This window comes from Streptomyces sp. NPDC054047, from assembly GCF_055585065.1.
In genome coordinates this window covers 33,543-89,682 of sequence record NZ_JBVJKV010000002.1, presented here as the reverse complement: position 1 = coordinate 89,682, position 56,140 = coordinate 33,543, and the positions used below count along the sequence as shown (strand labels likewise).

At 71.2% G+C, this 56,140-nt stretch carries 50 protein-coding genes (1 of these 50 running past the window's edge); 28 read left to right on the top strand and 22 right to left on the bottom strand.

Annotated elements, in window-relative coordinates:
- Positions 1-843, top strand: the 3' portion of a protein-coding gene (locus ACZ6ZP_RS07155) for an AMP-binding protein (RefSeq protein ID WP_383823746.1). The gene continues 798 nt to the left of window position 1, outside the view; only the last 843 of its 1,641 coding nucleotides appear in the window; the start codon falls outside the window, past its left edge; the stop codon is at positions 841-843.
- 4 nt (positions 844-847) lie between these two features.
- Positions 848-1,672, top strand: a complete 825-nt coding sequence (locus ACZ6ZP_RS07150) for a PaaX family transcriptional regulator (protein WP_469405883.1) — start codon at positions 848-850, stop codon at positions 1,670-1,672.
- Between the two features lie 9 nt (positions 1,673-1,681).
- Here the strand turns inward: ACZ6ZP_RS07150 and ACZ6ZP_RS07145 are convergent, their stop codons facing one another.
- Together ACZ6ZP_RS07145 and ACZ6ZP_RS07140 are read right to left on the bottom strand one after the other, a co-directional pair.
- Positions 1,682-4,033: a bifunctional salicylyl-CoA 5-hydroxylase/oxidoreductase gene (locus ACZ6ZP_RS07145; protein WP_469405881.1), complete on the bottom strand. Its 2,352-nt coding sequence runs from the start codon at positions 4,031-4,033 to the stop codon at positions 1,682-1,684.
- 2 nt (positions 4,034-4,035) lie between these two features.
- Positions 4,036-4,863: an enoyl-CoA hydratase family protein gene (locus ACZ6ZP_RS07140; RefSeq protein ID WP_351158182.1), complete on the bottom strand. Its 828-nt coding sequence runs from the start codon at positions 4,861-4,863 to the stop codon at positions 4,036-4,038.
- Positions 4,864-5,182: 319 nt separating this feature from the next.
- On the opposite strand from ACZ6ZP_RS07140, the gene ACZ6ZP_RS07135 reads away from it, so the two are divergent.
- A complete protein-coding gene (locus ACZ6ZP_RS07135; protein ID WP_351158179.1) occupies positions 5,183-5,599 on the top strand; it encodes an ATP-binding protein in 417 nt (138 codons plus the stop codon).
- Here the strand turns inward: ACZ6ZP_RS07135 and ACZ6ZP_RS07130 are convergent.
- The 6 genes from ACZ6ZP_RS07130 to ACZ6ZP_RS07105 form a co-directional block, all read right to left on the bottom strand.
- Entirely contained in the window at positions 5,580-7,031 is a 1,452-nt protein-coding gene (locus ACZ6ZP_RS07130; protein ID WP_351158176.1) for an amino acid permease, read from the bottom strand. The genes ACZ6ZP_RS07135 and ACZ6ZP_RS07130 overlap by 20 nt on opposite strands.
- Positions 7,032-7,142: 111 nt before the next feature.
- Positions 7,143-8,141 (bottom strand): ornithine carbamoyltransferase, encoded by a 999-nt coding sequence (gene argF, locus ACZ6ZP_RS07125; protein WP_469405878.1) that lies wholly within the window; start codon positions 8,139-8,141, stop codon positions 7,143-7,145.
- 87 nt (positions 8,142-8,228) lie between these two features.
- Positions 8,229-9,458: an arginine deiminase gene (locus ACZ6ZP_RS07120; RefSeq protein ID WP_351158171.1), complete on the bottom strand. Its 1,230-nt coding sequence runs from the start codon at positions 9,456-9,458 to the stop codon at positions 8,229-8,231.
- 84 nt (positions 9,459-9,542) lie between these two features.
- Entirely contained in the window at positions 9,543-12,107 is a 2,565-nt protein-coding gene (locus ACZ6ZP_RS07115) for a polynucleotide kinase-phosphatase (RefSeq protein WP_469405876.1), read from the bottom strand.
- Positions 12,104-13,633 (bottom strand): 3' terminal RNA ribose 2'-O-methyltransferase Hen1, encoded by a 1,530-nt coding sequence (locus ACZ6ZP_RS07110; RefSeq protein WP_469405874.1) that lies wholly within the window; start codon positions 13,631-13,633, stop codon positions 12,104-12,106. The genes ACZ6ZP_RS07115 and ACZ6ZP_RS07110 overlap by 4 nt, the downstream gene beginning before the upstream one ends.
- 155 nt (positions 13,634-13,788) lie before the next feature.
- Entirely contained in the window at positions 13,789-14,241 is a 453-nt protein-coding gene (locus ACZ6ZP_RS07105; RefSeq protein ID WP_351158162.1) for a cold-shock protein, read from the bottom strand.
- 171 nt (positions 14,242-14,412) lie between these two features.
- Between ACZ6ZP_RS07105 and ACZ6ZP_RS07100 the strand changes: the two genes are divergently transcribed.
- Both ACZ6ZP_RS07100 and ACZ6ZP_RS07095 read left to right on the top strand, forming a co-directional pair.
- Positions 14,413-15,336 carry an LLM class F420-dependent oxidoreductase gene (locus ACZ6ZP_RS07100; protein WP_351158160.1) on the top strand — a complete coding sequence of 308 codons (924 nt, stop codon included), beginning with the start codon at positions 14,413-14,415 and terminating at the stop codon, positions 15,334-15,336.
- A gap of 267 nt (positions 15,337-15,603) precedes the next feature.
- A complete protein-coding gene (locus tag ACZ6ZP_RS07095; protein WP_351158157.1) occupies positions 15,604-15,849 on the top strand; it encodes a hypothetical protein in 246 nt (81 codons plus the stop codon).
- Positions 15,850-15,914: 65 nt separating this feature from the next.
- On the opposite strand, the gene ACZ6ZP_RS07090 is transcribed toward ACZ6ZP_RS07095, so the two are convergent.
- From ACZ6ZP_RS07090 to ACZ6ZP_RS07065, 6 genes are all read right to left on the bottom strand, one after another.
- Positions 15,915-16,397, bottom strand: coding sequence for a DUF6099 family protein (locus ACZ6ZP_RS07090; protein WP_469406546.1), 483 nt, complete (start codon positions 16,395-16,397; stop codon positions 15,915-15,917).
- A 209-nt stretch (positions 16,398-16,606) separates the two neighbouring features.
- The gene (locus ACZ6ZP_RS07085) at positions 16,607-16,930 is read right to left on the bottom strand and encodes a nucleotide pyrophosphohydrolase (RefSeq protein ID WP_351158155.1); all 324 of its coding nucleotides are present in this window, start codon (positions 16,928-16,930) and stop codon (positions 16,607-16,609) included.
- Positions 16,927-18,093, bottom strand: coding sequence for an AAA family ATPase (locus ACZ6ZP_RS07080; protein ID WP_351158152.1), 1,167 nt, complete (start codon positions 18,091-18,093; stop codon positions 16,927-16,929). Before ACZ6ZP_RS07080 ends, ACZ6ZP_RS07085 begins: the two co-directional genes overlap by 4 nt.
- Positions 18,094-18,263: 170 nt before the next feature.
- The gene (locus ACZ6ZP_RS07075) at positions 18,264-18,644 is read right to left on the bottom strand and encodes a cell division protein SepF (RefSeq protein ID WP_249587197.1); all 381 of its coding nucleotides are present in this window, start codon (positions 18,642-18,644) and stop codon (positions 18,264-18,266) included.
- A gap of 118 nt (positions 18,645-18,762) precedes the next feature.
- Positions 18,763-20,085, bottom strand: coding sequence for an enterochelin esterase (gene fes, locus ACZ6ZP_RS07070; protein WP_469405871.1), 1,323 nt, complete (start codon positions 20,083-20,085; stop codon positions 18,763-18,765).
- Positions 20,086-20,228: 143 nt separating this feature from the next.
- Positions 20,229-21,383 (bottom strand): epoxide hydrolase family protein, encoded by a 1,155-nt coding sequence (locus tag ACZ6ZP_RS07065; RefSeq protein ID WP_351158147.1) that lies wholly within the window; start codon positions 21,381-21,383, stop codon positions 20,229-20,231.
- 136 nt (positions 21,384-21,519) lie between these two features.
- Between ACZ6ZP_RS07065 and ACZ6ZP_RS07060 the strand changes: the two genes are divergently transcribed.
- From ACZ6ZP_RS07060 to ACZ6ZP_RS07045, 4 genes are all read left to right on the top strand, one after another.
- Entirely contained in the window at positions 21,520-22,389 is an 870-nt protein-coding gene (locus ACZ6ZP_RS07060) for an arylamine N-acetyltransferase family protein (RefSeq protein WP_351158145.1), read from the top strand.
- Between the two features lie 87 nt (positions 22,390-22,476).
- Positions 22,477-22,908 (top strand): TOBE domain-containing protein, encoded by a 432-nt coding sequence (locus ACZ6ZP_RS07055; protein WP_351158142.1) that lies wholly within the window; start codon positions 22,477-22,479, stop codon positions 22,906-22,908.
- Between the two features lie 79 nt (positions 22,909-22,987).
- Positions 22,988-23,794, top strand: a complete 807-nt coding sequence (gene modA / locus ACZ6ZP_RS07050) for a molybdate ABC transporter substrate-binding protein (protein ID WP_351158140.1) — start codon at positions 22,988-22,990, stop codon at positions 23,792-23,794.
- Between the two features lie 127 nt (positions 23,795-23,921).
- A complete protein-coding gene (locus ACZ6ZP_RS07045; RefSeq protein WP_469405868.1) occupies positions 23,922-25,883 on the top strand; it encodes an ABC transporter permease in 1,962 nt (653 codons plus the stop codon).
- Positions 25,884-25,907: 24 nt separating this feature from the next.
- On the opposite strand, the gene ACZ6ZP_RS07040 is transcribed toward ACZ6ZP_RS07045, so the two are convergent.
- Entirely contained in the window at positions 25,908-26,816 is a 909-nt protein-coding gene (locus tag ACZ6ZP_RS07040; protein ID WP_469405865.1) for an aminoglycoside phosphotransferase family protein, read from the bottom strand.
- Between the two features lie 128 nt (positions 26,817-26,944).
- Between ACZ6ZP_RS07040 and ACZ6ZP_RS07035 the strand changes: the two genes are divergently transcribed.
- Together ACZ6ZP_RS07035 and ACZ6ZP_RS07030 are read left to right on the top strand one after the other, a co-directional pair.
- Positions 26,945-27,808 (top strand): MEDS domain-containing protein, encoded by an 864-nt coding sequence (locus ACZ6ZP_RS07035; protein ID WP_351158135.1) that lies wholly within the window; start codon positions 26,945-26,947, stop codon positions 27,806-27,808.
- A gap of 8 nt (positions 27,809-27,816) precedes the next feature.
- Positions 27,817-28,305 carry an ATP-binding protein gene (locus ACZ6ZP_RS07030; protein WP_351158133.1) on the top strand — a complete coding sequence of 163 codons (489 nt, stop codon included), beginning with the start codon at positions 27,817-27,819 and terminating at the stop codon, positions 28,303-28,305.
- A 331-nt stretch (positions 28,306-28,636) separates the two neighbouring features.
- Here the strand turns inward: ACZ6ZP_RS07030 and ACZ6ZP_RS07025 are convergent, their stop codons facing one another.
- Positions 28,637-29,689 carry a LacI family DNA-binding transcriptional regulator gene (locus ACZ6ZP_RS07025; protein WP_469405864.1) on the bottom strand — a complete coding sequence of 351 codons (1,053 nt, stop codon included), beginning with the start codon at positions 29,687-29,689 and terminating at the stop codon, positions 28,637-28,639.
- A 437-nt stretch (positions 29,690-30,126) separates the two neighbouring features.
- Here ACZ6ZP_RS07025 and ACZ6ZP_RS07020 point away from each other — a divergent pair, with 437 nt between their 5' ends.
- From ACZ6ZP_RS07020 to ACZ6ZP_RS06995, 6 genes are all read left to right on the top strand, one after another.
- On the top strand, positions 30,127-31,941 hold the full coding sequence (locus tag ACZ6ZP_RS07020) for a coagulation factor 5/8 type domain-containing protein (protein ID WP_366464371.1): 1,815 nt from the start codon (positions 30,127-30,129) through the stop codon (positions 31,939-31,941).
- An 85-nt stretch (positions 31,942-32,026) separates the two neighbouring features.
- Positions 32,027-33,943, top strand: coding sequence for a discoidin domain-containing protein (locus ACZ6ZP_RS07015; RefSeq protein ID WP_366464372.1), 1,917 nt, complete (start codon positions 32,027-32,029; stop codon positions 33,941-33,943).
- Between the two features lie 99 nt (positions 33,944-34,042).
- The gene (locus ACZ6ZP_RS07010) at positions 34,043-34,957 is read left to right on the top strand and encodes a DUF1996 domain-containing protein (protein ID WP_399972890.1); all 915 of its coding nucleotides are present in this window, start codon (positions 34,043-34,045) and stop codon (positions 34,955-34,957) included.
- A 104-nt stretch (positions 34,958-35,061) separates the two neighbouring features.
- Positions 35,062-35,652 (top strand): DUF305 domain-containing protein, encoded by a 591-nt coding sequence (locus ACZ6ZP_RS07005; protein ID WP_469405862.1) that lies wholly within the window; start codon positions 35,062-35,064, stop codon positions 35,650-35,652.
- A gap of 656 nt (positions 35,653-36,308) precedes the next feature.
- Positions 36,309-37,544: a threonine--tRNA ligase gene (gene thrS / locus ACZ6ZP_RS07000; protein WP_469405861.1), complete on the top strand. Its 1,236-nt coding sequence runs from the start codon at positions 36,309-36,311 to the stop codon at positions 37,542-37,544.
- Positions 37,545-37,650: 106 nt separating this feature from the next.
- Positions 37,651-38,544 carry an SDR family NAD(P)-dependent oxidoreductase gene (locus ACZ6ZP_RS06995; RefSeq protein WP_469406545.1) on the top strand — a complete coding sequence of 298 codons (894 nt, stop codon included), beginning with the start codon at positions 37,651-37,653 and terminating at the stop codon, positions 38,542-38,544.
- A gap of 39 nt (positions 38,545-38,583) precedes the next feature.
- On the opposite strand, the gene ACZ6ZP_RS06990 is transcribed toward ACZ6ZP_RS06995, so the two are convergent.
- The gene (locus tag ACZ6ZP_RS06990) at positions 38,584-39,495 is read right to left on the bottom strand and encodes a LysR family transcriptional regulator (RefSeq protein ID WP_469405860.1); all 912 of its coding nucleotides are present in this window, start codon (positions 39,493-39,495) and stop codon (positions 38,584-38,586) included.
- Positions 39,496-39,712: 217 nt separating this feature from the next.
- On the opposite strand from ACZ6ZP_RS06990, the gene ACZ6ZP_RS06985 reads away from it, so the two are divergent.
- The 6 genes from ACZ6ZP_RS06985 to ACZ6ZP_RS06960 all read left to right on the top strand — a co-directional run bounded on the left by ACZ6ZP_RS06985 (position 39,713) and on the right by ACZ6ZP_RS06960 (position 45,897).
- The gene (locus tag ACZ6ZP_RS06985; RefSeq protein ID WP_469406544.1) at positions 39,713-40,708 is read left to right on the top strand and encodes a fumarylacetoacetate hydrolase family protein; all 996 of its coding nucleotides are present in this window, start codon (positions 39,713-39,715) and stop codon (positions 40,706-40,708) included.
- A complete protein-coding gene (locus ACZ6ZP_RS06980) occupies positions 40,705-41,679 on the top strand; it encodes a cyclase family protein (protein WP_469405858.1) in 975 nt (324 codons plus the stop codon). The genes ACZ6ZP_RS06985 and ACZ6ZP_RS06980 overlap by 4 nt, the downstream gene beginning before the upstream one ends.
- A gap of 25 nt (positions 41,680-41,704) precedes the next feature.
- The gene (locus ACZ6ZP_RS06975; protein ID WP_399972882.1) at positions 41,705-42,847 is read left to right on the top strand and encodes an FAD-dependent oxidoreductase; all 1,143 of its coding nucleotides are present in this window, start codon (positions 41,705-41,707) and stop codon (positions 42,845-42,847) included.
- A 14-nt stretch (positions 42,848-42,861) separates the two neighbouring features.
- Positions 42,862-43,869 carry an amidohydrolase family protein gene (locus tag ACZ6ZP_RS06970; protein WP_469406542.1) on the top strand — a complete coding sequence of 336 codons (1,008 nt, stop codon included), beginning with the start codon at positions 42,862-42,864 and terminating at the stop codon, positions 43,867-43,869.
- 67 nt (positions 43,870-43,936) lie between these two features.
- On the top strand, positions 43,937-44,869 hold the full coding sequence (locus ACZ6ZP_RS06965; protein ID WP_469405856.1) for a VOC family protein: 933 nt from the start codon (positions 43,937-43,939) through the stop codon (positions 44,867-44,869).
- 50 nt (positions 44,870-44,919) lie between these two features.
- Positions 44,920-45,897 (top strand): fumarylacetoacetate hydrolase family protein, encoded by a 978-nt coding sequence (locus tag ACZ6ZP_RS06960; RefSeq protein WP_469405854.1) that lies wholly within the window; start codon positions 44,920-44,922, stop codon positions 45,895-45,897.
- Between the two features lie 9 nt (positions 45,898-45,906).
- Here the strand turns inward: ACZ6ZP_RS06960 and ACZ6ZP_RS06955 are convergent, their stop codons facing one another.
- A complete protein-coding gene (locus tag ACZ6ZP_RS06955) occupies positions 45,907-47,085 on the bottom strand; it encodes a spore photoproduct lyase family protein (protein WP_469405853.1) in 1,179 nt (392 codons plus the stop codon).
- A gap of 146 nt (positions 47,086-47,231) precedes the next feature.
- Positions 47,232-47,402 carry a hydrophobic protein gene (locus tag ACZ6ZP_RS06950; RefSeq protein WP_351158101.1) on the bottom strand — a complete coding sequence of 57 codons (171 nt, stop codon included), beginning with the start codon at positions 47,400-47,402 and terminating at the stop codon, positions 47,232-47,234.
- A 235-nt stretch (positions 47,403-47,637) separates the two neighbouring features.
- Here ACZ6ZP_RS06950 and ACZ6ZP_RS06945 point away from each other — a divergent pair, with 235 nt between their 5' ends.
- Positions 47,638-47,811, top strand: coding sequence for a CsbD family protein (locus tag ACZ6ZP_RS06945; RefSeq protein ID WP_351158098.1), 174 nt, complete (start codon positions 47,638-47,640; stop codon positions 47,809-47,811).
- Positions 47,812-47,885: 74 nt separating this feature from the next.
- Here ACZ6ZP_RS06945 and ACZ6ZP_RS06940 read toward each other — a convergent pair whose 3' ends face one another.
- The 3 genes from ACZ6ZP_RS06940 to ACZ6ZP_RS06930 all read right to left on the bottom strand — a co-directional run bounded on the left by ACZ6ZP_RS06940 (position 47,886) and on the right by ACZ6ZP_RS06930 (position 53,786).
- A complete protein-coding gene (locus tag ACZ6ZP_RS06940) occupies positions 47,886-49,271 on the bottom strand; it encodes a class I SAM-dependent RNA methyltransferase (protein WP_351158095.1) in 1,386 nt (461 codons plus the stop codon).
- A 113-nt stretch (positions 49,272-49,384) separates the two neighbouring features.
- Positions 49,385-51,439, bottom strand: a complete 2,055-nt coding sequence (locus ACZ6ZP_RS06935) for an APC family permease (protein WP_351158092.1) — start codon at positions 51,437-51,439, stop codon at positions 49,385-49,387.
- A gap of 61 nt (positions 51,440-51,500) precedes the next feature.
- A complete protein-coding gene (locus ACZ6ZP_RS06930) occupies positions 51,501-53,786 on the bottom strand; it encodes an MMPL family transporter (protein WP_469405851.1) in 2,286 nt (761 codons plus the stop codon).
- Positions 53,787-53,991: 205 nt separating this feature from the next.
- On the opposite strand from ACZ6ZP_RS06930, the gene ACZ6ZP_RS06925 reads away from it, so the two are divergent.
- The 4 genes from ACZ6ZP_RS06925 to ACZ6ZP_RS06910 all read left to right on the top strand — a co-directional run bounded on the left by ACZ6ZP_RS06925 (position 53,992) and on the right by ACZ6ZP_RS06910 (position 56,045).
- Positions 53,992-54,321, top strand: a complete 330-nt coding sequence (locus ACZ6ZP_RS06925) for an ArsR/SmtB family transcription factor (protein WP_351158086.1) — start codon at positions 53,992-53,994, stop codon at positions 54,319-54,321.
- Complete coding sequence (locus ACZ6ZP_RS06920; protein WP_351158084.1) at positions 54,321-54,560, top strand: hypothetical protein; 240 nt, start codon at positions 54,321-54,323, stop codon at positions 54,558-54,560. The genes ACZ6ZP_RS06925 and ACZ6ZP_RS06920 overlap by 1 nt, the downstream gene beginning before the upstream one ends.
- Before the next feature lie 139 nt (positions 54,561-54,699).
- A complete protein-coding gene (locus ACZ6ZP_RS06915) occupies positions 54,700-55,368 on the top strand; it encodes a potassium channel family protein (RefSeq protein WP_351158081.1) in 669 nt (222 codons plus the stop codon).
- Complete coding sequence (locus ACZ6ZP_RS06910; protein ID WP_160507675.1) at positions 55,368-56,045, top strand: potassium channel family protein; 678 nt, start codon at positions 55,368-55,370, stop codon at positions 56,043-56,045. The genes ACZ6ZP_RS06915 and ACZ6ZP_RS06910 overlap by 1 nt, the downstream gene beginning before the upstream one ends.
- Positions 56,046-56,140 lie beyond the last annotated feature (95 nt).

Below are 56,140 nucleotides of genomic sequence, written 5' to 3'. Positions count from 1 at the left end.
TTCGGCGCCTCCTCGCTCCTGCTCGAACAGGCGGGTCCCAAGCAGCTGTTGCCCGCGATCGCCGAGCACGGCGTGACGGTGATCTTCACCGCGCCGACCGCCTACCGCGCGATGCTCGACGAGCTCAGCAGGCCCGACGCGCACGACGTCTCCACGCTGCGGCGGTGCGTCTCCGCCGGCGAGAACCTGCCCGCCGCCACCTGGCAGGCCTGGCACGAGCGCACCGGGCACCGCATCATCAACGGCATCGGCGCGACGGAGCTCCTGCACATCTTCATCTCCGCCGCGGACGAGGCCATCAGGCCCGGCACCACGGGCCGCCCCGTTCCCGGGTGGCACGCGCGCGTGGTCGACGATTCGGGGGCCCAGGTGCCGGACGGTCAACCAGGCCTGCTCGCCGTCCGCGGCCCGGTCGGCTGCCGCTATCTGGGTGACGAGCGGCAGCTTCAGTACGTACGCCACGGCTGGAACGTCACCGGCGACACCTATGTCCGCGACGCCGACGGCTACTTCACCTACGTGGCCCGCGCGGACGACATGATCATCTCGGCCGGGTACAACATCGCGGGCCCGGAGGTCGAGGAGGCGCTCATGCGCCACCCCGACGTCCTGGAGACCGCCGTCGTGGGGCGCCCGGACGAGCTGCGCGGGCAGATAGTCGTCGCGTACGTCGTCGCGCGTCCGGGCACGGAACGGGACCCGGACCGGCTCCGCGAGTTCGTGAAGGGCGAGCTGGTGCCGTACAAGTGCCCGCGCGAGATCGTCTACCTGGACGCGCTGCCGCGCACCGCCACGGGCAAGCTCCAGCGGTTCCGGCTGCGGGAGCCCGGCCCCGTAGAGTGATCACGTGTCCGAGCAGCACACTCCACGGTCCCTGATCGTCACCTTCTACGGCGCCTACGGGCGCGCGGCCCCCGGCCCGGTGCCCGTCGCCGAGCTGGTCAGACTCCTCGCCCCGGTCGGCGTGGACGCCCCCTCCGTGCGCTCGTCCGTGTCCCGGCTCAAGCGGCGCGGCCTCCTCGTCCCGGCGCGGACGGCCGCGGGCGCCGCGGGGTACGCCCTGTCGCCGGACGCGCGCCAGCTCCTGGAGGACGGCGACCGGCGCATCTACGCCTCTCCCCCGGCCGCGCGGCGGGACGGCGGCTGGGTGCTCGCCGTCTTCTCCGTGCCGGAGTCGGAGCGCCAGAAGCGACACGTACTGCGCTCCCGCCTTGCCGGGCTCGGCTTCGGGACGGCCGCTCCGGGGGTGTGGATCGCCCCGGCGCACCTCTACGAAGAGACCCGGCACACCCTGGAGCGCCTCCAACTCGCCTCGTACGTCGATCTGTTCCGGGGCGAGCACCTGGGCTTCGCGGCGACGGCGGACGCGGTGGCCCGCTGGTGGGACCTGTCCTCGATCGCCAAGGAGCACGAGGCGTTCCTCGACCGGCACGAGCCGGTGCTCCGGGCCTGGCAGAGGCGGACGGACACCCCGCCGGAGGAGGCGTACCGCGACTACCTGCTGGCCCTGGACTCCTGGCGCCGGCTGCCGTACGCGGATCCGGGGCTGCCGGGGGAACTCCTCCCGGAGGGGTGGCCCGGCGACCGGTCCGCCGAGGTGTTCACGGCACTGGACGGGCGGCTGCGGGACGCGGGGGCGCGCTTCGTGACGCCCGCGCCGGACGGCACCTGAGCCCGCTCGTCACCTCCCCAGCGTGAGGCGGGGCTTGGGGGCGTCCGTGCGGCCGGTCTGCGGCGGCCTGCTGCCCGCGCGGTACTGCGAGGGCCAGCTGACTCCCGGCCCCGCGTAGCCCTGTTCGGCCGCCGCGTGCAGGGTCCAGTGCGGGTCGTACAGATGCGGGCGCGCGAGTGCGCACAGGTCCGTGCGGCCCGCCAGGATCAGCGAGTTGACGTCGTCCCAGGAGGAGATGGCGCCGACCGTGAGGACGGGGGTACCGGTTTCATTGCGGATGCGGTCGGCGAACGGGGTCTGGTAGGAGCGGCCGTACGCGGGGCGCTCGTCGGAGACGACCTGGCCCGTGGAGACGTCGATCGCGTCGGCTCCGTGGGCGGCGAAGGCGCGGGCGATCTCGACGGCCTCGTCCGCCGTGGTGCCGCCGTCGGCCCAGTCGGTGGCCGAGATGCGGACGGTCATGGGTTTACCCTCCGGCCACAACTCCCGCAGCGCGTCGAAGACTTCGAGGGGGAAGCGCAGCCGGTTGTGCAGCGATCCGCCGTACTCGTCCGTCCTGCGGTTGGTCAGCGGCGAGAGGAACCCGGACAGCAGATAGCCGTGCGCGCAGTGCAGTTCGAGGAGGTCGAAACCGCTGTCATCGGCGCGCCGGGCCGCCGAGACGAACTCCTCGCGGACCGCGGTCAGTCCGGCCCGGTCCAGCTCGTGCGGGCGCTGACTGTTCTCCTTGTACGGGAGGGGCGAGGGCGCCACCAGCGGCCAGTTGCCCTCGTCGAGGGGTTCGTCGATGCCCTCCCACATCAGCTTCGTCGAGCCCTTGCGGCCCGAGTGACCGAGCTGGACGCCGATCGCGGTGCCGGGCGCCTGCGCGTGCGCGAAGTCGGTGATCCTGCGCCAGGCGTCGGCCTGGCCGTCGGTGTAGAGCCCGGCGCAGCCCGGCGTGATGCGGCCACGCTCGCTGACGCAGACCATCTCGGTCATGACCAGGCCCGCGCCGCCGAGCGCACGGGCGCCCAGGTGGACGAGGTGGAAGTCGCCGGGGACGCCGTCCACCGCGGAGTACATGTCCATGGGCGAGACGACCACGCGGTTGCGCAGGGTGAGGTCGCGCAGCCGGAAGGGCGTGAACATCGGCGGCGTACCGGCCGGGCAGCCGAAGTCGCGCTCGACGGACTCGGTGAAGCGGGCGTCGCGCAGCCGCAGGTTGTCGTGGGTGACGCGGCGGCTGCGGGTGAGCAGGTTGAACGCGAACTGGCGCGGCGGCTGGCCGAGATAGTCCGGGAGCCGCTCGAACCACTCCAGGCTCGCGCGGGCGGCGCGCTGCGTGGACTCGACGACGGGCCGGCGCTCGCTCTCGTACGCGGCGAGGGCCTCGGCGATGCCGGGCCGCTCCTGGAGGCAGGCGGCGAGCGCGAGGGCGTCCTCGACGGCGAGCTTGGTGCCGGAGCCGATGGAAAAGTGGGCGGTGTGGGCCGCGTCGCCGATGAGGACCGTGTTGCCGTGCGACCAGCGTTTGTTGACGACCGTGCGGAAGTTGATCCAGGCGGACTTGTTGCCGCGCAGGGTGCGGCCGTCGAGGGCGTCGGCGAAGATCTTGGCGCAGCGCTCGGTCGACTCGCGCTCGTCGAGCTCCGCGAACCCGGCCGCCTCCCACACCTCTTCGCGCATCTCGACGATGACGGTGGACTCGCCGGTCCCGCCCCCGCTCCCCGCCGTGGAGAACGGATAGCCGTGCAGCTGCATCACGCCGTGCTCGGTCTCGGCGATCTCGAAGCGGAAGGCGTCGAAGGCGAAGTCGGCGGCGAGCCAGATGTAGCGGCAGCGGTGCGTCTCGATGCTCGGCCCGAAGGCTTCGGCGTGCGCCTCGCGGGTGAGGCTGTGCACGCCGTCGGCCGCGATCACCAGGTCGTACGCGGTGGAGAGCTCGGCCGCAGGGGGTGCCTCGGCGCAAAAGCGCAGGTCGACGCCGAGCTCCCGGCACCGCTCGTGCAGGATGCCGAGCAGTCGGCGGCGCCCCAGCGCAGCGAAGCCGTGGCCGCCCGAGGTGTGCCGGCTGCCCCGGTGCACGATGTCGATGTCGTCCCAGCGCACGAACTCCGCCTGGAGCGCGGCGTACACGACGGGGTCGGCGTGCTCGATGCCGCCGAGCGTCTCGTCCGAGAGGACGACGCCGAAGCCGAACGTGTCGTCCGGGGCGTTGCGCTCCCAGACGGTGATCTCGCGCTCCGGGTCGAGCCGCTTGAGCAGGGCCGCCGCGTAGAGCCCGCCGGGGCCGCCGCCGATGACGGCGATGCGGTGCGCGGAGCCGCGCGCGGGGGTGGCCGTGGTCGCGGGGGTGGTCATGGTCGCGGGGGTGGCCATGGTCAGCGCCCCTGCCACTTGGGCGGGCGCTTCTCCGTGAACGCCGCGTGGAATTCCTTGTAGTCCTCGCCGGTCATGAGCAGGGCCTGCGTCGCCGCGTCCAGCTCCACGGCGGCGGCGAGCGGCATGTCCAGTTCGGAGGTCAGCAGGGCCTTGGTCTGCGCGTACGCGAGGGCGGGCCCGTCGGCGAGGCGGCGGGCCAGGGCCTGTGCGGCCTCGGCCGCCCTGCCCTCGTCCGTCAACTCGCTGATCAGACCGATCCGTTCGGCCTCGGGGGCGCGCACCGCGTCGCCCAGCATCAGGATGCGCGTGGCGTGGCCGAGGCCGACGACGCGGGGCAGGAGGTACGCGGCGCCCATGTCGCCGCCGGACAGGCCGACCCGGGTGAAGAGGAAGGAGAACCGCGCCGAGGGGTCCGCCACCCGGAAGTCGGCGGCGAGGGCGAGCACGGCGCCCGCGCCCGCGGCGACCCCGTGCACGGCGGCGATCACCGGGAAGGGGCATTCGCGGATGGCCCGGACGACCTGGCCCGTCATGCGGTTGAAGTCGAGCAGCTGGGCGGTGTCCATGCCGAGGGTCGCGCCGATGATCTCGTCGACGTCACCGCCCGAGCAGAAGCCGCGCCCCTCCCCGCCGAGCACCAGGGCGCGCACGGACTTGTCGCGGGAGAGCTCGGCCAGGAGATCGCGCAGGTCGGCGTAGGCGCCGAAGGTGAGCGCGTTCAGTTTGTCGGGGCGGGCCAGGGTGACCGTGGCGACCCCGTCGTCCACCTCGAAGCGGAGGTGCTGCCAGTCGGGGGTGCGGGGGGCGGAGCCGGTGAAGGGACTCATGACGACGTGCGGCCTCCTCGGTCGGGGCGGCGGCGGTCTGCCTCTCGAAGTTATCACCGATCCGTGACCGTCGTCACGAGTGCGCGATATGCGGTCCGGGCAGCCTCCCCGTGGACCCCACGGCCGCGGCAGCCCCCAGAGCTCCCATCCGCACCACAGAGCCCTTGTGGGAACTGAAATCCCGATATGCGCGTCTTTTCACCTGGAGCACCCAAGGGCCGGACGTCCCGGAAATGCCCGACCGTCGACCCTGTCGACATAGCGCTTAAGATTCGTACGGTTGAAAGCAGGACCGCCTGCTGCCCTGATCGGACCCGCCTTGCAAGAACCTCCCGCTCCTGCCTCGTGGCGCATCGCGCTGCCGCACACCACGGCCGCCGTACCGATCGCCCGCGCGCTGGTGCGCACCGCGCTCACGGAGATCGAGTCGCCCGCCGACAGCGACACCGCCGAGCTGCTCACGGCCGAGCTGGTGGCCAACGCGGTGGAGCACACGTCGGGGAACGACCCGATAGAGCTCGTCATCGAGCTCCTGGCGAGCGGCTGCCAGGTCGAGGTCCACGACTCGAACCCGCAGCCGCCCGGTGATCTCACCAACCCGTCACCGCCCGGCGAGCCGGACCCCTGGCAGGAGCACGGGCGCGGCCTGCTCCTGATCCGCACCCTCAGCTCCTCGTGCGGTCACCGCACCACCGGCTCCGGCAAGGCGGTCTGGTTCACACTCCCCGCGGCGTAGGCGAACCGGCCTCGGCCTCTGCGGCCTTGCCCAGCCGGGAGTTGCGGCGCCCGTACAGCGCGTACACCAGCGTGCCCACCACGAGGAACACCGCGAACTGCACCCACGTCGTCCAGCCCGTGCCCCAGATCAGGTAGAGGCAGAAGCCCACGCCCAGGATCGGGCTGACGGGGTACAGCGGCACCCGGAAGGTGCGCCTCAGCTCCGGCGCCGAGCGGCGCAGCGCGAGCACCGCGACATTCACCACGACCATGATCCCCAGCGTGCCGATCGTCGTCAGGTTGACCACCACGTCCAGCGACGAGAAGGCGGCGGGGACGGCGAAGACCGCCGCGACGATCCAGGTGTTGGCGACCGGCGTCGAGGTCTTCGGCGACACGCGCTCGAAGACGCGCGGGATGAGCCCGTCGCGGGACATCGACATCAGGATGCGGGTCTGGCCGTACATCACGGCGAGCACGACGGACGCGATGGCCACGACCGCGCCGAAGGCGATGATGCCGCCGCCGATCGTCGAGTCGGTGACCTGGTTGACGACCAGGGAGAGCGCGGCGGGCTTGTCGGCGACCGCGTCCGCGCCCAGCGCGCCGATCGCCCCGAGGGCGACGGCGACGTACAGCAGCGTGGCGACGCCGATGCAGATCAGGATGGCGATCGGGATGTTGCGCCGGGGGTTCTTGACCTCTTCGCCCGCCGTGGTGATCGCGTCGAAGCCGATGAAGGAGAAGAAGGCGAGCGAGGCGCCCGCGGTGATGCCGGAGGCACCGGCGCCCGCGAAGGGGGTGAGGTTGCCGGCCTTGAACGCGGTGAACGCGATCGCCAGGAACAGCAGCAGAATCCCGATCTTGAGGATGGCCATGGCGGCCGTCGCCCGCGCGCTCTCCCGGATGCCGCGCACGAGCAGCACCGCGGCCAGCAGGATCACGACGACGGCGGGCAGGTTCACCACGCCGCCCTCGCCGGGGCCCGCGGAGAGCGCGTCGGGCAGGTGCCGGCCGGTGAGGCTTTCGAGCAGCTCGTTCAGGTACTGGCTCCAGCCGACCGCCACGGCGGAGACCGAGACGCCGTACTCCAGGAGCAGGCACCACCCGACGAGGAAGGCGGTGCGCTCGCCGAGCGAGGCGTACGCGAAGGAGTACGAGCTGCCGGAGACCGGGATCGCACCGCCCAGCTCGGCGAACGAGAAGGCGGTGAAGATGCAGGTCACGGCGGCCAGGAAGTACGAGACGGCGACCGCGGGGCCCGCCTCGGCGACGCTGTCGGAGAGGCCGACGAAGATGCCGGTGCCGACGATCGCGCCGACGCCGAAGCAGACCAGCTGGAACAGGCCCATGGTGCGCTTGAGGCCGTGGCCTTCGAGGTCGGCGCCCGATTCGGCGACGAGGAGTTCGGGGGACTTGATGCGGAGTCCTGCCGGACCGGTCGTGCGCATGCGGTGGTTCTCATTTCGGTGGTGCGGGGAGCGGCTGGGGTGTGCCGCAAAAAAGCGGGGCCGGGGGAAGGTGTTCCCCGGCCCCGCCCGTGTGAGCGTGCGGTAACGCGTTCAGGCGAGCGTGGCGACGAGGATCGCCTTGATCGTGTGCAGGCGGTTCTCGGCCTCGTCGAAGACGACGGAGTGCGCCGACTCGAAGACCTCGTCGGTGACCTCCAGAGAGCTTAGACCGTGCCGCGCGTGGATCTCGCGCCCGACCTTCGTGCCCAGGTCGTGGAAGGCCGGCAGGCAGTGCAGGAACTTCACGTCGGCGTTGCCCGTCGCGCGCAGGACGTCCATCGTCACGGCGTACGGCGCGAGCGCCGCGATGCGCTCGTCCCAGACCTCCTTGGGCTCGCCCATGGAGACCCAGACGTCGGTCACGACGAAGTCGGCGCCCGCGACACCCTCGGCGACGTCCTCGCTGAGCGTGATCCGCGCACCGCTGGTCCCGGCGAGCTCGCGGGCCCGCGCCACGATCGCGTCGGCGGGCCAGTAGGCCTTCGGCGCGACGATGCGTACGTCCATGCCGAGCAGCGCCGCGGTGATCAGGTACGAGTTGCCCATGTTGAAGCGCGCGTCACCGAGATACGCGAAGGCGATCTCCGTGAGGGGCTTCGTGCTGTGCTCGGTCATCGTGAGCACGTCGGCGAGCATCTGGGTGGGGTGCCAGTCGTCGGTCAGGCCGTTGTAGACGGGCACGCCCGCGTAGGCGGCGAGCTCCTCGATCCCGGGCTGACTGTCCCCGCGGTACTCGATGCCGTCGAACATCCGGCCGAGCACGCGCGCGGTGTCCTTGACCGACTCCTTGTGCCCTATCTGCGAGCCCGAGGGGTCGAGATACGTGGTGGAGGCGCCCTGGTCGGCGGCGGCGACCTCGAAGGCACAGCGCGTACGGGTCGAGGTCTTCTCGAAGATCAGCGCGATGTTCTTGCCGCGCAGCCGCTGCGTCTCGGTCCCCGCCTTCTTGGCCGCCTTCAGCTCGGCGGCGAGATCGATCAGGCCGCGGAACTCCTCGGCGGTGAAGTCCAGCTCCTTGAGGAAGTGGCGGCCGGTGAGGTCGATGGCCATGATGGCGCTCCAGAGGCGAGTACGGGGACACGGGATTCTGGAAGTCTATACGATGCTCCACATTTCTATTCAGTGATCTCAACGCGTCTATTCAGTGATCGGATCGCGCTCCACCGGACAGCTCATGCAGCGCGGACCGCCCCGGCCGCGCCCCAGCTCGCTCCCCAGGATCTCGATCACCTCGATGCCCTCCTTGCGCAGATGCGTGTTCGTCGTCGAGTTCCGCTCGTACGCCACGACGACGCCCGGCTCCACCGCCAGGACGTTGCAGCCGTCGTCCCACTGCTCCCGCTCGGCCGCGTGCACGTCCTGGGTGGCCGTGAGGACCCGGATGCCGCTCAGGCCGAGGGCCGCCGCGATGGCCCGGTGCATGTGCTCGGGCGGATGGTCGGTGACCTTCAGCTCCCGCCCGTCGACGCCCGGCTCGATGGTGTACGACGGCAGCATGCCCAGGCCCGCGTACTGCGTGAAGGTGTCGGCGTCGACCATCGTCATCACGGTGTCCAGATGCATGAACGCGCGTCTCTTCGGCATGTCCAGGGCCACGATCGTCTGCGCGGAGCCCGCGGCGAACAGCTTGTGCGCGAGCATCTCGACGGCCTGCGGCGTGGTGCGCTCGCTCATGCCGATGAGGACCGCCCCCTTGCCGATCACCAGGACGTCGCCGCCCTCGATGGTGGAGGGGTAGTCCGACTGCCCCTGGGACCACATGTGGAATTCCTCGGCCCGGAAGAGCGGGTGGTGCTGGTAGATCGCCTCGAAGTGCACGGTCTCGCGCTGCCGCGCGGGCCAGCGCATCGCGTTGATCGAGACGCCGTCGTATATCCAGGCGGAGGTGTCGCGCGTGAAGAGGTGGTTGGGCAGCGGGCCGAGCAGGAAGTCGTCCAGGTCCATGCAGTGGAAGCGCACCGACGTCGGCTCGGGGTGGCGCTCCAGGAACTCCCGCTTCGTCATCCCGCCGATCAGCGCGTCGGCGAGCTCGGCCGACGGCAACGTCTCGAACGCGGCCCGCAGATGGTCCGTCGCCAGCGGCCCGTACTCCTTCTCGTCGAAGACCCGGTCCAGGACCAGGAGGCGCGCGCCGGGCACGTCCATCGCCTCGGTCAGCAGGTCGCCGAAGAGGTGGACGGCCACCCCCCGATCGCGCAGCACGTCGGCGAATCCGTCGTGTTCCTGGCGGGCCCTGCGGACCCACAGGACATCGTCGAAGAGCAACGCGTCCTTGTTGGTCGGCGTGAGCCGCTTGAGCTCCAGATCAGGGCGGTGCAGGATCACGCGGCGCAGCCGCCCGGCCTCGGAGTCGACATGGAATCCCATGGAGTCCATCTTTCCCCTGCCGGACGGCCGACGCCCGCTGTTGGCCAAAGCCGCGGGTTCGCGGCTGGAGCGGTGGGTTCGCGGCTAGAGCCGCGGGTCCACCGGCTCCGACTCCAGGGCCAGGACCGCGAACACCGCTTCGTGGACCCGCCACAGCGGCTCGCCCGCCGCGAGGCGGTCGAGGGCTTCGAGCCCCAGCGCGTACTCACGGATCGCGAGCGAGCGCTTGTGGCCGAGGAAGCGGCCGCGCAGCTTGTCGAGGTGGTCGGGGCGGGTGTACTCCGGGCCGTAGATGATCCGGAGATATTCGCGGCCACGGCACTTGATGCCGGGCTGCACGATCCGGCCCTTTCCGTCCCTGACCAGCGCCTCGACCGGCTTGACGACCATGCCCTCGCCGCCGCGGCCGGTCATCTCCGTCCACCAGTCGATGCCCGACTGGACCGACGCCTCGTCGCCCGTGTCCACGTACAGCCGTCGGGTGGTCTGGAGCAGGCCGGTGCCGTCGTGCTCCACCATGCGGTCGATCAGGGCGAGCTGTTCGTCGTGCGGGAGCGCGGCGAGGCTGCGGCCCTGGACGGCCAGGATCTGGAACGGCGCCAGACGCACGCCCTCCAGGCCCTCGGTCGGCCAGCAGTAGCGGCGGTAGGCGTCCGTGAAGGCGGCGGCGTCCACGGCCCGTTCGCGCTGCTTGGCCAGCAGCGCCCCGGTGTCCACGCCGCGTGCCGTCGCCGCTTCCAGGGCGGCGATCGCGGCGGGGAAGACGGCTCCGGATGCGGCGCCCACGGCCGCGTACTGCGTGCGGAGCAGGCCGGAGGCCTTGAGCGACCAGGGCATCAACTCCGCGTCGAGCAGCAGCCAGTCCGTGTCGAGCTCCTGCCACAGGCCCGCCTCGGTGACGGCGGTGCGCACGCGGCCGAGTATCTCCTCGGTGACCTCAAAATCGTCGAAGAAGGGGCGCCCGGTGCGGGTGCAGAGCGAGCCGGTGGGCCCGTCCACGCCGAAGCGCTCCCGGGCCACGTCCGCGTCACGGCACACCAGGGCCACGGCGCGCGAGCCCATGTGCTTCTCCTCGCACACGACCCGGGCGACCCCGTCCTGGGCGTACGACGCGAAGGCCTCGGCCGGGTGCTCCAAGTAGCCCTCGCGCTGCGATGTCGCGGTGGGCGCCATCGTCGGCGGGAGGTAGGGAAGGAGCCGGGGGTCGACGGCGAAGCGGCTCATGACCTCGAGGGCCGCCGCCGCGTTCTCCTCGCGCACGGCGACGCGGCCGGCGTGCCCGGTCTCCACGGCGCGGCGGCCGTGCACGTCGTTCAGGTCGAGCGGCCGTCCGTCGTGACCGCCGGGCGCCTCCGTGCGCAACGGCTTGGCCGGTTCGTACCAGACCCGCTCCGCCGGTACGTCGACCAGCTCGCGCTCCGGCCAGCGCAGCGCGGTGAGCCTGCCGCCGAAGACGGCGCCGGTGTCCAGGCAGATGGTGTTGTTCAGCCAGCTCGCGGTGGGCACGGGAGTGTGGCCGTAGACCACGGCGGCGCTGCCGCGGTAGTCCTCCGCCCACGGATAGCGCACGGGCAGGCCGAACTCGTCGGTCTCGCCGGTCGTGTCGCCGTAGAGCGCGTGCGAGCGCACCCGGCCCGACGTACGACCGTGGTACTTCTCGGGCAGACCCGCGTGACAGACGACGAGCCTGCCGCCGTCGAGGACATAGTGCGAGACGAGCCCGTCCACGAACTCCCGGACGCTGGCGCGGAATTCCTCGCTCTCCGCCGCCAACTGCTCGACGGTCTCGGCGAGTCCGTGGGTGTGCTGGACCTTTCGGCCCTTGAGGTGGCGACCGAGCTTGTTCTCGTGATTGCCCGGTACGCACAGGGCGGTGCCGTCGGCGACCATCGACATCACACGGCGCAGCACGCCCGGGGAGTCCGGGCCGCGGTCGACGAGGTCGCCCACGAACACGGCCGTACGCCCTTCGGGGTGCGTGCCGTCGACGTAACCGAGCTTGCCGAGCAGGGTGTCCAGCTCGGCGGCGCAGCCGTGGATGTCGCCGATGATGTCGAAGGGGCCCGTGAGGTGCGAGAGGTCGTTGTAGCGCTTCTCGGTGACGATGGTGGCGCCGTCGATCTCCGCCACGCCCTTGAGGACGTGGACCTTCCTGAACCCCTCGCGCTCCAAGTGCTTGAGGGAACGGCGCAGTTCGCGCTGGTGGCGCTGGATGACGCGGCGGGGCATGCCCGCGCGGTCGGCGCGCTGGGCGTTGCGAGCGGCGCAGACCTCCTCGGGCACGTCCAGGACGATGGCGATGGGCAGCACGTCGTGCTGTCTGGCCAGGTCGATCAGCTGCTTGCGGCTCTCGCTCTGCACGTTGGTCGCGTCGACGACGGTGCGGCGGCCCGCGGCGAGCCGCTTGCCCGCGATGTAGTGCAGGACGTCGAAGGCGTCACCGCTCGCGCCCTGGTCGTTCTCGTCGTCGGCGACGAGGCCGCGGCAGAAGTCGCTGGAGAGCACCTCGGTGGGCTTGAAGTGCCTGCGGCCGAAGGTGGACTTGCCGGAGCCGGTGGCGCCGACGAGGACGACGAGGGAGAGGTCGGTGACGGGCAGCACGCGCCCCGGCTGGGTGGCTTCGGCGCTGGAGCTGGATTCCTTCGTCATGCCGCCTGCACCTCCTTGGCGTTCTCGTCGTTCTTGCTGGTCTGGTCAGTCTCGCCGGCCTTGCCGGTCTGGTCGGTCTGGTCGGACCGCGTGAACACGGCCATCTGCGTCGGCGGCCCCACCTCGGGGTCGTCGACCCCGATCGGCACGAACTCCACGTCGTACCCGTGCCGTTCACCCACCTGGCCGGCCCAGCCGCGGAACTCCTCGCGCGTCCACTCGAACCGGTGGTCGCCGTGCCGGACATGCCCGGCGGGGAGCGTCTCCCAGCGGACGTTGTACTCGACGTTCGGTGTCGTCACGAGCACGGTGCGCGGCCGTGCGGAGCCGAACACCGCGTACTCCAGGGCGGGCAGCCGCTCCACGTCGAGGTGCTCGATGACCTCGCTGAGCACGGCGGCGTCGTACCCCTTGAGCCGCTTGTCCGTGTACGCGAGCGAGCCCTGGAAGAGCTTGACGCGCTCGGCCTGCCGCGCGCCCATGCGGTCCAGTTTCAGCCGCCGCGACGCGACGGTCAGCGCCCGCATCGACACGTCGACACCGGCGATCTCGGTGAACCGCGTGTCCTTGAGCAGCGCCTGCACCAACTGGCCCTGACCGCACCCGAGGTCGAGCACGCGCCCGGCACCGGCACCGGTCAGCGCCGCGAGGATCGCCTCGCGGCGCAGCACGGCGAGCGGGGTCGGCGTGTCCTCCGTGTCGCTCTCCTCGTCGACCGCGTTGTCGATGTCGTCGACGTCCGTGTCGTCCGCGTCCGCGAGCCGCACCAGTTCGAGCCGCTGCATGGCCTCCTGGGTGAGCGACCAGCGCCGCGCCAGATAGCGGCTGGTGATGAGCTTGTGCTCCGGGTGTCCCGCGAGCCAGCCCTCACCGGCGCGCAGCAGCTTGTCGACCTCGTCCGGCGAGACCCAGTAGTGCTTGGCGTCGTCGAGCACGGGGAGCAGGACATAGAGGTGCCGAAGCGCCTCGCCCAGGGTCAACTTCCCGTCCGGCACGTCGAGTACGAGATGGACGTACCGAGATTCGCCCCACTCCGCGAACTGCTCGTCCAGCGGAATCCGCGTCACCGTGGCCGTCCAGCCCAGCGGCTCGAACAGCTTGTGCACCAGGTCGGCCCCGCCGCGCGCGGGCAGCGCGGGTATCTCGATGCGCAGCGGCAGCGGCTGCCCCGCCCGCTCGGGCCGTGCGGTGCACACCCCGCGCATCGCGCTGGAGAACACCGCGCTCAGCGCCACGGCGAGCAGCGACGAAGCGGCGTAGGGCCGGTCGTTCACATACTGCGCGAGCGCCGCGTCGGGCGCACCGCCCCGCCCCTTGCCCTTGCCCCGCTTCACCAGTGCCACGGGATCCACCTCGAGCAGCAGCGCGGCCGTGCAACGCTCCACGGACGCCTCGGGGTAGAGGACGTGCGCGGTGCCGTACGAGGTGGAGAACGCCTGCGCCTTCTCGGGATGCTTGTGCAGCAGGAACCCGAGGTCGGTCGCGGGGCTCTCAGGGGTACCGGAGGTACTGATCGTCAGGAACACGGATTTGCCTCGAAACGCAATCTGAACTGCGGAAACTTACGGTTGCGGCTCCAGCGCGCCTCTAGACCGTACAGCGAACATCACCGACACCCTCAGGGTTTTTCGCTCCCCCTTCGATCCCCTCTGGCACCCCCTCGGCCCTCCTCCCCCGGCCCTCAGCCCTCGACCCAGCCGTGGCTCTTGCCGTGCTGCACCAGTTGTTCGCGCAGCTGCTTGATCTGCTCGCCGGTCATCCACGGAGCCGTGCTCAGCAACAGCTCGGTCAGCTCGAACGAGTACTCCGCGACGCTGAGCACATCGCAGGTGGGCTCCTCACCGTCGTCGAAACCGGCCGCGGCGGCCGCCTGAATCGACGGAGGCACCTGGGCGCGGACCGCGAACGGCGCCCCCGTCACTGCCTGCGCCCCCTTGGGGAGGCGGACGGACGACGCCTTGGGCCCGCGCTCGCCCTCCTCGATCTCGAACTCGACCTGCGCCCCCGTGTACACCAAAGGCTCCGGAATCAGCAGATCGTTGGCGTGCAGGAACACGTCTTCCCCGCCGTGCTCCGGGGCGATGAACCCATATCCCCGCGCGCCGTCGAACCGGACAACCCTGCCAGCGACCATCTCGACCTCAACCTCAACACCATCTCCGGACCCCTCGCCCGGACAGCCAGTGCCGAAGCCTAACCTCCGCCCCCGGGAGCCGGACCGGCCCAGCGCGCCCCTCGGGCGGGCGGTGGCAACACGGCTCGTGCGGGACTGAACCTGGCTCCGGCAGCCGGGCAAGATAGCTGCATGGACCTTCGAATCTTCACCGAACCGCAGCAGGGTGCGACCTACGAGACGCTCCTGCGCGTCGCCAAGGCCACCGAGGACCTCGGCTACAGCGCCTTCTTCCGCTCCGACCACTACCTCGTGATGGGCTCCTCCGACGGCCTGCCCGGTCCCACGGACGCCTGGATCACCCTCGCCGGACTGGCCCGTGAGACCCAGCGGATCAGGCTCGGCACCCTGATGACCGCGGGCACCTTCCGGCTGCCCGGCGTCCTGGCGATCCAGGTCGCGCAGGTCGACCAGATGTCGGGCGGCCGCATCGAGCTCGGCCTCGGCTCGGGGTGGTACGAGGCGGAGCACTCCGCGTACGGAATCCCCTTCCCGAAGGAGAAGTTCGGGCGCCTGGAGGAGCAACTCGCCATTGTCACGGGCCTGTGGGAGACCCCGGTCGGCAAGACCTTCACCTTCGACGGCACCTACTACCAGCTCTCCGATTCCCCCGCCCTTCCCAAGCCCGCGCAGCCCAAGGTGCCCGTCCTCATCGGCGGACACGGCGCCAAGCGGACACCCGCCCTCGCGGCCCGCTACGCCGGCGAGTTCAACATTCCCTTTGCCTCTCTCCCCGATACCGAGCAGCAGTTCAAGCGCGTGCGCGCCGCCGCGGAGGAGATCGGCCGCAAGGCCGATGACCTCACCTACTCCAACGCCCTGGTGGCCTGCGTCGGCAAGACGGACGCGGAGGTGAAGCGCCGCGCCGACGCGATCGGGCGCGAGGTGGAGGACCTGAAGGCGAACGGGCTCGCCGGTTCTCCCGCGGAGGTCGTCGAGAAGATCGCCGCCTACCAGGCCGTCGGCTCGCAGCGCATGTATCTCCAGATCCTCGACCTGGACGATCTGGACCACCTGGAGCTGATCTCCTCGCAGGTCATGCCGCAGCTGACCTGACCGCGACGCGACCGGCCCCGGTGGAGTCGACCTCCAGCGCACTCCCGTCAACTCCGCCGGCCGCGCCGGTCCTGCGCGGCCCCGGCCGGGTGAAATTCCGTCAACCCGGCATCCGGTGTGGCCCCGCCCCAGTGACCCGCCGCCGCCGGTGATCGTTGGCTCGGGCGGAGCCGGACCGCCCGGCCCTCGCACCGGCGGCCGCTGCTGGTGCGTCGCTTGCATCAGCTGCCCTCCACCACCGGGAGGGCGAGGGCCGAGGAGGCCGTCATGTCCCACGAAGCCGTACCCGATCAGGAGGCCGAGCGCGAAACGTCCGTGCCCGAGCAGGGACCACCCAGCCTGCTCCAGCAGATGGAGGAGCTGATGGCCGCGCTCAACGCGGATCTGACGCAGCTCGACGCGGATCTTCAGCAGCCCACGGCGACCGGCGATCCGCAGCAGCCCACGCCGGCCGGCGACACCGCGCCCCCCGCCCCTCGTCCGCCCGTGGGCGACGAGTCCGCCCGCTCCTGACGGCACCGGCACTCCCCGGGCGCCTGTGTCACTCAGCCGTCCGCGGCTCCCGGCACAGCGCCGGATCATGGCGACCCCGCCGCCGAGTCGGGCTCGGGCAGGCTCTGTTCGCGCACCGCGAGCCTGCGCAGCATCTCGAGCACCCGGTCCCTCGACTCGTCGGCGGCGTCGATCCCCTCCATGCACTGCCAGTACACCCCCTCGTCGTCCGCGCCCATGGCCACGCCGACGAGCGCGATGCCCACCTCGCCGAGCAGTTCGTCGAGGCCCCGCAACACCTCGTACGCCTGGCCGATGTCCGTCAGGCGCGCCGCCCGCACGTCCTCCTTCCCCAGCCCCAGGGTGTCGAGGACCCCGCAGCCCCTGCCGCCGACTTCGCTCAGGCCGAGCGCCTCGCCCCGCAGCTCCGGTGGCCCCGCTATCGCGAGCCGGCTGCCGATCACCCGCGCGAGGGCCTGGGACTGCCACACCTCGGCCAGGATGTCCGACGGTTCCTGGCTCCGCGCCAGAGCGTGCCTGCTCGCTTCGATGAGCCGCATCGCCTCCATGCGCACCCCCACCCATCCCGCGCGCAGCCGCCGCACGTTCGCCCGAACTCCCTTGTCCACTACCCACAGTGAGTGCCAGCGGAGCGAAAAGCCAGAGCAACCCGGAAATCTGTGGACAAGTTATCGACTGTGGACAACGCGTCCACTCCGGAGAGTGACGGATCTTCGGGCCGGATGTCCTCGGAGCGTCCCCGAAACAGGCCCCGACCTCACGTCGCCGGAAAGCGCCGCTCGTTCCGGTCGATCTTCGCGGCGAGCGCCGCGAGGGCGTCGATGCCCAACACCTCGCAGAACTGGAGCAGATAGGCGAGGACGTCGGCGACCTCGTCCGCCACCCGGTGCGCCGAGTCCGGGTCGTCCATCACCCGTGCCGATTCGTCGGGCGTCAACCACTGGAAGATCTCGACCAGTTCGGAGGCCTCCACGCTGAGCGCCGCGGCCAGGTTCTTGGGCGTGTGGTACTGCTCCCAGTCCCGCTTCGCCGCGAAGTCGGCCAGCCGCTGCTGCAGTCCCGCTACATCAAGTTCAGTCACGGCTCCAGGTCTACCACCGCGGCCCCGCCCACTTCGGCGGCCCACGACGCGTCGCTGACCGTCCCGACCAGACGGATGTGCCCGCGCTCGCAGGTGCGCGCCGCCAGTTCGGCCAGTGCGCGCTTCTGCCGCCGGTCCAGGAAGTGGTCGAGGCCGTCGGCGAGCACGGTGAGGTTCTGGTACGCCGACGGCACCTCGGCCACCGGGTCCACCTCGAGCACTCCGGGCCCGGTGAGCAGCACCAGGGCGAGCGCCAGGTACCTCAACTCGCCGTCCCCGAGCCGCCCGACCGGTGACCTGATCCCGCCGCCCCGGTCGATGAGCGCGTGGACCGAACCGTCGTCGGCCACCTCCGCGAACACGTCGGCGACCGGCCCCGCGCACCCCTCCCGCACCGCCGCCACCAGCCGCGCATGACGGTTGCCGCACTCCTGCTTCGTACGGAGAAGGACCTCGGCGAGGTTGTCGCAGCCGCTCAACAGGCGCCCCGCGCCGATCAGTCCAGGAGGCACGGGCAGCCGCATGAGGCCGGGCCGGGGCGCGCACGGGAACACCGAGCGCAGCGCGACCACCACCTGCTCGGTCGCCGCGAGCACCAGGCGCTGTCCCTCGGTCTTGCCCGCGACCCGCAGCGGGAGCAGCGCCGTGCCGAGCCGGTCGTCCGGCAGGGGGCCGCGGGTCACCGGCGTCGCGCCCGCCGTGTGCCAGGCCGCCTGCACCGCGCGCCGCCCAGGATCGCGCAGCGCCGTCTCGAGGAGGGTGAGCCCGCCCCGGGTCAGCCGCTCGCCCACGACGCGCAGTTCGGGCTCGGCCTGTACGGCGACGTCGAGCCGCACCGCTCCGACGGGGCCGTCGACCGTGCAGCCGATCCGGAATCCGCGCCGCTGCTGGCCGTCGCCCCGCGCGCGATCGGGCACGCAGGCCACGGGATCGGCGAAGACGTCGACGAGTTCCTCGCCCGCACCGAGCCGCGCCAGCGCCTCGTACGCGGCGAGCGCGGTGGACTTGCCGCTCCCGCTCGGGCCCGCGACGAGGGTCAGCGGGCCGAGCGGGAAGACGGCGCCCCGGTGCGAGGCGTAGGCCGAGAGCCGCAGTTCGGTGACGCGGCTCCGGTCCGGACCCGACGGCGGCTCGGCGACCGTCTCCGGAAGGTGCTCAGACATGTCCGGAAGGTAGGCGCCGGCGGAACCGGTGAACCGTTCCGCCCAAGTGACCTTCCTACGAATGAGGGATTCCCGGCGGAGCCGCTCCGGCGCCGCCCGCGGGCGGCTACGCGCCGGGCCCGTACCCCTGCCGCGGTTTCCACCCCAGCTGTTCCGCTACGACGGTTCCGCTACGACTGCGCCGCCTCGACGAGCCCCTGCACCTCGGTGCCGGGAGGCGCGAGCAGGAAGACGTTCTTGTCGACGCGGTGCATCCCGCAGCCGAGGCCGAGGACCACGCCGCTGCTGAAGTCCAGGACACGCTTGGCGACTTCCGTCTCGGCCCCGGTCAGGTCGAGCAGGACCGGGATCTGCGCCATCACGGTCTCCGCGACCTCGCGGGCGTCGGCGAAAATGTTCACCCGCATCACCACAAAACGCCGCCGCGCCTCGGTCTCCGCGTCGGGCATCGCGCGGTGTCCGGGCCAGGACGGCCATTCGTTGCGGCTGCGCAGTGGTACGACCTGGGCGAGCCCTTCCCACTGTTCATCGGTGACGTCGTGGCTGTTCAACGCTCCACCCCGTCCTGGCTCGCACTCGATATCTGCACTGGCTCATTCTTACGCGACCTCACCCGTTCGGCCCAACAGCGACACGGGGCGGGCCGACCAGTGTGCCAGGGCCGGCGGGTCAGTGTCCCAGGAGTCCCACAAGCCCTTCGGCCAGGCAGCCGCGCCAACAGGCCCAGTCATGACCGCCGTTGTACTCGCCCAGGGTCACCGGGCAGCCGTGCGATCGCAGGTTCTCGTACAGATCGCGATGGTGATCAAGAATTTCTTCCTCGCGCAGTCCGACGTCCAGGCGCACGGTGACGGGCCGGGACGCGTCGATGTCCAGGCGTGCGACGGGCGCGGACTGGGACAGGACGTTGCCGAACCGCTCCGGCCGCAGGAATCCCGCGTACAGGGAGGTCATTCCGGCCAGGCCCTGGCCGGAGACGAGCGTGCGCGCGGGGTCGGTGGTGAGGGGCCAGCGGCCCGCCGCCCACGGCAGAAGTTCGTCGGCGAGGAAACCCACATGGCGCTCGTGCGCGTCCAGCTCACGGCGGCGCGTGTCCCGGTCGACGGCGTCCGGGGCGAGGACGGCGAGCGGCGGCAGGGCTCCGTCGGCGATGAGGGCGTCCAGTGTGTCCTGGAAGGCGAGCCGCCCGAACCACATGTCGCCGTCGCACAGCACGAGCACCGGCAGTTCAGCAGCGTGGCCGCCCGGCGGGAGGTAGGCCCACACGTCCCGCTCCGCGCCGAGCACCCCCGCGGGCAGCCGGTGCCTCTCGACCCTTCCCCGGGGCACTCCGGGACGGGGCTCGGTCCACTCGGTCCACGCCCGCGCGGGCGCCCGCGGGAGCTCGAAGACGGAGGTGGCGCGGTCCGTCCAACGTCCCTGCATCTTGTGGGGGTTGAGCGGGTCGGGCGCGGCGTGCGCGGACAGCGAGAGCAGGCGTTGCTGGAGCGGCGCGGCGGCCGCGGGCGGTTCGCCGGGCGAGATGTCGGCGGCCATGCGGTACGAGCCGCGGTGGTCGGCGCGCAGCCGGTAGGTGAGGTGCCAGATGTCCGTGCCGGGCAGCGGGCTCAGCAGGGACGCGGCGAGGTCGGCACGGTCCGCGATGCCCTCGGCGAGCAGCAGAACCTGCCGGGTGGCGCGGTGGCCGCGCCACAGGAACGTCGCGGCGCAGTGGTCCGGGTCGCCCTCGACGGCCTCGATCAGGGGGGTGCCGCGGCGCGCGGCGTCCGCCCAGAACTCCTCCAGGATGGCGTTTCGTTCGGCTTCGAAGGCTTCGAAGGCGCCGGAGGCTGGGGAGGCTTCGAAGCCTCCGGAGGCCGCAGAGACATCGGCGACACCGGCGGCATCTGCGGCACCGGCCACGCGAGCCGCGACGCGTTCGACGCAGGGCGCGGCGCCCGGGAGCCTGCGGGGCGCCGCGTCGGACGCGAGCACCCCCGTCGTCACACTCATCCGCACACGAAGAGGACCCGCATCGTTCCCCGCCTTCCTGGTCCAGCACGCCAATATCAACTTAGCTTAGCCTAACCTAAGCGAGTGCAAGACGTGGGGGCAGCGCGGAGGCGGTAAAGGCAGTGAAGGCAGTGAAGGCAGGATCAGCCCCTCAGCGGCCGGAAGAACGTCCGCAGCTCCTGAGCCACCTGGTCCGGCTCCTCGTGCGCCATGAAGTGCCCGCCCCGCTGCGGCGTGCTCCAGTGGCGCAGGTCGGTGAAGGCGCGCTCGGCCAGGCTCCTGGGGTAGCCCGCGAACGCCGGTTCATGGCTGAGGGTGATGGCTCCGGGGACGGTGATGGGCGGCACCGGCCTGTTCCGGGGGTAGTCGTAGTACTGCCTGAAGGACGAGCCGATGCTGCCGGTGGCCCAGTACAGGGTCGCGACGGTGAGCAGGGTGTCCTTGTCCCAGCGGGCCTCCAGGTCGCCGCCGCAGTCGCTCCAGTCGCGGTACTTGTCGGCGATCCAGGCCACGAGCCCGGCAGGTGAGTCCGCCAGGGCCGCGGCGATCGTGTCGGGGCGGGTGCACATGATCTCGCTGTAGCCCTGGTCGCCCGCGTCGTAGGCGGCAAGCGCGTCGAGGTACCACTGTTCCTGCGCGGTCGGCGGCTCCTCCGTGAACTGTTCCGTGATCACCGCGGAGGTCACGTGCACCCCGGCCACCTCGCGCGGGTAGAGGGCGCCGAGCCACTGCGTCACACCGCCGCCGATGTCACCGCCGAAGGCCCCGAAGCGTTCGTAGCCCAGGGTCTCGGTCATCAGCTCGTGCCAGATCTCGGCGACGCCCCTGCGCGTGAACGGCTCGCGCGGCAGTTCGGAGTGGAGGAACCCGGGCAGCGAGGGGATGACCACGTCGAAGGCGTCGGCCGGGTCGCCGCCGTGCGCGGCAGGGTCGGCCAGACGCCCCGCGACCCGCAGCATCTCCACGAAGCTGCTCGGCCAGCCGTGACTCAGGACCAGCGGAAGCGGCGCGGGGGCGCCTTCGGGGCGGCGGCCCCGCAGATGCACGAAGTGCACGCGCCGTCCGGCGACTTCGGCGACGTACTGGGGAAAGGCGTTGAGCGCGGCTTCGGCCGCGCGCCAGTCGAACGCGTCGGCCCAGTAGGCGACGAGGTCGCGCAGATAGGCGGGGTCGACGCCCGCCGCCCAGTACGTGGAGTCGGAGGGCTGGGTGAAGAGGGTGCGCTTCAGGCGCGTACGCAGGTCGTTCAGGACGTCGTCGGAGACGGAGGTCCGGAAGGGAGCGGGTTCGGCGGTCATGGTTCCTTCGGTGCGGGAGGCAGGGGCCGCCACGGCTCCCGGTCGGCAGCGACGCGGCGGGCAGGCAGGCAGGCAGCAGGCAGCAGGCAGCAGGCAGCAGGCAGGCCCATGATGCGCGACGCGCAAGAATCTGCCCATGGATTTTGATCAGACGGATGCCTACCTGCGCCGCATCGGCGCCGAGCGCCCCGCCGCCCCCACCACGCGGGCGCTGCACGACCTGCACCTGGCGCACCTGCGCGCCGTCCCGTTCGAGAACCTCTCCGTCCACCTCGACGAGGACATCGAACTCACCGCGGGCTCCCTGGTCGCCAAGGTCGTCGGCGCCCACCGGGGCGGCTTCTGCTACGAACTCAACGGCGCCTTCGCCGCGCTGCTCACCGCCGTCGGCTACGAGGTCACCCTGTTGCAGGCCCGGGTGTACGACGCCTCCGGGCAGCCCGGAATCCCCTACGACCACCTGGCGTTGCGCGTGCTCACCGCCGACGGGGGCGACTGGCTCGCAGACGTCGGCTTCGGCACCCACAGCCACTTCCCGCTGGCCTTCGGCGAACGCGGCGACCAGTCGGACCCCGGCGGCACCTTCCGCATCGCCGAGACCGCCGAAGGCGATCTGGACGTCAGCAGGGACGGCAAGGCGCAGTACGTGGTCGACCGGCGCCCGCGCGCCCTGGCCGACTTCACGTCCGGCGCCTGGTGGCACCGCACCTCGCCCCGGTCCCACTTCACGCGGTCCTTGGTCTGCTCGCTGCTCACCGGGACCGGCCGGATCACCCTCAGCGGCCGCACCCTCACCACGACGGAGGCCGGTGAGCGCCACGCCGTCGAACTGACCACGGACGCCGACGTGCTGGAGGCGTACGACAAGCACTTCGGCATCACGCTGGCGCAGGTGCCGCACGTGAAGAAGACCGTGTCTTCGGACTCCCCGGACGCCCCGGGCTCCCCGGACGCCCCGGACGCCCCGGACGCCCCGGACTCTCCGGGCGGCGCCACCGCCTCTTGACGCTTCCTCCAAGGGGGGTGGCATCTGCCATGGGCAATCACCTGAAAGTGTTGTAGATGCCAGGTGAGGCGGCTTATCGTGTCGCGCATGCAGTCCTACACGATCGGACAGGCAGCGCGTCTGCTCGGCGTCAGCCCCGACACCGCCCGCCGCTGGGCGGACGCCGGACGGGTCACGACCCACCGGGACGAGAGCGGCCGTCGGCTCATCGACGGCCGCGATCTCGCCGCGTTCTCCGTCGAGGTCGCACAGGGCCAGGGGCAGGCGCAGGGGCAGGCGCAGGCACAAGGGGGCAACGGCGAGGACGACGTCCCCTACACCTCGGCCCGCAACGCCTTTCCCGGCATCGTCACCGCCGTAAAGCTCGGCGACGTCGCGGCCCAGGTCGAGATCCAGGCAGGTCCGCACCGGCTCGTCTCGCTCCTGACCCGGGAGGCCGTGGAGGAGCTCGGTCTGGAGGTCGGCATGCGGGCCACCGCCCGCGTGAAATCCACCAGCGTGCACATCGACCGCACCTGACCCCTGGTCCGCACCCCAGGGTCCGCAACCACGGGCCGGACCGCGCCGCCGGCCTCGCCCCCAAGGAGTTTCCACGCTCATGTCCCTCGCTCTCCCCCCCGCCCGGCGCCGCACCGCCGCCGCCGTCCTGACGGCCGCCCTGCTCGTCCCGCTCGCCGCCTGCGGCAACGAGGACGACACAAACGACAGCGGCGAGAAGGCCGCCGGCGCCGCCGCCCCGAAGGCCGACCTGACGGTGCTCGCCGCCTCCTCGCTCACCGACGTCTTCGAGACCGCCGGCGCGGCGTACGAGAAGGAGAACCCGGGGACGAAGGTCAACTTCTCCTTCGCCGGGTCCCAGGAACTGGCCGCCCAGGTCAAGCAGGGCGCCCCGGCCGACGCCCTGGTCACCGCCGACACCAAGACCATGGACGGTCTGGGGTCCGACACCGGGACCCCCTCCGTCATCGCCAAGAACCGCCTGGTCATCGCCGTCGGCGAGGGCAACCCGAAGAAGGTCGCCGAGCTGAAGGACCTCTCCGACAGCAAGCTGAAGGTCGTCCTCGCCGCGGCCGAGGTGCCGGTCGGCCGCTACAGCCAGCAGATCCTGGACGACCAGAAGATCGACGTGAAGCCGGTCTCGCAGGAGCCCAACGTCCGCGCGGTCCTGAGCAAGGTCGAGCTGGGCGAGGCGGACGCCGGGCTCGTCTACAAGACCGATGCGGCGACCGCCCCCAAGAAGGTCGACGCGATCAAGATCCCCGACGGCCAGAACGCGATCGCCGACTACCCTGCGGCCACCCTGAAGACGTCGAAGCACGCGGACGCCGCGTCGGCGTTCGTGAAGTGGCTCTCCACGCCCGCGGCACAGAAGATCCTTCAGGACGCGGGCTTCGAGAAGCCGTAGCCCCCGCACGCCGAGGTGAGGGGGCCGACCGCCTCCCCGGTCGGGGCGCGGGCCGGGCCGTCCCCCGCAGCGCCCCGTACGCCCCCTCACCTCGCGACACCGCTCCGAGCACACCCCAGGGACCACGATGAAACGCCTGCGCGGCCGCACCACCGGCCCCCGCACCCCGATCGCCCTGGCGATCCCCGCGCTGCTCGCCATCGCGTTCCTGATGCTGCCGCTGCTCGGAATCCTCGCCCGCACCGAGTGGAGCGACCTCGGCGCCCATCTGACCGGCGAAGGGACCACGCAGGCGCTGAAGCTGTCCCTCGTCGTCTCCTTCTGGGCGCTGGGGCTTTCCCTGCTGCTCGGGGTGCCGCTGGCCTGGCTGCTCGCCCGGGTCGACTTTCCCGGCAAGGCGGTCGTACGTTCCCTCGTCCTGCTCCCGATGGTCCTGCCGCCCACCGTGGGCGGCGTCGCCCTGCTGCTCGCGTTCGGGCGGCGCGGACTGCTCGGCCCGTGGCTGGAAGACACGTTCGGCATCACCCTGCCGTTCCAGACGTCCGGCGCGGTGATCGCGGCGACCTTCGTGGCGATGCCGTTCCTCGTCATCAGCCTCGAAGGCGCGCTCGGCGGCCTTCGCCCCCGTTACGAGGAGACGGCGGCGTCCCTGGGGGCCTCTCCCGTACGGGTGTTCTGTACCGTCACGCTGCCCATGGTCGCCCCCGGGCTCATCGCGGGAGCCGCCCTGACCTGGGCGCGGGCGCTCGGCGAATTCGGCGCGACCATCACCTTCGCCGGCAACCTTCCCGGCACCACCCAGACCCTGCCCCTCCAGGTGTACCTGCTGCTCCAGGACTCCCCCGAGGCCGCGACGTCCGTGTCCCTGCTGCTGCTCGCCATCGCCATGGCGGTGCTCGTCGCGCTGCGCGGGCGGTGGATGGGCACGCCGGGCGACCGGCGCGGGGGGCGGTCCGAGCCTCTGCCGGACGACGCGGCTGCGCCCGCGCTCCCCCAGGCCACCGAGGCCGAGCCCGCGCCGCCCGCCTCGCCGTCCGCCTCGCCGCCCGAGGAGCGCTGGTCCCTGCACGCCGAGGTCACCGGCTTCAACCGACTCACCCTGGACGCCGGACCGGGCACCACCATCGCCGTCGTCGGGCCCAACGGCGCGGGCAAGACCACGCTGCTGCGCGCCCTCCTCGGCCTGACCCCGCGCGCCCACGCCGAGCTCCGCCTCGGCGACACCGACGTCACCGGACTCGCGCCGCACCGCCGTCACGTCGCCTGGGTCCCGCAGGACGGCGCCCTGTTCCCGCACATGAGCGCCCTCGCCAACACGGCGTACGGGCCGCGCGCGCTGGGTGTTCCACGGGCCGAGGCCCGGCGCCGCGCGCAGGAGTGGCTCGACCGGCTCGGCGTCGGCCACCTCGCGCACCGCAAGCCGGCCCAGGTCTCCGGCGGACAGGCCCAACGGGTGGCACTGGCAAGGGCGTTGGCGGCTCGGCCCCGGCTGCTCCTGCTGGACGAACCGCTCGCCGCGCTCGACCAGACGACCCGGGCCCGCGTGCGCCACACCCTGCGTACGCACCTGGACACCTTCGGCGGCGTCTGCCTGATCGTCACGCACGACCCCGTCGAGGCGGTGTCCCTTGCCGACCGGGTTCTCGTACTCGACCAGGGGATCGCCCTCCAGGACGAGGCGCCCGCCGAGGTGACCCGGCACCCGCGCTCCCCGTGGGTGGCCAGGATGCTGGGCCGCAACGCCTGGCCCGGCACCGCGGGACCCGAGGGGCTCGCCCTGCCCGGCGGCGGCACCCTGGTGGTCGCCGATCCGCTGCCGCCGGGCACCGAGGCGCTGGCGATCATCGCCCCGGAGGCGGTCTCCGTGCACCGCGACAGGCCCACCGGCAGCCCCCGCAACGTCTGGCCCGGCACCATCCGCGAGATCACCACCAGCGGCAGCCGCCTCCGCCTCCTGATCACCTCGTCCCGGGCGCCGGACCTCGTGGCCGAGATCACCCCGCAGGCCGCCGCCGAACTCGGCCTCTCCGACGGGGCGCCGGTGTGGACCAGCGTGAAGGCGACCGAGGTGACGGTCGTGCCCACCTGAGATGCGCGGGCCGCACGCGCCGCGTCAGCCGAAGAGTTCGTGGTCGGCCAGGACCTCGGCGATCAGGCGCCGGTCGACGGCCGCCTTGTCCGGGTCGCTGTCGACGCAGCCGCTCAGCGTCAGCAGGCACTTCCACAGCAGCCAGCCGCGGGCGCGCGCCCAGGTGCCCGCGTCCTGGCCGACCGTGCGCCGGAACGCCTCGCGGCTCTCGCCGGAGAACATCCCCCAGGCGATGACCAGATCGCAGGCCGGGTCGCCGACGCCCGAGGTGCCGAAGTCGATGACGGCGGTGAGCCTGCCGTCGGCGACCAGCAGGTTCCCGGAGGCGATGTCGCCGTGGAACCACACGGGCACCCCGTGCCACCGCGCGGCGAGTGCGGCCTCCCAGACGGCCGCGGCCCTGCCCGTGTCGACGCGCCCCTCCAGGGCGGCCAGGCACCGCCGGGTCTCCTCGTCGTAGTACGCCAAAGACGCCCCTCGGTACCAGCTGTGCTCGCCGGCGAGCGGGCCCCCGGTGGTGTCGCAGCGCTGGAGGGCGAGGATGAACTCGGCCACACAGACCGCGAACCGGGCCATGTCGCCGATGCGTTCAGGAGCCGCCGTCTCACCGTCCAGCCAGCCGCGGACGGACCACGGGAAGGGATACCCCTCGCCCGGGACGCCCTGGCCCAGGATCGGCGGGACGGCGCACGGCAGGGACGGCGCGAGCCGGGGCAGCCACTCGGTCTCCTTGGCGACCGCGGGGACGTAGCCGGCGGCGGTGGGCAGCCGTGCCGTCAGATCCTCGCCCAGGCGGTACGTCCGGTTGTCCCAGCCGTCGACCTCCACGGGCCTGACCGGCAGCTCGCTCCACTGCGGGAACTGCGCGGCGACCAACCGTTTCACCAGGGCGGCGTCGATACCGGCACGCCCGTCAGGAGGAGTCGGAACCATGCGTGGATCATCGCCTCCGGCGATCGCGCCCCGCAACGAATTATCGAGTTGTCGAGCGTTTGGAACGTCTTCAGTCAACAGTGATCACCGCGGCCGTGGTGCGTCGCGCGGACCCTAAGGTCTGCCCCATGGATTCCAGTTCTGTGACCAGGACGGTCTCCGTCACCCGTATGAACTCCGGGGACCATGCCTGCCTCGGATTCGACGACGACGAAACCCGCTGGGAACTCCGTGCCGCGTACGCCGACATCGGTATTTCGCGTGGCGAGCAAGTGGTCTTCTTCACGGACCGGACGACCACCCCCGACGTCGCGGCCGAGCAGCTGAGTTCCACCGGCTTTCCCTTGGACCCCGCGCTCATGGACGGACGCCTTGTCGTGGTCAACGAAGTCCCCGGATACGACCCGGCCACCGGCTTCGACCCGGTCGAACGGGCCCAGACCTGGGTGGAGTTGACCGACAAGGCCCGCCTGGACGGCTTCTCCGGCATCCGGGTGGTCGGCGACATGGGCTGGGCCGCCGAACCGGGCGTGGACCAGGACCTCCTGGTCGAGTACGAGGCCGGGCTCTCGCCCCTCTTCGCGAAGATCGGGTTCACCGCCGTCTGCGAGTACGACCGGCGCAAGTTCGGCGACGGCGTCCTGGGCCGGATCCAGCACGCGCACCCCAAACGGCTCCTGCGGCACCTCGGCGCCCTGGACATCACCCGGTACGGCACCGAGCTGCGCGTCGCCGGGGACATCGACCTGGCGACGCGCGAGGAGTTCGACTCGGCGCTCGCCCACGCCTTAGCCGGGCCCGACCGCCCCCTCGTGCTCGACCTGTCCGAGCTGTGCTTCATGGACGTACACGGCGCGTCGACGCTGGTGCGGCTCGCGAGCAGGCTCCCCTGCGGCCACCTCATCGCGGTCCGCGGCAGGCCCGAGCAGGACAAATTGTTACGGCTCTGCGGAGCCGCCGAAGTGCCTCAACTCGTCCTGGGCGAAGGGTGATCCGCGAAGTGATCCTCAACCGCGGCATCGGCAACGACGACAACGGCGGCGACCCGGCCCCGCACCGGGTCCCGCCCAACAGCACGCTCGCCCCCGCACCGGGCAGGGCCACGCTCCTCGAACTCCCCTTCACCATGGCCGACTTGGCGCGGCTGCGACTCCAGGTGACCCGGCGTTCCGAGGACGCGGGCCTGTGCGACCCCCGGCTCAGCGACTTCGTGCTCGCCGTGCACGAGGTCGCGAGCAACGCCGTCGTGCACGGCGGCGGCAAGGGCCGCATCCATCTCGCGTACACGGGCGACGGGTTGCGGTGCGTGATCGCGGACAGCGGTCCGGGGCTCGCCCCTCCGGAGCCGTCGGCGCCAGTCGGTCTCCCCGACAGCGACGAGGCCGAGAGCGGCCGGGGCCTGTGGCTGGCCCGCGCGCTGGCCGACCACTTCGAGGTCGCCGCCTGCGCCACGGGTACCACGGTCACCTTGGTGGCGCTGCTGTGCTGAGCGGCCCGGCCCAGGCGCGCGCGGGACGGATCTCCCGCGCGTCGCTGCGGCGCAACACCACGAGTCCGGCCGTGAGCCCGGCGAGCGACCAGGGCGGAAGGACGAGCACCGCGGCGCCACTTCCGTAGGGGGCGCCGTCCTGCGCACGCCGTGGCGTCCGGTGGTTCCCGTCTTTCAGGCGGCGATCGTCGCTTACGAGGGGGCCTTGCACGGGAGAGGCCGATCTCGACAAGCAGGGGGCAGGGGACGCTCCGCGCAAGCGCGCCAACTCCCGCACCATTGCGGCAAGTTCACACGCGAAGCCACCCGCATGCGCCGCACGGCCGCCTGATCACGCCGACGCCCGCTCCACCAGCGTCGGCCGGAACACCATCGACAGCGGCGATTCCCCCGGCTGCTTGATCCTCCCCAGCAGCAGCCGGGCCATCTCGGCGGCCATCTCCTCCACCGGCTGCCTGACCGTGGTCAGCGCGGGCTCACAGGCCCTGGCGGCCTCGCTGTCGTCGAAGCCGACCACCGCCACGTCCTGCGGCAGCCGTCTGCCCGCCCGCAGCAGGGTCTGCAAGGCGCCCTGCGCCATCAGGTCCGACGCGACGAACACCCCGTCCAGGTCCGGGTGGTGGCCCAGGAGCCGCCGCGTGGCCTCCGCGCCGCCCACCCGCGTGAAGTCCGCCTCCGCCCAGGGCGCGTCGGTGATGCCGTGCGCGGCCAGCGCGGCACGGAAGCCTTCGAGGCGCTCCTGGGCGGCCGGCATGTCCTGCGGCCCCGCGACGGTGCCGATCCTGCGGCGCCCCTCGGAGACCAGGCGGTCGACGGCCATCCGCGCCCCGGCCCGCTGGTCCACCTCCACGTACGGCAGCGGGACCGTCTCCGCCGGGCGCCCGGCGAGCACGGCGGGCAGGCCGGTCTCCGCGAGCAGCCGGGGCAGCGGATCGGAGGCGTGCGAGGAGACGAGCACCGTGCCGTCCACGTGGCCCTGCCGCAGGTACGACAGGAACTGCCGGCGCGAGGTGTCGTCGTCCACCAGCATCAGGACCATCTGGACCCCGGCGGGGCGCAGCACGTCCAGGAGCCCGCCGACCACCCTGCCGAAGTGCGGGTCGGTGAACATCCGGCCGACGAAGGGCGCCTCGACCGGCCGCCGCTCCCGCTCGGACACCACCAGGGCGATGGAGTCGGTCCGTTGGGTCACCAGGGAGCGGGCGGCCTGATTGGGGACGTAGCCGGTGTCCTCGACGGCATCCTCCACCTTGCGGCGCAGCACCGGGTCGACGGTGGGCGCGCCGTTCACGACCCGGGAGACGGTGGCGCGCGACACCCCCGCCGTGCGGGCCACGTCCTCCAGGGTCACCGGGCGGGCGGGGCGCAGGGCGTCGGCAGTCACGGGGTCTTTATAGCAACCCCGTGGGCTGGGCGTTCAGATATCTGCACCTGAGGTGACGTCAACTGGGAGCACGCAGCGCGTCGTTGGGCCCTCGTCACACCCTCGGACATATCACCCACGCGCGAGCGATTGACGTCAACTTTCCCACACGGTCACCTAGTTGACTTCTCTCCACCGAGTCCGTGCGACATCGTGCGCACCCCCTTGACGCGCCTTGTCGCAGACACAACTATCCAACGCGAGAGAGCGCTCTCTCAGCGATCAACGTTCAGGTTCTGAACTCAAACCGAACCCATGCGGCACCGCTCTGCCCCACTCCACCCCACCCCGGAGACCCCGGGCCGTAGACCCCGGGCCGGAGACCCACCCCGGAGCGGCACCGCCCCCCACCGTCAGCACCCGGCGCACCAACCGCCCGGCTACCAGAGAGACTTGCCATGTCTGAGCAACTGCCTCCGTCCGCCGCGAGCTCCACCCTCTCCCGCCGCACCGCCCTGGCCGCAGCCCTGGCGGTCCCGGCCACCGGTCTGCTCGCCTCCCAGGCGGTCGCCGCTCCCGACACCCCCTCGGCGCAGGTCCCCGCGGCCCGCCGCCCGCAGCCCGCTAACGCCCTCGCCCCCGACTTCGGCCCGAACGTCATCGTCTTCGACCCGTCCACCGGGGGCATCCAGGCCAAACTGGACGAGATATTCAAGAAGCAGGAGTCGGCGCAGTTCGGCACGGACCGCTACGCCCTGCTGTTCAAGCCCGGCACGTACAGCGGTCTCAACGCCCAGATCGGCTTCTACACCTCGATCATGGGCCTGGGCCTGACCCCCGACAACACCCATATCAACGGCGACGTCACCGTGGACGCCGGCTGGTTCAACGGCAACGCCACCCAGAACTTCTGGCGTTCGGCGGAGAACCTCTCCCTCTCGCCGGTCAGCGGCGCCAACCGCTGGGCCGTATCCCAGGCCGCCCCGTTCCGCCGCATGCACGTGCGCGGCGACCTGAACCTCGCGCCCAACGGCTACGGCTGGGCCAGCGGCGGCTACATCGCCGACAGCCGCATCGACGGCACCGTCCAGCCGTACTCGCAGCAGCAGTGGTACACCCGCGACAGCTCGATCGGCGGCTGGCTCAACGCGGTGTGGAACATGGTCTTCTCCGGGGTCGAGGGCGCCCCCGGCAACTCCTTCCCCAACCCGCCCTACACCACCCTGAACACCACCCCGTACTCCCGCGAGAAGCCCTTCCTCTACCTGGACGGCGCCGAGTACAAGGTCTTCCTGCCCGCCCTGCGCACCAACGCCCGCGGCACCAGCTGGGGCAACGGCACCCCCCAGGGCCAGTCCCTCTCCCTCTCCGCCTTCTACGTCGCCAAGGCGGGCGACAGCGCGGCCACCCTCAACGCCGCCCTCGACCGGGGGCTCCACCTGCTGCTCACCCCCGGCATCTACCACCTCGACCGGCCGATCCAGGTCAAGCGGGCCAACACCGTCGTCCTCGGCCTCGGCTACGCGACCCTCATCCCGGACGGCGGGGTCACCGCGGTGAAGACCGCCGACGTGGACGGGGTGCGCCTGGCCGGATTCCTGGTCGACGCGGGGCCGCAGAGATCCGCGACGCTCGTCGAGGTGGGCCCCGCCGGCGCGGGCGCGTCGCACGTCGGCAACCCGACCACCGTCCAGGACGTGTTCATCCGCATCGGCGGCGCGGGCGCGGGCAAGGCCACCACCAGCCTGGTTATCAACAGCCGCCACACCATCGTCGACCACACCTGGGTCTGGCGCGCCGACCACGGCGACGGCGTCGGCTGGGAGACCAACCGGGCCGACTACGGCGTCGTCGTCAACGGCGCCGACGTGCTCGCCACCGGCCTGTTCGTGGAGCACTTCAACAAGTACGACGTGCAGTGGAACGGCGAGCGCGGGCGCACGATCTTCTACCAGAACGAGAAGGCGTACGACGCCCCCAACCAGGCCGCCATCCAGAACGGCGGCATCCGGGGCTACGCCTCGTACAAGGTCGCCGACTCCGTCAACACCCACGAGGGCTGGGGCCTGGGCAGCTACTGCTACTACAACGTCGACCCGACCATCGTGCAGGAGCACGGCTTCGCCGCCCCGAACAAGTCCGGCGTGAAGTTCCACCACCTGCTCGTCGTCTCGCTCGGCGGCAAGGGTCAGTACGCGCACGTCATCAACGCGATCGGTGCTCCCACGTCGGGCTCCAACACGGTGCCGTCCACGGTGGTCTCCTTCCCCTGAACCGCCTGAGCCGCGTGAACCGCCCGAACCGCCCGAACTCCCTTTCAGAACAGGCCAGTTGCGACTCACCCGCAAGGAGAGCAGCATGCGCTCCGGCACCTCACGAAGAACCGGCACCTCCCGAAGGAAGAGACGCACTCCTGTCGTCGCGCTCGCGACGGCCTGCGTCCTGACCCTGCTGACCGGCCTCGCCTCCGCCGCGCCGGCCGACCCTCCCGGCGCGGTCGCCGCCGCGGCCTGGGACACCGACCGCGCCGCCGAGGCGTACACCGCGAACCCGGCATCCGCGACCGCGTCCGGCAACGAGGCGGGCACCGCCGGACCCGGCGCCGCCTTCGACGGCAACGCGTCGACCCGCTGGTCCAGCCAGTTCGCCGACGACGCGTGGATACGCCTCGACCTCGGCGCCACCCTGCGCGTCGACCGCGTCGTCCTGGACTGGGAAGCCGCCTACGGCAAGAAGTACGTCCTGGAGGTGTCGAGGAACGGCACCGACTGGACCCCCTTCTACACCGAGACGGCGGGCACCGGCGGCTCCGTCACCGCCCACACCTACCCCCAGGAAGTGACGGGCCGCTACGTCAGGATGCGCGGCGTCGAACGCGCCACGCCCTGGGGCTACTCGCTGCACGCCTTCAAGGTCTACGGCGGCGCACCCGCCCCCGCCTCGACCACCCGCTCGAACCTCGCCCTGAACCACCCCGCCTACTCCAACCGCTACCAGCACGCGGGCAACGCACCCTCCTTCGTGACCGACGGCGGCTGGCCCGCCGACCTCAAGGCCGATCAGACCCGCTGGTCCAGCGACTGGAACGCCAACCGCTGGGTCTCGGTCGACCTGGGCGCGCGCTCCACCATCGACACGGTGGACCTGTACTGGGAGGCGGCCTACGCCGTCGACTACGAGCTCCAGGTCTCCGACGACAATCAGAACTGGCGCACGGTGCACAAGCCCTCCGCCGCGGAGGTCGCCGCGCGCCGCGCCGACGTCAAGTCCCCCGCCGACGCGGTGGGCCGGCACGACAGCGTGCGCCTCTCGCAGCCCGCGACCGGGCGCTACGTGCGGATGCTCGGCAAGGAACGCCGGTCCTTCTACAACCCGGCCCCCGCCACCGCCCAATTCGGCTACTCGCTCTACGAGTTCCAGGTGTGGGGTACGGGCGGCAGCGCGTCCGCCGCGTACCCGGCACTGCCGGGGGACCAGTCGGGGACGTACAGGACGACGTTCTTCGACGACTTCACCGGTGCGAGCCTGGACCGCTCCAAGTGGCGCGTCGTCAGGACCGGCCAGGAGATGGGCTCGGTCAACGGCGAGTCGCAGGCGTACGTCGACTCCACGAACAACATCCGTACGGAGAACGGCAGTCTGGTCCTGGAGGCCGACTACTGCGACAACTGCACCACCGCGGGCGGCGCCACCTACGACTTCACCTCGGGCCGCGTCGACACCAACACCAAGTTCGACTTCACGTACGGCAAGGTCAGCGCGCGCATGAAGCTGCCGGTCGGCGACGGGTTCTGGCCCGCCTTCTGGATGCTGGGCAGCGACGTGGACGACCCGAACGTCTCGTGGCCCGCCTCCGGCGAGACCGACATCATGGAGAACATCGGCTACGCGGACTGGACCAGCACCGCCCTGCACGGCCCCGGCTACTCGGCGGACGGCAACATCGGTGCCCGCCAGACGTACCCGAACGGCGGCACCGCCGACCAGTGGCACACGTACGCGGTGGAGTGGACGCCCACCACCATGCGCTTCTACGTCGACGACCGTCTCGTCCAGGAGACGACGCGCAACAAGCTGGAGTCCACCCGCGGCGAGTGGGTCTTCGACCACGACCAGTACGTCATCCTCAACCTCGCCCTGGGCGGCGCCTATCCGGCGGGCTGGAACAAGGTCACCCAGCCGTACTGGGGGCTGCCGCAGTCCAGCGTCGACAAGATCGCCGCCGGTGGGGTCAAGGCGGAGATCGACTGGGTGCGGGCGGAACAGAAGAGCTGAGTTCGCCACGCCCGCCCGCGCCGGGACCGCACGCCGAGTCCTCGCACCGGGACTGCTCACGCCGATGTCTCACATCGAATCGAACCGAACGGAGCTCTCGTGACCAGACACCCCGCTCCCCCGAAGCCGGAACCACCCCGCCACCGTCGCCGTCCGCGACTGCCCTTGGCCCTGTTGGCCTTGGCCCTGCCGCTCCTTGGCGTCACCCTCCCCGAGAGCGGCGCGATGGCGGCAGCCGCCCCCAAGGCGGACGTCGTGCGCGTGGCCGAGTTCCTGGCCGAGTGCCCCGCGAGCCACCGCGCGCCGGACGACCCGATCATCTTCCCCGGCCTGCCCGGCGCCTCCCACATGCACAGCTTCTTCGGCAACACCTCGACCGACGCCCACTCCGACCTGAACAGCCTGGACGGTTCCGCGAGCACCTGCGCGCCGGACACCGACCTCTCCGCCTACTGGGTGCCGACCCTGTACGAGGGCAGCACTCCGGTCGAGCCGACCGGCACCACCTTCTACTACCTCGGCGAGGGAGTACGGGACGACATCATCGCCAAGACCCGGCCCCTGCCCCGCGGCCTGCGCATCGTGGCGGGCAACGCCAAGGCCACCGGCCCCGGCGACAACACCATCTCCCGCTGGTCCTGCCTGCACCACGGCGAGGTCGGCTCGTCGCCCGGCTTCGTGAACTGCCCGGCCGGATCGATGCTGGAGTCCTACCTCGACTTCCCGCAGTGCTGGAACGGCAAGGACCTCGACTCCGCGGACCACAAGAGCCACATGTCCTACCCGGTGAACGGCGCCTGCCCCACCACCCACCCGGTTCCGGTGCCCAAGCTCCGGCAGGTCCTGCGCTACCCCGTCAACGGCGACCCGTCGGACCTGCGGCTGGCCTCGGGAGCGGGGTACACGATGCACGGCGACTTCATCAACGTATGGCCCGAGGACGAGATGGAACGCCGGGTGCGGGACTGCATCAGGCCGATCGTCAAATGCGGTGCCGACGGACGTCCGTCCTGACTCACGTACGCGACCCCTCCGACCTCAACTCACCCTCTCCGCAAGCCCCGTGCCCGGCCGGACTCCCCTCCGGCCGGGCACGGGCCCGCCCTCCGGAAGCGCTCATGAAGCCGGCACCCGCTCTCATCACCCCCGCGCTCGGCCTGTTCCTGCCCCTGGCTCTGGTCTCGTCCTTGCTCCTGGCCGGCTGCTCGGAACCGTCCGCCCCGGCCGCCACTCCCACCCCCTCCGCGCGCCCCGCCCTCTCCGGGGCCACCGCCACCGACACCGGCTGGATCCAGTTGCTGATCCCGATGGACGACCAGGCCGGGCAGCTCCTCGAACTCGCCGCCGACCGCGCGTCGGCGCCGGGCCTGGCCACCTGGGCGGTCGAGTGCGCCGAGGACCACGGATCGGAACTCGCCCGGCTACGCGTCCTGTTGCTTCGCATGGGGCTGCCCGACACCAATGTGCACCGGGGCCACGACATGCCCGGCATGGTCACCGAAGCCGACCTCGCCCGGGGCCGTCGGCTGACCGGCGCCGCCTTCGACCGCTTCGTCCTCCAGGAGCTCCGCGACCACCTCGGCCAGTCGCGGCGCGTCTCACGCTCCGCCGCCCGCTCGGCAGGCAGCGGCGAGGTCCGCCGTCTCGCCGCCCGCATCGCCGACACACGCACCGGCCAGCTGAGGGCGTTGCCCCGCGTTCAGGAATGACATAGCACACCGGTTCGGACCAACTCCGCACTTGTGTACGGACGGTGGGGGAAGACGGAGTAGCGTCGGGACCGTGCGATCGGAGCTGCCGTAGGGATGGCGGCCGCCGCGCACGGGGTGGCGACGGCCGCCCCGGGCGCGAGGAACGAGGCTCCCCCTCGTCGCTTCCTCGCGCGGTGCCCTCCATGGGTGAGATGCGGGATTTTCCCACCACGAAGGGCTGCGGCAGGAGCCGCGTCGTCGGTGATGCGGCTCCCGCTGGCCCGCGGGGGTCCACTCGGCGCCGAGCAGGAAGGCGCAGGACGGCTGTCGGTGCGACCACGGAGCTGCGTCCTGACTCCTCGGCCGAGGACAGGACCCCTCCACGCATGATCGGAACAGGCTTCGGACAGCCTGTTTCCCCGGTTCGTCCGCGGCCCCCTTCCCGGCCGCGCCGCGGAAAATACCGAGTCGCCCTCGCCGATCCTCTGTTAGCGTCACCGGCATGAAGCGCGCTGCGATGACGACGACGCCGGAGAGTGTCCCGGCGCGCTGACCGATGTCTCAGTCGAAAGCCCCGGGGCGAGTGCCCCGGGGCTTCGCCGTGCGGTCACTCGCCCGATGTACCCGACGTACGCCATACACCCGACGTACGCGACGTAGGCGAGGAGACCGCCATGCCCGACCGTCACGACCACCGCAGGCTCGGCCGCGAGCTGGACCTGTTCGACACCGACCCGCTGATCGGCGCCGGACTGCCGTACTGGCTGCCCGACGGCGCGGCGGTGCGGCACACCCTGGAGGAGTACATCCGCACCGCCGAGCGGAAGGCGGGGTACCGGCACGTGTACTCACCGGTGCTCGGCAAGCGGGAACTGTACGAGATCTCCGGGCGCTGGTCGCACTACAGCGAGGACATGTTCCCGCCGATGGACCTCGGCGGCGAGCAGGTCGTCCTGCGGCCGAGCCTGTGCCCCCACCACGCGGTGATCTACCGGTCCCGCTCCCACAGCTACCGCGAACTGCCTCTTCGCATGGCCGAGTTGGGCGGCATGTACCGCTCCGAGCTCTCGGGCGTGCTCGGCGGCCTCACCCGGGTCCGGTCCATCCACCTCAACGACGCGCACATCTTCTGCACCCTGGAGCAGGTCGCCGAGGAGGCACGGTCCGCCTTGGAGATGATCCGCCGGGCGTACGAGGACCTCGGCATCACCGCGGCCCGCTACCGCCTCTCCCTGCCGGGACCCGGCGGGAAGTACGTCGCCGCCCCCGAGATGTGGCAGCGGTCCACCGCCCTGCTGACCGACGTCCTCGACCGGTCGGGGCTTCCCTACGAAGCCGTCGAAGGCGAAGCCGCGTTCTACGGCCCCAAGATCGACGTCCAGGTCACCGACGGAGCGGGGCGCGAATCCACCCTGTCCACCGTCCAGGTCGACTTCCACCAGCCCGAGCGGTTCGACCTGCACTACATCGGCGCGGACGGCGCGAAACACCGGCCGGTCATGGTCCACCGCAGCATCATCGGCAGCGTGGAACGAGCCGTCGCCCACCTCATCGAGCAGTACAGCGGCGCCTTCCCCGCCTGGCTCGCCCCCACCCAGCTCGCCGTCCTGCCGCTCTCCGACGCCGAGCGGCCGAACGCCGACGCGTTCGCGCGGCGCTGCGGGGAGCTCGGGCTGCGGGCCGAGATCGCCGGGCCGGAGCGCGGCACCCTGGGGGCCCGCGTCAGAGAGGCCCGCCTGGTGCCCTACCAGGCGGTCATCGGCGCCAAGGAAGCCGCCGACGACCATGTCGCCCTGCGCCTGCGCGGCGGGCGCCGGCTCGACCCGGCGCCCGCCGACGAGGTGCTCGCCCGCATCGGCGCGCTCACCGCCGCGCACAGCACCGACCTGTGGGACGGCTCGCCTTCGTAGGACGGCGGAACAGCGGAGCAACTGAGTCGGAGGCACCTGCCCCCTTGGGGCGCTACGCTCGATGGCGTCCCGGATCGGCGGCTCCCGAGGGGGCAGCGTGTCAACGATGGTGATGACCGGCGGCACTTCGGGCTTCGGAGCGATCGCCGCCGGACGACTGGCGCGGTCGGGCCAGGCCCGGCTCATCCTGGGGTCACGCCGTACGGCACCGGACGGCGATTCGATCCCGCTGGACCTGACGGCGCTCGACTCGGTGCGGGCCTTCGCGGCGGCAGTGCGTGAACGGCTGGGCGGTACTCCGATCGACGCGCTGGTCCTGAACGCAGGCGTGGTCCGTCCCGACACCACCGGCAGAACCGTGGACGGCTTCGAGACGACCTTCGCGGTCAACCACCTCGCGCACCACCTGCTGGTGCGCCTGCTGCTGCCCGCGCTGCGGGAGGGCGCGCTCGTCGTCCTGACGACGAGCGGGACGTACGACCCCGCCACCCGGGCCGGGTTGGCTCCGCCGCGCCACGCCGACGCGGAACTGCTCGCCCACCCCGATCACGATCCCGGCCGCGACCCCAGGCCGCGCAAGGCGGGCGAGCAGGCGTACACCGCGTCCAAGCTGTGCGCCGTCCTCACCGCCCGAACACTGGCCGGGTACCCGACGCGTCGGCTCACCGCGCTCGCCTACGATCCGGGCCAGGTGTTCGGAACAGGCCTGGCCAAGGACCTCTCGTTCCCCCTCCGAACGGCCTGGTCGCTCCTCGGCACGCCGGTACTCGGCCGGCCGCTGCGCAGGCTCAACCCGCACTTCAACACCCGTACGGCGGCCGGGAACACCCTGGCCGACCTGGTTCTCGGCATCGCGAAGCCGCCGGGCGGTCGTCTGCTCGCCGCCCTGCGCCAGGGGCGGCTCACCTGGCCGGAGCTGTCGGAGCTCGCGCGCAGGGACGAGGTGGCGCGAGCGCTGTGGGAGAACAGCGGGAGGCTGGTCGGGCTGCCGGTGCGGTGACGGCGGGGGGCCTGACCGCGGGGCTGCGGAGCTGCGGGCTCAGGACGTCTCCGCGATCCGGGCGCCGGCCTCGGCTGCCGTCTCGCGCAGCCAGATGTGGGCCGCGTCGTGCGTGTGCGCGGGATGCCACCACAGGGCTTCCCTCAACGGCACTGCCTCATACGGTGGTTCGAGGATTCTGACCGGGGCGACCGGTGCCAGCAGCCGGGCGAGCCGTTCCTGGACCAGGGCGATCCGGCGGGTTCCCGCGACCAGGAGCGGCAGGGTCTGGAAGCTGTCCACCGAGACCTCGACGCGCGGCTCGATGCCGAGCATGCCCAACTGCCGTACGGCGGGGGCGTCGTAGGTCCGCTGGTAGGTCACCCACGGCAGCAGCGCGAGGTCGTCGCGGGTGAGGTGATAGCCGACGTCGGGGTGGTCGTCCGCGACGAGGAAGACCCAGCGGTCCTCGTAGAGGTCGGTGGCGGGCAGGTCGTTGACGATGCCGTGCGGCATGAGCAGCCCGTCGGCCGAGCTGAGCAGTACGCCGGTGTCGTCGACGACGGTGGTCGGGGTCTGGGTGAAGCGCAGCCGGATGCCGGGCGCCGACGCGTGCACCGTACGGGCGAGTTCGGCGCCGAAGACGGCGACCGCGTAGTCCGACGCCAGCAGTCTGAACTCCCGGTGCTCCTGGGCCGGGTCGAAGCTGGCCTGGCTGCTGAAGAGGCGGTCGAGGAGGTCGTAGACGGTGGAGGTGCGGTCGAGGAGCACCTGGCCGAGCGCGGTGAGCGTGTAGTGGCCGCCGCTCCTGGCGAGCAGGTCGTCGTCGAAGTGGCGGCGCAGCCGGGCCAGGGCCGCGCTCATGGCGGGCTGGCTGAGGCCGACCCGCTCCCCGGCGCGGGTCACGTTGCGCTCTTCGAGGAGGGCGCGCAGCGCGACGACGAGGTTGAGGTCGAGGCTGGCCAGGTTCATGGGCTCCACCATAAATGCGGTGGATTCCCGGTATCCATAGAATCGATTTCCCTGATCCAGGGTGGCGGGTCCAGATTGGTCACACCGCACTCAGGAGGGCATGTTCGTGAAAGCCGAACCCGCATCCGCTTCTGCTTCCGCATCCGCATCCGCATCCGCAGCTGTATCCGCTTCCGCGTCCGGACCCGCGTCCGCGCTCTTCGCCGGGCCTTTCGCCATCGGCACCCTCTCCGCCTCGGACCGGACCGACCCCTCGGGCTTTCCCGCGCTCGTGACGCCCGAGGGGCAGGCGGCCGACGTACGCGCGGCCTTCGGAGAGCCGGCGCTGACCGTGCGCGGACTGCTCGAACGCTGGGACGAGTTCCTCCCCCGGCTGCGCGCGCTGGCCACCGACGGCGGTGCGGTGCGAAGGCCGCTCGCGGAGTTCCGGGTGCACGCGCCGGTCGAGCCGCGGCAGGTCTTCCAGTCCGGCGCCAACTACCGCAAGCACGTCATCGACCTCCATGTAGCCCACCGCGCCCCGTCGGACGAGCGGTCCGAGGAGGAGCGGCGCGAGGAGGCCGCCGCGCTCATGGACCGGCGGGCGGCCGAGGACCTGCCGTACGTGTTCATCGGCCTGCCGAGTGCGATCACGGGTCCGTACGACGATGTCGTCCTGCCCGCGTGGGCACAACAGCCGGACTGGGAGCTGGAGTTGGCGGCGGTGATTGGACGCCCCGCCCACCAGGTGCCGGTGGACGAAGCGCTGCGGTACGTAGCCGGATACACCATCGCCAACGACCTCACCGACCGGGCGACCGTGTTCCGCCGGGACATGCCGCAGATCGGCACCGACTGGCTGCGCAGCAAGAACGCGCCCGGCTTCACCCCGCTCGGGCCGTGGATCGTGCCCGCCGAATCGATCCCCGATCCGGGTGATCTGCGGGTCACGCTGAAGCTCAACGGCGAGACCATGCAGGACGAGTCCACCAAGGACATGATCTTCGACGTCGCACGCATGGTCTCGTACGCGTCCCAGTCGGCCCAACTCCTGCCCGGTGACGTCGTGTTGACGGGCTCCCCGGCGGGCAACGGCATGCACTGGGGGCGGCTGCTGCGCGACGGCGACGTCATGGACGGCTCCCTCACGGGACTCGGCGCCCAGCGCACCCGATGTGTGGCGCAGAGCGTCCCGGAGCATGTGGCGGCGAGCGCGGCGGAGGTGGCACCGTGACGTCGCGGGACCGCGCCGACTTCACCGACCCGGAGGGCGCGATCGCCCGCACCGCCACGTCGTGCTCCAACTGGGGTCGTTGGGGCGCGGACGACGTGCTCGGCACCCTCAACTTCCTCGACGAGGCCAAGCGGCGGGAGGGCGCGGCACTGGTCCGGCGCGGGGCGAGCTTCTCCCTCTCCCAGCGCTTCGACACGCACGGCCCGCAGCGGGGCTGGCGCCGCCGCAGCAACCCGGTGCACACGATGCTCGACACGGGCGCCGACTTCGCCCTCGGCAACCACCCCTTCCCGCACGGCCTGGGCGGCGCGGACGACGTGATCTCGATGCCGCTCCAGTGCTCGACGCAGTGGGACGGGCTCGGGCACATCTTCGACCACGGCAAGGCGTGGAACGGCCGGGACGCCGCTCGGGTCGTCACCTCCGAGGGCGACCTGGTGACCGGCATCGAGCACATGGCGCCGCACGTCGCCGGGCGCGGGGTGCTCCTCGACGTGGGCCGGGTGATCGGCGACGACGGCGAGCTGCCCGACGGGTTCGCGATCACCGAGGAGCACCTCACCGCGACGGCGGATGCGCACGGGGTCCGGGCCGGGCGCGGCGACATCGTCCTCGTCCGCACGGGGCAGCTGGCCCGCACCCGCCGCGACGGCTGGGGCGACTACGCGGGTGGTCCGGCCCCCGGTCTCTCCTTCACCACCGCGGGCTGGCTGCACGGCACCGAGATGGCCGCGCTCGCCACCGACACCTGGGGTTTCGAGGTGCGGCCCAACGAGTTCGAGCACGCCTTCCAGCCGCTGCACCAGATCGCGATCCCCCACATCGGCCTGCTGATCGGCGAGATGTGGGACCTCGACGCGCTCGCCGACGACTGCGCGGCCGACGGGGTGTACGAGTTCTGGCTCACCGCAGCGCCCCTGCCGATCACCGGCGCCGTAGGCTCCCCGGTCAATCCGGTGGCCGTCAAGTGAGCACAGACACAAGGGAGTTCGCTTCATGAGCGTACGACGCACGGTCCTCGTCATCGGCGGCGGCGCGGCGGGCAACGCCGCCACGATCCTGCTGCGCCGGGCCGGCATGGACGTGGACCTGATCGAGGCCAAGGACGACTGGAACGCCACCGCGGGCTCCGGTATCACCCTCCAGGGCAACGCACTGCGCGTCCTGCGCGAACTCGGCGTGTGGGAGCGGGTGCGGGAGTCCGGCCACGGCTTCGGGTCGGTCGGCATCACGGCGCCGGACGGCACCGTCCTGCACGTCGCCGAGGACGTCCGCACGGGTGGCGACGACCTGCCCGCGACCGTCGGCATCCAGCGCCCGAGGCTCCAGCGCATCCTCATCGAAGCCGTCCGCGCATCCGGCGCCACCGTGCGCCTGGGGACGCGCGCCACCTCCCTGGAGCAGGACGCTTCCGGTGTGACGGTGCGGTTCAGCGACGGCACGACCGGGCGCTACGACCTGGTGATCGCCGCCGACGGCATCGGCTCCACCACCCGCGCCGCGATCGGCATCACCGCCGAACCGGAACCCACCGGCATGGCCATCTGGCGCGTCGAGGCCCCGCGCCCCGAAGGCGTCGTCCGCGCCGACCTGGCCTACGGCGGCCCGTCCTACATAGCCGGGTACTGTCCGACCGGCGACTCGACGCTCTACGCGTTCGTCGTCGAGGCCAAGCGGGACCGCGGCTCGATCCCTCCTCAGTCGTACGCCGACGAGATGCGAGGCATCGCCCGGCACTACGGCGGCTTCTGGCCGGGGATCACCGAGCACATCACCGACCCGGCGAAGGTCAACTACACGTGGTTCGACCGGATGCTGGTGGAGGGCTCCTGGCACCGGGGCCGGGTGGTGCTGGCCGGCGACGCCGCCCACTGCTGCCCGCCCACGCTCGCGCAGGGCGCGGCGCTCTCCCTGGAGGACGCTCTCGTCCTCGCCGAGCTGCTCACCGGCTCCGGCTCCGGCTCCGAGGAGTGGGACGACGCGTTGTTCCTGAGGTACTACGAGCGGCGCATGCGCCGGGTGCGGCCGGTGGTGGAGGCGTCCGTCCAGATCGGGCAGTGGCAGCTGGACGGGGTGCGGGACGCCGACGTACCCGCCCTGATGGGGCGCACCATGGCTTTGCTCAAGGAGCGCCCGTGAGCCCTGTCGGTCCCATGAGCCATCCCGCCGTCCCTACCGTGGACGTGCACGCCCACGTCCTGCTGCCCGAGATCGAGGCACTCGTGGCGGGCCTGCCCGGCCACGCGGAGGCACAGGCACTGGACGCCCGCCGCAACGGCCCGGCCGCCCTGGCCGTCAGCGGCCCCATGGTGCGCGAGCGCGTCCCCCGGCTCACCGACGCCTCCGTACGCCTGACCGCGATGGACGCCCAGGGTGTGGACGTACAACTGGTCAGCCCGTCCCCCTCGCACTACCACTCCTGGACGAACGAGGAGACGGCCGAAAAGGTCTGCCTGCTGGCCAACGAGGCGACGGCGAGGCACTGTTCTGCGGCTCCCGACCGCCTGAAGGGCCTCGGACTGGCGCCGCTTCACCACCCGGAACGGACGGTGGGCGCCCTCGAAAATGCGCTGGAGCAGGGCCTGTTGGGGGTGGAGATCTCCAGCCACGCGCCCGGTCGCGAGCTCTCGGACCCGGCCTACGAACCCTTCTGGTCCCGCGCCGAGGAGACGGGCGCGCTCATCTTCCTGCACCCCTTCGGCTGCACGCTCGACGACCGCCTCGACCGCTGGTATCTGTCCAACACCGTCGGCCAGCCCACCGAGAACGCCGTGGCGCTCTCCCACCTCATCTTCTCCGGCGTCCTGGACCGGCACCCGGAGCTGAGGCTGATCGCGGCGCACGGGGGCGGGTACCTGCCCACGCACATGGGCCGCTCCGACCACGCCTGGTCAACCCGCGCGGACGCGGGCGCGTCCTGCGCCCACGCGCCGAGCACCTACCTCAAGCGGCTCTACTTCGACTCGCTGGTCCACGACCCGTACGTACTGCGCGAGTTGATCCGTGCGGCGGGTGCGGACCGTGTACTCCTCGGCTCCGACTACCCCTTCGACATGGGGTCCGAGGACCCGGTGGGCGCGCTGCGCGCCGCGCGGCTTTCCGAAGCGGACCTCGCCGCCGTGCGCGGCGCAAACGCGGCCCATCTCCTCCAGCTTCAGTGAATCAAGCGAATCCAGTGAATTCAGCAAACTCGGCGAACTCAGTGAACTCAGCGAACGGACTGACATCATGCGCCTGCTCACCCACCTCAGGCACGTAGACCTGGCCGTCCCCGACTACGACAAGCAGCTGGACTTCTACTCCGGCGTCTGGGGCCTGACCAAGGTCGCCGAAGACTCCGGCATCTCCTTCCTGGCCGCAGAGGGCTCACCGGAGCAGTACGTGGTGCGCCTGCGCAAAGCGGACGAGAAGCGCCTGGACCTCGTCTCGTACGGAGCGTCGTCACGGGCGGACGTGGACACGCTGGCCGAGGAACTCACGGCTGCTGGAGTCCAGTTGCTCAGCGATCCGGGCAAGGTCGACACCCCAGGAGGGGGCTACGGCTTCCGGTTCTTCGACGTCGACGGGCGCACCATCGAGGTCTCCGCGGACGTCGAGGTCAGGCGGCACCGCAAGATCGAGGAGAAGGAGGCGATCCCGGTCAAGCTGTCGCACGTGGTCCTCAACTCCCCCGATCTGAACCGGACTCGGGAGTGGTACGAGCGGCACCTGGGCTTCGCCCTGTCGGACACGCTCAGCTCTCCCCACATGGGCGAGGTCATGCACTTCATGCGGATCAGCAACCAGCACCACTCCATGGCCATCGCCCAGGGCCCGCACACGGCCCTGCACCACGTCTCCTTCGAGATGCGCGGCCTGGACGAGTACATGCGCGGCTCGGGCCGTGTCATGCGCGCGGGATTCCGGAAGATCTGGGGTCCGGGCCGGCACATGGCGGGCGACAACACCTTCACGTACTTCCTGGACCCGCACGGCAACACCGTCGAGTACACGACGGAGTTGGAGGCCCTTGACGAGGACACCTGGCACCCGCACGTCTACGACTTCTCCCGCCCCGAGGTCACCGACCAGTGGGGCACGGCCAACCCGATGAACGAACTCGTCGCCAAGGAGTCGTTCAACGACCCCGACCGAGGCGTGTTCATAGCCCCGCCGGTCTGACCCGAACCGCCGGGAGAGACAAGAAGGACAGAGGAGAGAGAGCCGCCCGCATGCGTTTCGCCACGTACGAACACCAGCACCGCACCCGTGTCGCCGTGGTGGAGGAGGACGGCACGCTCCACCCCGTGCCCGGCGCCACCTCCCTGACGGAGCTGATCCGGGCGGGGAACGGCCTGCCGGACCTGCTGCGCGCCGGCGCGAGTGCCCTGTCCCTGGCCGAACCGGCAGGCCCCCACGTGTCCCACGTACGGCTTCTCCCACCCCTCCAGCCCACCTCCATAAGGGACTTCGTCACGTTCGAGGAGCACGTCGAGGGTGTCCGCCGCGCGGTGGACGGCGTGAGCGGCGTGCCCGAGCAGTGGTACGCGGCGCCTACGTTCTACTTCACGAACCCTCACGCGGTGTTCGGCCCCCACGACGACATCCCGATGCCTCCGGGCTCGGCCGTCCTGGACTACGAACTCGAGATCGCGGCGGTCATCGGCAGCAAGGGCCAGGACCTCACCCCGGAGCGGGCCCGCGACCACATCATCGGCTACACCCTCTTCAACGACTGGTCGGCCCGCGATCTCCAGTCGGCCGAGATGAAGGTCGGCCTGGGGCCCTGCAAGGGCAAGGACACCGCCACGGCCCTCGGCCCGTACCTGGTCACGGCCGACGAACTGGAGCCCTACCGCGACGCGGAGGGCTTCCTGCGGCTGGCCCTGACCGCCGAGGTCAACGGCCAGGTCATCGGCAAGGACCTGCTGTCCAACATGAGCTGGACCTTCGAGGAGATGACGGCGTACGCCTCACGCGGCACGGCGGTCCACCCCGGCGACGTCCTGGGTTCGGGCACGTGCGGCAACGGCGGCTGCCTCGCGGAACTCTGGGGCGTACGGGGCGAACAGTCCCCGCCGCCCCTCCGCCCCGGAGACACGGTCACCCTCACGGCGGAGGCCATCGGCACCCTCACGAACAGGGTGGTCCCGGGTCCTGCCCCGCTCCCCCTGCCCACCGGGCGCCGCCGGAGCCGGGAGCGCCCGTGACCCGCCCGCTCAGAAGGCGTACCTGACGCGCAGCCACGGCGCGTGATCGGCGATCAGTTCCTGGATGCGCACCAAGGACTGCTGCTTGATCTCCCTGGCGTAGCGGACGTTGAGGGCGCCGTTCTGGGAGCGCTTGGTCTCCTGGGCGTCCGGCTGCCACAGCACGTCCTCCGCGCGGGGGTGCCAGCCCAGGTTGACCTCGTGGAGCGACTGGTTGTGGGTCAGCATGATGATCTCGGCCGCCGCCTGCTCCTTCACGCGGGCGGGCAGGACGTCGTCGAGATGGTCGAGAAGCTCGGCCCAGTCCCGCTGCCATCCCGGGCGCAGCACGACCGGCGAGAGGTTGAAGTGGACTTCGTACCCGGCGTCGAGGAAGTCGGCTGCCGCGGCGATCCGCTCGTCGACCGGGCTGGTGCGGATGTCGAGGAGGCGGGCGTCGGCGGCCGGCATGAGCGAGAAGCGGACCCGCGTGCGCCCCTGCGGGTCGAGGGCCAGCAGGTCGGGGTTGACGAACTTGGTCGCGAAGGAGGCCTTGGCCGTCGGCAGGCCGCGGAACGCGGCGACGAGATCCGCGGTGTTGTCGCAGACCAGGGCGTCGACGGAGCAGTCGCCGTTCTCGCCGATGTCGTAGACCCATGCCCGGGGGTCGCACTGGTTGGGTTCGGTCTTGGGACCCTGGGCCCGTACGTGGCGGCGGACATGAGCGACGATCGCCTCGATGTTGGTGAACAGCGTGATGGGGTTGGCGAAGCCCTTGCGGCGGGGGACGTAGCAGTAGGCGCATGCCATCGCGCACCCGTTGGAGGGGCCGGGGGCGATCCAGTCGGCCGACCTGCCGTTGGGGCGCGTGGCGAGGGTGTGCTTGACGCCGAGGACGAGCGTCTCGGTCTTGATGCGGACCCACCGGGCGATGTTGCCGTCGTTGCCGTGCAGGGAGGGAATCCGCCAGTGGCTTTCGACCTCGGTCACGCGTACACCCGGCAACCGGGCCATGATCTGCTGACCGCGCGGAGAGTCGAGGGCCGCCCCCTCTGCGTACACCTCCCGCACATCGAGCATCCGCCGTGCCCGCGGACTGTCCCGGAACGCCCCGTGCGCGGCCGACCGCGCCGGTGAGGTGTCCGACCATCCGAAGAGCGCTTGCTGCTCGGGCTCTCCCGGGGCAGGTCCTGCCGCCGACTGATCCATGTGCTGTTCCTTTCCGCACCAAGGATCTCAGCCGCCACGCGGAAAGAGGGGTGGGCCCGGCCGTCCCAGGCCGGGCCCACCCCTCGGACGCACGCACCACTTGTCATGGCGCGGCGCCGTTCCATGTCGCCATCAGGCGAAGCTGATCACCATCGATACCAACGGCCCTTGCGGCCGCCGCCCGCAGCGGGCCGGATCACGAAGCCGAGCAGCCACACCACGAGCACGATGACGGCGATCCACCACAGTGCCTTGAGCGCGAAGCCCGCACCGAAGAGGAGCAGGGCCAGAAGAAGTACCAGAATCAGGGGAACCATTGTTATCAACCTCCAGGCCACCGTGTGCTCTTAACTCCATCTCACAAACACACAAAAGGTGTGTTTCTTTCACAGAGTGCAGGGCATGCGACCGCACCATGGAGTGCCCCGTTCCGCCCCGGCCACACACACCCGGCCGAAGAAGATCGAAGAAGCCCGGGATGTTTGCCGAGCGGCTGAGCGGCCAGGCGGACTGACAGCACATGATGTCGATGCCAAGGGAGCGTGAGCGGACATGACCGCCAACGAGAAGGCCAAGGCAAAGATCGAGCAGGCCACCGGCGCAGCCGCGAAGGCCGCCGGACGCGCGGTGGGCAACGAGAGCCTCACCGCCAAGGGCCACGCCCAGCAGATGAAGGGCGACGCACGCGAGGCCAAGGAAAAGACCAAGGACATCGGCAAGCACTAGCAACACCACCGAATATGCCGGTGGGGCGCCCCCTTTCTCAGGGGGCGCCCCACCGGCATGTGTGATGTGGCAGGTCAGTCGCCCTTCTTCACCGGCTTCGCCGGCTTGATCGGCTCCAGGATCGCCACGCACTCCACGTGGTGCGTCATCGGGAACAGGTCGAACGCCCGCAGCGACCGCACCCGGTAGCCGCCCTCACGGAAGTACGCCACGTCGCGTGCCAGGGCGGCCGGGTCGCAGGCCACGTACGCGATCCTTCGGGCGCCCAGGCCCGCCAGGTGCTTCACCGTCTGCTTGCCCGCGCCCGCGCGCGGCGGGTCGAGGACGATCAGGTCGACCTCGGTGATGCCGGTGCGCGGCAGAGCGGCCTCGACCTTGCCCTGTTCGATGCGGACGCGGTCGAAGGCGGCCAGGTTGTGCCGGGCGTCCTCGACCGCTCGCTTGCCGGACTCGATGCCGAGGACCGCGCCCTGGTCGCCGACCCGGTCGGCGATCGCGCCCGCGAACAGGCCCACGCCGCAGTAGAGGTCCAGGGCCGTCTCGCCCTTGCGGGGCGTCAGGCCCTGCATGACCGCGAGCATCAGCGTCTCCGCGGCCTTCGGGTGGACCTGCCAGAAGCCGCCGTTGCCGACGCGGTAGGTGCGGTTGTCGGCGCGCTCGCGGACGAAGGGGCGGCCGTGGACGCGGTGGACCCCGCCGTCCTGTTCGGCGATGCGCAGCACCGAGACCGGCTTGTCCAGCTCCACGAGGGGCAGGCGCGCGCCCGGCTTCGGCTCCAGGATCACCTGGCGGTCCTGGGAGCCCGTGGCCGCGATGGCCTCGACCGACTCCATGCCGGACCAGTCGTGCTTCTCGATGCCGAGCTCCGAGACACCGGGCGCCGCGATCATGCAGTGCTCGATGGGCTCGACCTCGTGCGAACGGTGGCGGCGCAGGCCCGCGTTGCCGTCGGGGTCCACCGCGTACTGGACGCGCGTGCGCCAGGCCGGGACCTCTCCCCCGGGCAGCTTGTCGCCCTCCGCGGGCAGCACCGTGCCGTCCCAGCCGGCCTCCTCGGGGGTGAGGCCCGCGAGGCGCTGGAGCTGCTCGGTGATGACCTCGCCCTTGAGGCGGCGCTGCGCGCCCGGCTTGGCGTGCTGCCAGTCGCAGCCGCCGCAGCGGCCGGGTCCCGCGTACGGGCAGGGGGCCTCGACGCGGTCCTTGGACGGTTCGAGTACGGTCACCGCGTCCGCGCGCAGGAAGCGGGAGTCCTCGTCGCCGTCGGTCACGCGCGCGACGACCTTCTCGCCGGGGAGCGTGTGGCGGACGAAAAGCACCCGGCCCTCGGCCGTGCGGGCGACGCAGTGGCCGCCGTGCGCGACGGGGCCGACCTCGACCTCGTACTCCTGCCCGACGAGGGAGGTCTCCTGCGAGCCCTCCTTCGAGTTCCCCGCCTGCGATTTCTTCGGTTCTGCCTGCATGGCGGGGTGACTCCACTACGTAAAAGGGGATCGGCCGAAAGAAACGGCCGGACAACAGCCCACCAGTCTACGTGGGTGTCGTCCGGCCGCTCACCAACCGCCCGGGACAAGGGCTAGCCCTTGTTGCCGTTGCTCGGCTCCTTCGGGCGCTTCTCGACCGGGCCCCGCCGCACCGCACCCGGCGCGTTCCACTCCGACCGCTTCCGGGCCCGCTTCTTCGCGGCCTCGGACGAGTCGAGCTGGTAGGGGACGGACGTCACCATCACGCCCGGCGTGAACAGCAGACGTCCCTTGAGGCGGAGCGCGCTCTGGTTGTGCAGCAGGTGCTCGTACCAGTGACCGACCACGTACTCCGGGATGATCACGCTGACCACGTCGCGCGGGCTCTCGCGGCGCAGGTTCTTCACGTACTCGATGATCGGCCGGGTGATCTCGCGGTAGGGCGAGTCGAGGATCTTCAGCGGGACGGTGAGGCCGCGCCGCTCCCACTCGGCCTTGAGGGCCTTGGTCTCCGCCGGGTCGACGTTGATGCTCAGCGCTTCGAGGGTGTCCGAGCGCATCAGCTTGGCGTAGGCCAGGGCGCGCAGCGTCGGGCGGTGGATCTTGGAGACCAGGACGATGGAGTGCACGCGGGAAGGGCGCACGCTGTCGTCGGAGGGGGTGTCCGGGGCGGCGATCTCCTCGGCCACGCGGTCGTAGTGGCGGCGGATCGCGGACATCGTCGCGTAGAAGATGCACATGCCGAGCAGGGCGACCCACGCGCCGTGCGTGAACTTCGTGACGAGTACGACGATCAGGACCATGCCCGTGAAGAAGGCGCCGAAGGTGTTGATCGCCCGCGAGCGGATCATGTGGCGGCGCTTGGCCTGGCCCTTCTCGGTGCGCAGATGGCGGTTCCAGTGCCGGACCATGCCGATCTGGCTGAGCGTGAAGGAGACGAAGACGCCGACGATGTAGAGCTGGATCAGTCGGGTCGAGTCCGCGCCGTAGATGACGACGAGGAGGGCCGCGGCGCCCGCGAGCAGCACGATGCCGTTGGAGAAGGCGAGCCGGTCGCCGCGGGTGTGCAGCTGCCGCGGCAGGTAGCGGTCCTGCGCGAGGATCGAGCCGAGCAGCGGGAAGCCGTTGTACGCCGTGTTGGCCGCGAGGAAGAGGACCAGCGCGGTGGCGGCGGCCAGGACGATGAACAGGAAGCTGCCGTTGCCGAACACGGCCTCGGCGACCTGGGAGATCACCGGGTTCTGGACGTAGTCGGAACCGACCGACGCACCGTTGTGGAACAGGTCCTTGGCCGGGTTCTCGGCCATCCTGACCTTGGTCGTCATGGCCAGCGCGATGATGCCGCAGAACATGGTGACGGCCAGGCCGCCCATCAGGGCCAGGGTGCTCGCCGCGTTCTTGCTCTTGGGCTTGCGGAAGGCCGGGACGCCGTTGCTGATCGCCTCGACGCCGGTGAGCGCGGCACAGCCTGAGGAGAAGGCCCGCAGGAGCAGGAAGACGAGCGCGAAGCCCGCGAGTCCCTGGTGCTCGGGCTTGATCTCGTAGTCCGCGGTGGGCGCCTTCATCGTCTCGTCGAGGACGATGCCCCGGAAGGCACCCCACGCGATCATGAGGAAGACGCCGACGACGAAGACGTACGTCGGGATGGCGAAGAGCTTCCCGGACTCCTTCACGCCGCGCAGGTTCATCAGCGTGAGGAGCACGATGACGGCGACGGCGCAGAGCACCTTGTGCTCGACGACGAACGGGACCGCCGAGCCGAGGTTCTCGATGCCCGAGGAGATCGACACCGCCACGGTCAGGACGTAGTCGACGAGCAGGGCGCTCGCGACGGTGAGCCCGGCCTTGGGGCCGAGGTTGGTGTTGGCGACCTCGTAGTCGCCACCACCACTCGGGTAGGCGTGCACGTTCTGCCGGTACGAAGCGACGACGGTGAACATCAGCACGACGACCGCGACAGCGATCCAGGGGCTGAAGTGGTACGCCGACACACCCGCGATCGAGAGGACGAGGAGCACTTCCCCCGGCGCATAGGCCACGGAGGACAGCGGGTCGGACGCGAACACGGGTAGAGCGATGCGCTTCGGCAGGAGGGTTTCTCCGAGCCGGTCGCTGCGCAGTGCGCGCCCGATGAGGATCCGTTTGGGCACGTCGGTCAGTTTGGACACGCAGAGGATCGTAAGCGTTCGAATGGGTGCCCGCCCACCCACCACCCCCTAACTGCTCCGGTTAGCCACGACGCGCCGCCCGGGGCTCCGCCCAATGCCCGGAAAGCGGACGGTCTTCGGCGGCCTCCGGTGATTCCGGTACCTCCATCGTCCCGTGCGCCCCGTACCGCTCGGCGGCCTGCTCCTCGGCCCTGCGGATCGCGCGGGAGGGCCACCAGGTGGCGCGCCCGAGCAGCAGCAGCGCCGCCGGCAGGATCATGATGCGGATCACGACGGCGTCGAGCAGGACGGCCACCGCGAGGACGAAGCCCATCTGCTTCATCTCCACGATGTGCAGCATCACGAAGCTCGCGAAGACGGTGACCATGACGATCGCCGCGCTGGTGACGACCTTGGCGGAGGAGCCGATGCCCTGGATGACGGCCTGCGGGGTGGGTACGCCGTTCAGCGCGGCCTCCCGGATACGGCTGACCACGAACACCTGATAGTCCATCGAGAGCCCGAAGAGGATCACGAAGAGGAAGAGCGGCACCCGCGAGGAGATCCCGCCGAGCGAGATGAACGAGAGCAGTTCCTCGGCCCACTTGCCCTGGAAGACCAGGACGAGCAGCCCGAGCGCGGACGCGGCGGAGAGCAGGTTGAGCACGATGCCGAGCAGTCCGAGGACGACCGAGCGGAACGCGAAGACCGTCATGGCGAAGGTCATCAGGAGCAGGAAGCCGAGGACGAGCGGCAGCTTCTGGTTCTGGTGCTCCACGTAGTCGGTGCCGCGCGGCACCTCGCCGGTGACGGCGGTCTCGACGCCGGGCAGCTTGCCGACGGTGGCGGGGAGGTGGTCGTCGCGCAGGTGGTCGAGCGAGGCGACGGCCTTCTTGGAGTACGTGGCGTGCGGGGCGTTGAGCTCCAGGGTGGTGGTCCTGCGGTCCTCCGAGGAGCGCAGGAGCGGGGCCTTGGAGGGGTGGGAGAAGAGCGGGTCGGCCGCCGCCCTGCGGTCCAGGTCGCGCAGGGCCCGGGTGACCTCACCGGCCTGCTCGGCCGACGCGCGCACCACGACCTGGTGCCGGATGCGCTGCTCGGGGAAGGCGTCGAGCAGCCGGTCGTAGCCCTGCATCGCCGGGATGTCGCGCGAGAAGCTGTCCCGGGCCGGGTCCTTGAGCTCCATGTTCAGCGCGGGCAGCGCGAGGCCGAGCATGGCCAGGACGGAGAGGCACAGGGTGAGCGCGGGGCGCTTGCGGGCCGGGGCGAGCAGCGCGTTCCAGGCACGTCCGGGCTTCTTCTCGCCGTACGTCTTCACCGGCTTGCCCTGCGCCAGGCGCTTGGCCGCCCTGCGCTCCGCGCGCTTGCCGAGCTTGACCAGGAGCGCGGGAAGCACGGTCACCGAGCTGATCACGGCGACGGCCACCACCAGGATGGTGCCGGTCGCGAGCGAGTCGAAGATGACGTCACCGGCGAGGTAGAGCGTGGCGGTGGAGACGATCACCGCGAGCCCGGAGACCACGATCGCGCGGCCCGCCGTCGCGGCGGCGGCCTCGACGAGCGCCTCCGAGGTGAGACGGCCGCCCGCGCGGGCCCGCTCCTCGCGTTCGCGCTTGAGGTAGAAGAGCGTGTAGTCGACGCCGACGGCCATGCCGATGAGCAGGATCATGTTCATCCCGACGCCGGTGTCGGGCAGCAGGTGCGAGGCCAGCATCGCCAGGCCCATGGTCGCCATGATCGAGGTGACGGCGAGGAGCAGCGGTACGCCGACCATCACCACCGAGCCGAACACCAGGGCGAGCGTGATGAGTGTGATGGGCAGCGTGATCGTCTCGGAGAAGGCGAGGTCCTCGCCCCGCTGGTCGTTGACGCCCTTGCTCACGGACGCGGCGCCGGTCTCCTCGATCACCAGGTCCGGGTGGGCCTTCTCTGCCTGCTCGGTCTGGGCCTGGAGCGGGACGACGTTCTTCTTGCCGTCCTGGTCGGGGCCGTTGAGCTCCACCTGGACCCGCAGCACCCGCCCGTCGGCCGATTCCACCGGCGCCGCCACCGAGGCGACCTCGGGCAGTGACTTCATCCGGGCGGTGATGTCCTTGACGGCGGCGTCGGCGGCCGCCTTGTCGAGCGGCCCCGAACGGGCGCTGATCAGCACCTGCTCCGTGGGCCGCAGCTGGACGCCGCCCTCGGTCGCCAGGGCCTCGGCGCGGCCCGCCTCGCCGACGCGGAAGTCCTCCGAGGTCGCGCTGTTCATGCCGGCGGCGATGCCGCCCCCCAGGCAGAGCACCACGAACACCAGCCAGCCGATGACCGCGCGCCCCGGATGCAGCGCGCTCCACCGGGCCACGCGCACCGTGACCGATCGCTTTCTCATGACCATCCCCGCCCCTTCGCCGTACTCCATACCTTCATGTGTAAGTGGAGACTGACAGGTGAAGGAATGAACCGTCAACTGTTATTCGAGGCTGCGCAGAGGCTGAAGGGGGCAGATTGACAGTGGATCCCGTCATGCGTAAGTCTTGGCTGACAGGTTTCGGGACGCGCGAAGAACAGCGCCAAGACCAGCGAGAAGGCGGGCCATGGACAGCGAAGAGCTGCTCGCCTTCCTCTCCGCCGTCGGCCATGCCCAGCGGATCCGGATCATCACCGAGCTCGCCCCGGGGCAGCTGTACGTCAGCGAACTGGCGCGGCGACTCGGTGTCTCCCGGCCCCTGCTCTACATGCACCTCGAACGTCTGGAGAAGGCCGGTCTCGTCGTCGGCCGCCTGGAGCTCTCCGACGACGGCAAGGCGCTCAAGTACTTCGAACTGGCGCCGTTCGACGTGCGATTGAACGTGGACACGATCCTCGCGGCCGTCCGGGAGGACGCGTCGGACGAGGCCGCACAGCACTCACCAGAGGGGTCTTAATGGACGACGTGATCATCCCGGTCGCCTTCTTCCTGATACTCGCCGGCGCGATCGTGGCCGTCGCCTACTTCCAGACGCAGCGCAACCGCGAGCGCGACCGGCAGTGGGCCGAGGCGATGGAGCAGTACCGCGAGGTCGTCGAGCGCGCCAGGTCCGAGCAGGAGGCGGCGCGGCTGCAGCTGGTCGAGATGGGCTACCGGCTCAAGGCCGTCGAGGGCCTGCTGCGCAGCGTGGACTGAGGAAGCGGCCGGTCCTGAGGACCGGCGGGTGCACGGGGGTGCCCTCCACCGACCGCGCGTGTGTAGCTTGGGCCTCGGTCTGAGACGCTTTTACCGTTCAACCTGAGCAAAAAGTATTGACACAGCCGGAAGGACGGGCGTGCACATCGTCATCATGGGCTGCGGGAGAGTCGGATCCGCTCTCGCGCAAACCCTGGAACAACAGGGGCACACGGTCGCCGTGATCGACCAGGACCCCACCGCCTTCCGCCGTCTGGGCTCCGGCTTCGGCGGCCGCCGCGTCACCGGAATCGGCTTCGACCAGGACACCCTGCGCGAGGCCGGCATCGAGGAGGCGGGCGCCTTCGCCGCGGTGAGCAGCGGCGACAACTCGAACATCATCGCCGCCCGGGTGGCCCGCGAGATGTTCGGCATCGAGAACGTCGCGGCCCGCATCTACGACCCGCGCCGCGCCGAGGTCTACCAGCGCCTGGGCATCCCCACCGTCGCCACGGTCCGCTGGACCGCCGACCAGATGCTGCGCAGGCTGCTGCCCTCCGGGGCCGAGCCGCTGTGGCGCGACCCCACCGGCGGCGTACAGCTCGCCGAGGTGCACGCGTCCGCGTCCTGGATCGGCCACAAGATCAGTGAGCTCCAGGAGGAGACCGGCGTCCGCGTGGCCTTCCTCACCCGGCTGGGCGAGGCGGTCCTGCCGACCTCCCAGACGGTGCTCCAGGAGGGCGACCTGGTGCACGTGATGATGCGCACCGACGAGGTCGAGAAGGTCGAAGCGGCGTTCGCCGAAGGCCCCGAGGAAGGCGGTCAGTGATGAGGGTCGCCATTGCCGGAGCCGGCGCGGTGGGACGTTCCATCGCCGGTGAGCTCCTGGAGAACGGGCACGAGATTCTGCTCATCGACAAGGCGCCGACCGCCATCTCGGTGGAGCGCGTCCCGCAGGCCGAGTGGCTCCTCGCCGACGCCTGCGAGATCACCTCGCTCGACGAGGCGGCGCTCCAGCGCTGCAACGTGGTGATCGCCGCGACCGGCGACGACAAGGTCAACCTCGTCGTCTCGCTGCTCGCCAAGACCGAGTACGGCGTCCCGCGGGTCGTGGCCCGCGTGAACAACCCCAAGAACGAATGGCTCTTCAACGAGTCCTGGGGCGTCGACGTCGCGGTCTCCACCCCGCGCCTGATGTCCGCGCTGGTCGAGGAGGCGGTGAGCGTCGGTGATCTCGTCCGTCTGCTGCGCTTCAGCCACGGCGACGCGAACCTCGTCGAGCTGACCCTGCCGCCCGAGTCGGCTCTCGCGGGCACGCAGGTCGGCGACGTCGAGTGGCCCGAGGACACCTCGCTGGTGACGATCATCCGCGGCACGCGCGTCCTCGCGCCGACCGCGGACGACTCCCTGGAGGCGGGCGACGAGCTCCTCTTCGTGGCCGCCCAGGCCCGCGAGGAGCAGCTGGAGGACCTCCTGTCGGTCCGCCGGGAGGACGCGGCCAGCTAGCCGTCGCGCCTGCTTGTACGTGGAGGGGGGGGGGGGGGGGGGGGCCGGGGCGGCCCCCCCCCCGCCCCACCCCCACCACGCGCACGCGGGGCGGG

What these genes read in the sequence shown, in the direction of transcription:
- ACZ6ZP_RS07145 (WP_469405881.1), bottom strand. Translation starts at nt 4,033, where the DNA reads ATGGCCACCCCCGCGACCATGACCACCCCCGCGACCACGGCCACCCCC.
- ACZ6ZP_RS07140 (WP_351158182.1), bottom strand. Translation starts at nt 4,863, where the DNA reads ATGAGTCCCTTCACCGGCTCCGCCCCCCGCACCCCCGACTGGCAGCAC.
- ACZ6ZP_RS07130 (WP_351158176.1), bottom strand. Translation starts at nt 7,031, where the DNA reads ATGCGCACGACCGGTCCGGCAGGACTCCGCATCAAGTCCCCCGAACTC.
- argF (WP_469405878.1), bottom strand. Translation starts at nt 8,141, where the DNA reads ATGGCCATCGACCTCACCGGCCGCCACTTCCTCAAGGAGCTGGACTTC.
- ACZ6ZP_RS07120 (WP_351158171.1), bottom strand. Translation starts at nt 9,458, where the DNA reads ATGGGATTCCATGTCGACTCCGAGGCCGGGCGGCTGCGCCGCGTGATC.
- ACZ6ZP_RS07115 (WP_469405876.1), bottom strand. Translation starts at nt 12,107, where the DNA reads ATGACGAAGGAATCCAGCTCCAGCGCCGAAGCCACCCAGCCGGGGCGC.
- ACZ6ZP_RS07105 (WP_351158162.1), bottom strand. Translation starts at nt 14,241, where the DNA reads ATGGTCGCTGGCAGGGTTGTCCGGTTCGACGGCGCGCGGGGATATGGG.
- ACZ6ZP_RS07100 (WP_351158160.1), top strand. Translation starts at nt 14,413, where the DNA reads ATGGACCTTCGAATCTTCACCGAACCGCAGCAGGGTGCGACCTACGAG.
- ACZ6ZP_RS07095 (WP_351158157.1), top strand. Translation starts at nt 15,604, where the DNA reads ATGTCCCACGAAGCCGTACCCGATCAGGAGGCCGAGCGCGAAACGTCC.
- ACZ6ZP_RS07090 (WP_469406546.1), bottom strand. Translation starts at nt 16,397, where the DNA reads ATGGAGGCGATGCGGCTCATCGAAGCGAGCAGGCACGCTCTGGCGCGG.
- ACZ6ZP_RS07080 (WP_351158152.1), bottom strand. Translation starts at nt 18,093, where the DNA reads ATGTCTGAGCACCTTCCGGAGACGGTCGCCGAGCCGCCGTCGGGTCCG.
- fes (WP_469405871.1), bottom strand. Translation starts at nt 20,085, where the DNA reads ATGAGTGTGACGACGGGGGTGCTCGCGTCCGACGCGGCGCCCCGCAGG.
- ACZ6ZP_RS07065 (WP_351158147.1), bottom strand. Translation starts at nt 21,383, where the DNA reads ATGACCGCCGAACCCGCTCCCTTCCGGACCTCCGTCTCCGACGACGTC.
- ACZ6ZP_RS07060 (WP_351158145.1), top strand. Translation starts at nt 21,520, where the DNA reads ATGGATTTTGATCAGACGGATGCCTACCTGCGCCGCATCGGCGCCGAG.
- ACZ6ZP_RS07055 (WP_351158142.1), top strand. Translation starts at nt 22,477, where the DNA reads ATGCAGTCCTACACGATCGGACAGGCAGCGCGTCTGCTCGGCGTCAGC.
- modA (WP_351158140.1), top strand. Translation starts at nt 22,988, where the DNA reads ATGTCCCTCGCTCTCCCCCCCGCCCGGCGCCGCACCGCCGCCGCCGTC.
- ACZ6ZP_RS07045 (WP_469405868.1), top strand. Translation starts at nt 23,922, where the DNA reads ATGAAACGCCTGCGCGGCCGCACCACCGGCCCCCGCACCCCGATCGCC.
- ACZ6ZP_RS07040 (WP_469405865.1), bottom strand. Translation starts at nt 26,816, where the DNA reads ATGGTTCCGACTCCTCCTGACGGGCGTGCCGGTATCGACGCCGCCCTG.
- ACZ6ZP_RS07035 (WP_351158135.1), top strand. Translation starts at nt 26,945, where the DNA reads ATGGATTCCAGTTCTGTGACCAGGACGGTCTCCGTCACCCGTATGAAC.
- ACZ6ZP_RS07020 (WP_366464371.1), top strand. Translation starts at nt 30,127, where the DNA reads ATGTCTGAGCAACTGCCTCCGTCCGCCGCGAGCTCCACCCTCTCCCGC.
- ACZ6ZP_RS07015 (WP_366464372.1), top strand. Translation starts at nt 32,027, where the DNA reads ATGCGCTCCGGCACCTCACGAAGAACCGGCACCTCCCGAAGGAAGAGA.
- ACZ6ZP_RS07005 (WP_469405862.1), top strand. Translation starts at nt 35,062, where the DNA reads ATGAAGCCGGCACCCGCTCTCATCACCCCCGCGCTCGGCCTGTTCCTG.
- thrS (WP_469405861.1), top strand. Translation starts at nt 36,309, where the DNA reads ATGCCCGACCGTCACGACCACCGCAGGCTCGGCCGCGAGCTGGACCTG.
- ACZ6ZP_RS06995 (WP_469406545.1), top strand. Translation starts at nt 37,651, where the DNA reads ATGGTGATGACCGGCGGCACTTCGGGCTTCGGAGCGATCGCCGCCGGA.
- ACZ6ZP_RS06990 (WP_469405860.1), bottom strand. Translation starts at nt 39,495, where the DNA reads ATGAACCTGGCCAGCCTCGACCTCAACCTCGTCGTCGCGCTGCGCGCC.
- ACZ6ZP_RS06975 (WP_399972882.1), top strand. Translation starts at nt 41,705, where the DNA reads ATGAGCGTACGACGCACGGTCCTCGTCATCGGCGGCGGCGCGGCGGGC.
- ACZ6ZP_RS06970 (WP_469406542.1), top strand. Translation starts at nt 42,862, where the DNA reads ATGAGCCATCCCGCCGTCCCTACCGTGGACGTGCACGCCCACGTCCTG.
- ACZ6ZP_RS06965 (WP_469405856.1), top strand. Translation starts at nt 43,937, where the DNA reads ATGCGCCTGCTCACCCACCTCAGGCACGTAGACCTGGCCGTCCCCGAC.
- ACZ6ZP_RS06960 (WP_469405854.1), top strand. Translation starts at nt 44,920, where the DNA reads ATGCGTTTCGCCACGTACGAACACCAGCACCGCACCCGTGTCGCCGTG.
- ACZ6ZP_RS06955 (WP_469405853.1), bottom strand. Translation starts at nt 47,085, where the DNA reads ATGGATCAGTCGGCGGCAGGACCTGCCCCGGGAGAGCCCGAGCAGCAA.
- ACZ6ZP_RS06950 (WP_351158101.1), bottom strand. Translation starts at nt 47,402, where the DNA reads ATGGTTCCCCTGATTCTGGTACTTCTTCTGGCCCTGCTCCTCTTCGGT.
- ACZ6ZP_RS06945 (WP_351158098.1), top strand. Translation starts at nt 47,638, where the DNA reads ATGACCGCCAACGAGAAGGCCAAGGCAAAGATCGAGCAGGCCACCGGC.
- ACZ6ZP_RS06940 (WP_351158095.1), bottom strand. Translation starts at nt 49,271, where the DNA reads ATGCAGGCAGAACCGAAGAAATCGCAGGCGGGGAACTCGAAGGAGGGC.
- ACZ6ZP_RS06930 (WP_469405851.1), bottom strand. Translation starts at nt 53,786, where the DNA reads ATGAGAAAGCGATCGGTCACGGTGCGCGTGGCCCGGTGGAGCGCGCTG.
- ACZ6ZP_RS06925 (WP_351158086.1), top strand. Translation starts at nt 53,992, where the DNA reads ATGGACAGCGAAGAGCTGCTCGCCTTCCTCTCCGCCGTCGGCCATGCC.
- ACZ6ZP_RS06920 (WP_351158084.1), top strand. Translation starts at nt 54,321, where the DNA reads ATGGACGACGTGATCATCCCGGTCGCCTTCTTCCTGATACTCGCCGGC.
- ACZ6ZP_RS06910 (WP_160507675.1), top strand. Translation starts at nt 55,368, where the DNA reads ATGAGGGTCGCCATTGCCGGAGCCGGCGCGGTGGGACGTTCCATCGCC.